The following is a 57,671-nucleotide window of genomic DNA, read 5'->3' as shown; positions in this document are numbered from 1 at the left end:
GGAGTTTTTTGCAAAGTTCTTCATTCTCACGTAAGTAATAATAAGGGTTCTTTCTCTCCTTGTGCGTTTCCTTATCCTGAATAAAGTACCTTTCAAAGGTGGTCATTTCTCTTTTTCCAAAGAGGGATGAGTATTCTCCGTTCCATAAATACCAAACCATATCAGTTGCAAGGTCTTCTGTCTTTTCCGGATGTTCAAAAGCATGTCGTAAATTATATTCAAACGTATCAAGTAATTCACGGCCTGCATACGTTTTATTCTCAATCGTCATTTTTTCCATATTTCCTTCTTCATCTAAAGGAATGCAACCATGAATTAACAAGTTACCGTTATATTTCAAATAAAGGCTGCCCTTTTTCATTAGGAATTTCATATGTCTAGCCAGCTTTTCGGAATGCTGCACGGAAAATAACAATTTTTCTATGACTTGTTCTTCCTCATCTAGTAATTGATCGGGCTGCATTGGATTAATCGTTGTAAAGCAACTATTTACTAGAGGGTAGGTTTTCCCATGTATCGTTATTTCGTTCTTTTCATAATCAATTTTCTCAAGTAAAAGTCTTTCTGACATATTAAAGTACGGGCGCCTCTTAATGATCGGGATTTCCAGTTTGAATTGAATCATGGCGATCGCTTGATGAATTTTCGTAATTTGCAGTTGTTCATGATTAGATAGTTTTTTATCGGAATGGACCTTAGGTCTAAAAACCGGATTGTCTTCATAGTACTTTTCCGCTAGATTAAGTAATGGTCTTAGATTGATTCCATATACGTCTTCAATAATATCCAAATTGTCGTATCTCGCACAAATACGAATAATATTAGCCAGACATACCTTTGATCCAGCAAAGGCACCCAGCCATAGGACATCATGGTTTCCCCATTGAATATCAACCGAATGGTAATCGATCAGTGTTTCCATAATTTTATCGGGCTCGGGTCCACGGTCGTAAATATCCCCTACTACATGAAGATGGTCGACAACTAATCTCTGTGTCGTATAGGCAAGACCTATGATCAGTTTATCAGCCTGTGCTAAGGAGATAATCTGCTGGACAATTTTTGAATAATAATCATCCTTATTTGTGGAATCATCTTTTTTGTAGAGTAACTCTTCAATTATATACACAAACTGTTTCGGCAAAGCTTTACGTAACTTAGAGCGTGTGTATTTGGAGGAGGCATAAGAAATGAGCTTAATCATTCGCTCAATGATTTCTGTATACCATTGGTTTAATTCTAGTTCATTACCAAAATGACTTTTTATTAACTTCAGTTTTTCCTCTGGGTAATAAATTAATGTTGCAAATTCATTCCTTTCGGTTTCAGTTAAGTTATGTTGAAACAGGTCATTAATTTTTTCTTTTACATTCCCTGAACCATTTCTTAATACATGTTGAAAGGCTTGATACTCACCATGTAAATCACTGACAAAATGTTCAGTCCCCTTTGGTAGATTTAGAATGGATTCGAGATTAATAATTTCTGTTGCTACTTTTTCTGCACTATCATATTTTTGGGCGAGTAAATCTAGATATTTTGCGTTCAAAATTATGTATCCCCTTTCAGAATTGACTGCGTTGCACTTATTAACATCATTCATTAATAATATTATAAGTGATAAATAGAATATATTTGATATCATAATACATATTTTTATTGTCTTTATTTGCAAAAGAAGGAAATTTGATGGCTGCAATCGCAGAACTTCGCGAAACACATCACTCTTCACCTGCCGTAAGGTCAAGTACAAATCGCCCTGGAATCGCTCTTCCGGCAGGCGTTTATCTTTCTTAGGTAAAAAACGCCAATTTCGTCTGGCTGGTTGAATGGGGATTTCATTTGAAGCGGTAATGGATGTAATACGTATGAGGAGTTTCTAACTATTAAATAAACCCATGGATATTTTTACTATTGTTTCCCTCACTTCATTTCAATTGGTCCTAAAACAATTATTAAATTTTCAGTGCTGGTTGAATGGATGCTAGGAAAGCCCCATTGTTTTTTGAACCCTCAAGATACTTTTCTTATTATTCCATGTCTCATCTTTTAATATTTCAATGCTGTCTTCTTGATTTTTTAATTGTTCTTTAATTTCGCTAAAGTCTTTAGCATTTTGAAGTTTCATTTCACTTAATTCGGCCTTTAGAAATTCTTGTCCCGTCCTCAATGCTAAAATTCTACCATGTTCTTTTAAGGTTTCGCCGTGCTCATTCAACGTTTCGCTGTGCTCTTTCAACATTTTGCCATGCTCTTTCAACATTTCGCCATGCTCTTTCAACATTTCGCCATGCTCTTTCAACGTAAAATCTAAATGATCCAGCTTATTATTCATTTGCTGTAGTAGGGTAAGGATCTGCTTCTCCAATTAAAGCACCTCCGTTTCATTGCCCATATTATATCATGATATATCAGTTTCCGTACTATCTGAAAAAAATTGTCGAAAGTGACAAAAGGTGACATTTTCGTTTAATCGTTAAGACATGATCGGGTTTTTCTACAATGTGACATTTTTTCCTTCCTCCGATTCGGAGAGTCCTTTAAATTTTTCAAACTTTAATCCGGTTACAATAAATCCCGCCCCAGTGAAAAGAGCGCCAATGACCTCAACAACCTTCTGGCTGTCGCCTGATACACTTGCCGCAGCAAACACTAGGGTGCCGATCAATAAAAGATAGCCTGAAAATCTAGGAAATACCTTCCCCCTAATCATTGATACTCCCAACAATATCATTCCTACTACAAACAGGAGCGGTCCGAAGGTATAAATCGGCTGAGTAAAAGCTGTGGTAAAAACTTGGCCAACCTTTTCCCCTGAAGCATGTGCAATTTCCACAAAAACAATGGCTGTTACAATGATGTTTCCTATGTTTCCTAGAAGCATGGCCTAGAGACCCAGCAAGCCGTTTCTTTCCCCTTGAAGAAAATATAGTCCGAAAACAGTAAAGACGAGCAGTAAATGGGCAGCAAAAACAAGAAAAGTACCAAAAATACTATCAGTTGCTATATTCCAAAACGTCACGAAAGAAATAATTGATTACTGTCAACACCACGAGCTACTTACCAAGGATATTACATCTGAGGAGATTGTAACAGACATCGTCAATATTTATGTAGGCTCGCTTGTCGATAGGGTAATATCCATTTCAATGGTTTCTATTAACGTGATTGGGGTTTGATTAGTTGGCATTCCGGACGCCTCTTCCACTGGGGAACCACTGTTTTGATCCCCATCTTGCTGGGTACCGATGTTCGTTTGATATTCCTCATCCAACTGTTCCATCGGATGAAACGCAAGTACCGTTGCAGCTGCCATTAACCTAACTCCCACTAATCTTTTTCGCATCCATACTCCCTCTTTTCTTTCAATCTATCACTCTTCCAATTTTACAAACTGTCCGTATTGCCAGCTCTCTCGTTTCAGGATTGTAAAGGATCAACTTGTGATGATTGATGAATCGTTCCATTAACGAATGAACACTCTCAATCGAATAGCCCAAATCAAATGCCATTTGTTTTTTGGTAATTTTATAGATTCCGATTTGAGTCGTATGTGGATTCGTAAGAAGGTAAAGATAAAAAAATTTATCTTCTGGAGTCATCTCCTCTGAAACAATTGGATTCTTCCAAAAATCAGTACGGACCATTCTAAACTTTGCCATCTGCAACCACTGCCTTCCTTTTTATAAAACCCTACATAGAAGATATAGGGTTTAATGAAGAAAACGGATATGTTCTTTTTCATAAGCATGTGAATATTTAATGAACAAACTAATACCGTGGTCAAATAAAAATGGTTTGGAATCTATCTATCAATTAAATGATCCGTTCTCAATCCCGATTGTTGCTACTTCGTAACAGTTCTACTTAACAATATCGGATAAACGTATAAGAGCTTCATAATAGAATAGAAATAAGCTTTCAATTATACTGATGATTAGGATGCAAAGGATTCTGCCAGAAAGAAGGACTATATATGCTATTTTACGTAATTGCAATCCTCGTAATTGTGATGGACCAGCTTTCTAAATATCTAATTCGGACTTACATTGACATCAATGAAACATTTACATTGTGGGGAATACAACTCACACATATCGAAAATAGCGGGATGGCAGGAGGTTTATTTCAAGGGTATGCGCGGCTCTTCGGTGTTGTGGCTGTGTTGTTCGTGATAGGTGTTTTATATTTTCGCAAAACCGGAGATATAAAAGGTGCTCTCATCGATAGTAGTTTTGGATTCCTAGTCGGTGGAGCAATTGGAAATGGCATTGATCGACTTTTGTTTGGGCAGGTGACAGATTTTATCATTCGCTCTGGTGGAATTCTTAACTTGGCCGACCATGCTATCGAGATCGGGGGGTTACTGCTTATTATTTATGGAGTTGTTAGCTGGTTGAAAAATAAGCACTAGATTCTCTAGAAATGCATATGTAAAAATGCTCTTTTACTGTCTTTGCTAAAGTCAAGGGTGGATTATTTTTTTGGGTTAAATGAAAGAAAGGCTACGATCAAGCTTGCAAATGCAAACGTAATCATGAAGGTTTCATAGTGAATAAAAAAGTGAAAGGCACTTTTTTATTCTGTAATTGTACCCATTGAAAAAGAATTCATTGTACAATACCTTTAATGAAGTGGAGGTAGTAAAATGAAAAAAGTGATTATTTATTCGCAAGAAACGTGCCCGCCTTGCCATGCGGAAAAACTATGGTTAAAAGAAAATAGGATTGAGTTTGAAGAAAGAGACATTCGTAAAAACGATCAATATATACAAGAACTTATTCAACTCGGTGCTACAGCAACACCCGTAACCATTATCGAAGAGAAGGATAGTGAAGAAGTTATTCTAGGATTTGATCAAGAAAAATTTGCTGAATTATTTGGGATATAATATAAGTATGTCAAAAAGTTTAAAGTTTGAGATCAAGCTTTCATTATAAATAGCATTGGCGAACAGTAACTGTTACGGTTCGCCAGAAATGTTTGTTAAGTTTGTCCCCCAAAAATGACATTATTTTACAGCCCGAAATGTTGTTTTGCCAGCTCTTTTAATTTCAAGTGATCAATGGCCTCTTTGGATAGAATCCCGTCAGCCCAATGTGTAAATGTGGTATCTGTTAAGGTGATATTTCCGTTATGGGTAAGTCGAGTTATTAATGGATGTTTGTTAAATGAAGATTCCGGGTGTTCGGTAATTATTCTTTGGATTTCATTCAAATCCGCTAAATCTTCAATAGGTTTCTTGGAATTAAATGCATAGCCAATTTTCCAATCTGTATCTTTATGCTTTAATTTCATTTCTAAACAATAGTCCCCATATTGATGATTTACTTTTTTAATTCGAAACTCCCCATTATACGAAGAAATGGTCTCACCGGATATTGGAACGGGTTTTAACGGTAAATTCCCACCAAAACCCGTGTCAACTAAATAGGTTTGTCCCTCGTGGTTTATAAGAACCGTGACATGCGTCCTTCCAAGTTGATGATACTCTTCGGCAGCATGATTATAAACAACACCGTCTGTTAAGACTGCATTAAACCCATTTTCTAATAGGTAGAAATAGAAAAGTGGATTTAATTCGAAACAAAGGCCGCCTTCATTTCTTTCCACTATTTTGTTCATTAAGTTTCCCTTTGTAATCTTATGAGTTTTGTTTTCAATGATAGATAAATTTTCAAACGGTATGTTTTGTGCTGTTTTTTCAAGAACCTCAGCTAAATTTTCAAAGGTAATTGTTTCGTTATTCTTAATGCCTATTCTTTTATGAAATAAAGACGTCAGTTTTTGCATTTCTACCCTCCAAGCCCTTTTATTGCTTAATTTTCTGAAATTCCCTTTAAGCAAATATAATAATTAATTAACGTCGAAACCTATGAAAAATTCCTAGAAATTTATGGTAGGCAAATGAGTAAAAGCCTGGATAATGAATTTTATCATTAGTACAAGATTCAGGACGGAGTAGAGTCTGCCATAAATAAAAAAGGTAAAAAAAAATAACTACAAATTGTTTTACAATTTGAGTCATTTTTTTATTTTTTTAGGCCATTATCTTTCCTTTTTATAAAAACGCTCCCCTGTTAGGGGGTTATAGTACACTCTTGTTTTCTCATTGGTCACTGGGTCAATGTTTATTTCATCTGTTTTTTCAAATCCGGCGGGCACTTTTTCACCCTGTCGACCTTTGAAACGTTTGTCATAAATAAGCACACCTAATAAAATAAAAACAATAACAGCGATGATTTGCAAACCGTAATAGGTGATAATTATCCAAAGTCCGTTCATTACATTTTCTCGACTACGACTGCCGTTCCATATGCAAAGATTTCACTCATATTTTTTCCAGCTTCCCCTGAGTCGAAACGAGTCATAACTACTGCATTGGCACCCATCGCATTTGCATTCTTGATCATCCGGTCCATGGCTTCTTTCCTCGAATCCTCTAGCATCACGGTATATTGTTTAATTTCCCCGCCTACCAAACCTTTTAAGCTCGCCATAATATCTGCACCCAAGCCGCGGCTTCTAACAATTAAACCAAAAACAGGTCCTTTTACTTCGACCACCCTGTAGCCTTGGATATTTTCTGTTGTAACAACTAGCATACAAACACCCCCATCAAACATTCGTAAAATATAATAGCCTTTACTTCGTAAATGCGCACCCATTATTCCTTATTATACCATTTAAAAAGTGTTAGGCACCATTCAATTATATTTTCCCATTACTTGATCCGGATCGACTAAATTGGCAAACGTCCAACCTGTCAAGAACCGTTCCCATGAGCTTCCATGCCCATATGGCTAACTATTTAGTAACGCTAACTTGTTCAAAAGGCCATGAAGGCAATTGTTTACGAAGAGTCTTATCTTCCCTGTAACCTAAAGCGTACTCACCTTGCATAATCGTATGGATTTCCCTAGTACCTTCATAGATCACTGGAGCTTTGGAATTCCGCAAAAAGCGCTCTACTGGATATTCATCGGAATAACCATAAGCCCCATGGATTTGAACGGCATCATTTGCAGCATCAAAAGCAGCATTACATGAAATCCACTTAGCAAGAGACGTCTCCTTTGTATTTCGTTTACCCTCATTCTTTAACCACCCAGCTTTAAAAACCAGCAGTCTGGAAATCTCAAGATTTGCGCTCATCTTTGCAATCATTTGCTGTACAAGCTGGTGCTTTCCAATCTCTTTTCCAAATGCTTTCCGTTCATGGCAATACTTAAGGCTAGCTTCAAGACTTGCTTCTATTAAACCTACTGCTCCTGCAGCCACTGTAAATCGGCCGTTATCTAGTGCAGACATGGCAATTTTAAACCCTTCCCCTTCTTCACCTAATCTGTTCACAACAGGAACTTTTACATCTGTTAAAAATACTTCTCCAGTATTTCCAGCACGAATACCCAACTTACCCCTGATCGCCTTCGTTTCTACCCCTTCAAAACTACGTTCTACAATAAATGCAGTCATTCCTTTATGCCCTAAATCATGATCTGTCTTGGCAAAAATCAAGAAATGATCGGCAACATCACAAAGAGAAATCCAAGTTTTAGACCCATTCAAAATATAGTAATCACCATGCCTAGTAGCTGTTGTATTCATCGCTGCAACGTCAGATCCTGCATTCGGTTCTGTCAATCCGAAAGCACCAATTTTACGACCTTGTGCTTGGGGGACTAAATACTTTTGTTTTTGTCCCTCTGCTCCCCATTGCATGAGCGTCATGCAATTTAGTCCCGTATGAACAGAAACGGCTGTACGATAGGCAGTATCTCCTCGTTCCAATTCCTCACATACAATCGCCAGTGTATTATAATCCATGCCAGCTCCGCCATACTCTTCAGGGATACAGACACCCATTACTTGCAAATCCGCCAATTTTTTCAAAATAGACGGTTCAAAATGACCTTGGCGATCCCACTCCTGAATATTTGGAATGATTTCCTTATCAACAAATTTTCTAACCATTTCCTTTATACTTTGCTGCTCATTTGTTAATTCAAAGTTCATCATATATATTTCCTCCCTAAATAATTTTATTTTGTTTTAATCTCGATATTTCTTCTGAATTGTATCCAATGCTCTCTAATAGTGATTTAGTGTGTTCGCCAACCAATGGAGGATGACGCCTCATAGTTACCGGTGTTGCCGATAACTTCAACGGTGAGCCAGTTAATTGAAGATGATCAATTAATGGATGTTCCATTTCGACAATCATCTCTCTAGCCTTTATCTGTGGATCTTCAAACATTTCAGCTATGGTGTTGATTGGGCTATTTGGAACCCCAGCTGCATCTAATCGTTCTTTCCACTCTTTTTTCGGCTTTTTTGAAAGCAGTTCTTCACAAATGGCAATCAGTTTATCGTTATTCTTTAATCGTTGTTCATTATGAATAAATTCTTCCATTTCCGCTAATTCAGGTCTACCAAGGACAGCAGCAAATCGCTTAAACTGCTCATCGTTTCCTACAGCAATGACAAGATCACCGTCCTTTGTCTTAAACACTTGATAGGGTGAAATATTTGGATGCCGATTGCCCAGTCGTTTTGGAATCACTCCGCTGCATAAATAATTACTTGCCACATTAATTAATGAAGAAATCTGGCAATCCATCAGTGAAATATCAATTTCCTGCCCTTCCCCGGTCTGGTTCCGATGCTGTAAAGCCCCTAATATCCCGATGCAGGTATATAGTCCTGTTAACACATCAGCGATCGCCACACCAACTTTTACCGGACTCCCTTCAGGTTCGCCAGTGATGCTCATCAGCCCACTCATTGCTTGAATGATATAATCATAGCCTGGCAAATCCTTATAGGGACCCGTTGACCCAAAACCTGTAATGGAAGCCAAAATCAGTCCAGGGTTTATTGCTTTTAACTGCGAATAGCCTAATCCCATTTTTTCAAGTGTTCCAGATTTAAAGTTTTGAATCACGACATCGCTAGTAAAAGCCAGTTTGGAAAAGATCTTTTTCCCTTCTACTGATTTAAGATTAAGTGTCATACTTTGTTTATTCCGATTGGCACATAAATAATACGCACTTTCTCCATTGACAAAAGGCGGCCCCCAGCCCCTCGTTTCGTCACCTGATGCATAGTGTTCAATTTTGATCACTTCTGCTCCCAGGTCACCGAGAATCATAGAACAAAATGGTCCTGCCAGTACCCGAGAAACATCCAAAATTCGGATTCCATCAAGTGCCCCTTTCACAAAATCACCTCTTTCCGACTACTTATAAAACAAAAAGGAGCCAGTAAAACAAACAATGAAAAATTCCATTGATTGCTTTACTGACTCCTACTCATAGCTCGTCTTCCGGCGAAGGAAGATCAAGTGAATATAGTCAATTTAATATCATCATTTTTATTACGATCCATCTGGTCATGCAGCAAGGTTTTTGCTGTCACCCAGTTGTCATTCTAACTATATACCAATAATTTGAATTTTTCAACAATTACTTTTCTGTAGATTTTATTTGCTGATAATGGAGATCTAGATCTTTTAACGCCGCCACCAATGCATTGGCAGCCTTACCTCGATAATACATTTGAAGTGCAGCAATTGCGTCATCGATTCCGTCGTTTAAACTCATCCCCCTTAACACTTGGCCAACAAATCGACGGGCATGTTCAGTAGCCAATGTACAGGAGGCCTCGAGAATGACTCCATATTTTCTATCGATTTCTGCTGTAATCGTCAATGTTTCAAATACACTTTTCGCTGCCATCCCTTGGGGTAACTTTGCATGCCCGGCTATAAACAGAGTCTTTCCATTCATCATTTAAATCCACCTCGCTTTTAAAAAAATGATTTACATTTATTACATGATCTACATTGACTCTATTAATTTGGTTTCTGAAGGAATACGCCTAACTACCAATTTTCCAAAGATGATTTATGGTGGAAAACTTTAAGTCTTTTTAATGTATTCTCCAATTAATTCAATAATCCTGTTGTGTTCTTTCAAGAAAGATAAAAGAGTCAGAACAATTTGTATCTTTTTTCATGTAGAACCGTGTCAAGAAATAAATCCACCTTTTAAAATAAAGTGCCAGGCACCGGTTCAAATGGTGTCTGGCACTTTATTATTTCATGTCGTATCAAAATGGACGGATGCAGCTCTATTTAATAATAATTCCGATGGGGCACTCGCATATAAATACAACCTATGCATCGGTCTGGTCATGGCTACATACAATAATTTGATGTCTAACTCTTCTTCTCTGTACGATTCTTCCATGGTAAGAATCAGTACGGCATCAAATTCCAATCCTTTTGAAAGGTAGGAAGGTAAGATCACAACGCATCCCTTTTTCATATCTTCTTTTTCTTCTAATAGCTGAATTGGAAGATTGCTATTCTCCAGCATTTTATGTATTCGTAAGCACTCTTTGTCTGTCCTTCCAATAATCGCCATCGAGTTAAGTTCTTCCTCTTTGAGTAAATCAATATCATGTTCAAGTATCTTTTTTACCTGTTCCAAATTGCCAGGGTCAATTTTCGTAAAACATGGTTTGTCCCCATGTCGAATGACTGGTTCTACTTTTGGTAAGTCTTTATCCATGATAGAAAGAATGTCATTGGCTAAATGCATAATTTCGACTGTCGTTCGATAACTCTTTTGTAAAGCTTGATAATTAGCATTTGGGAAAATGTCGTTTACTAATGGTTCCCAGCTGTTTAACCCTCGATAGGAATGAATCCCTTGGGCTAAATCTCCCACGATCGTAAACAATTCTGTTTCAAAACCTTCTTTTAGTGCGGCAAATTGGAAATAGCTATAGTCCTGTGCCTCATCAATGAAAACACTTTTCATTTTATATGGTTCTTCAATACCTTCTAATTTTGATTTCATGTAAAATATTGGAGCTAAATCCTCAAGCTCTAGCGCCTTTTTAGCAAAAATCCTTTGACAATAGTTACTTAACCTCTTGCATTCTAACTCGGAAAGCGTACGAGAATATTTTTGTAACAGTTCAGGGGATGTCATCAATTCCTTATATAAGGTAAAAATATCTTTTTTAACAAAAGGTGCCATATAATTTTTTATCGCTACCTTCGATTCTTGTTCCACCATACTTATTCTTTTTTCTTTCGAATCCATGAAGCTGACTACTTTTTCCGTTCTTTTTTCTGAATCCAGCCTGCTGCTAAAAAGGGCCTTTTCTAATGCATCGTCATATTTGCTATTAATTTTTGAAAGAATCATCGATTTTTTTATTCTTAGATCATTTGCTAATAGATTTTTAATTTTATCCAATCTCTTATAGATAGGTAAGTATTGAAATTCATTGATAAATAGTTTTTTGAGTTTCCCCCCTCTCATTAGTCGTGATTTTTCAATCATAAAATCCTCGGAAGGTGCCAAATTAAACTCAATTTCTTTTAAATAGTGGTCAATTAACTCCTTAAAATCCAGCGATCCTTTATAACTAGACACCCATTGAATCCTTTTTGATTTTTCGTTTCCGTTAATGAGCGCCATTAATTTTGAATTTGGAGATATTAATGTTAATTTCTTTCCTAAACAATTTCTCATAAACTCTATATAGGTGGTTTGTTTAATTTTGTTTACCCCTAGATCAGGCAGAACGGCGGAAATATAATCGATAAACAATCTATTTGGTGCAAGAATCATTAATTTTTCTGGAGGAAATCGATATCCAGAAGAGTAGAGAAAGTAGGAAATTCGATGGAGAGCAATGGTTGTTTTTCCACTTCCAGCCGCTCCTTGAACGATAATGGGGTGTTTAAGTGAAGCTCGAATTACTTCATTTTGCTCATTTTGGATGGTAGCGACAATTTCTGTTAATCGATTATCCGCTTTTCCTGATAAGGATTTCTGCAATAGTTCATCATGTGTGGTTAAATCGATATCCCTAATCTCTTTTAATAGTCCATTTTCGATTTCATACTGCCGCTTTAAAGATAAATACCCACTTTGCGTTTCTCCATAGGCGTCATACGTAACATTTCCTAACCGGCCATCATAGTAAACATTTGCAATCGGTGATCGCCAATCGACAATAATCGGAATCTGATTCACACGGTCAAACAGTGAGGCTTTCCCAATATATAAAATCTCTTCTTTGGTGTCACCACTGCTTGTAAAATTGATTCTCGAGAAATACGGTTTCCCGATGACGCTTGCTAACCGTTCCAATTCACTTTCGGCCAATTCTAAATATTGAGCATTCGTTAAAAGGTTCATGTAGCTTAAACTACTGTCTGACGTATCCAGTTCAGCAAAGGCTTCTTTCAAATTCTCGACAAACTGTTCTTTATTTCCCTTCGCTATTTTCAGAACGCTTTTAATATATTCCTTAGTAAACTCTAGGCGCTCAACTTCTGTTTGATAATCTTTATGATTACGAACTGATATTTGTTTTTTCGAGCTCATTTTCTTATCCGTCACCTCTCAATATGAGTTTTACAACGGGAACTGGCACAAAAAGAAACATCTACAATTTTTTTGTAGATGCTTTTCTTTACAATGGAGCTATATTTTACCATTTAACAAGTGTTAAATCAACATACTTTTATTTAGTTGTTTTACCCTTTGTAATAGAGTAAAGCTATTAAGAAAATAATCAATCCTATTAAGAAAATAGGACCAAGACCTGTACTGTATACAAAGTAAATTCTAATATGAAGAATCGCATGAATAATAAGAATGACCAGTAAGCAAAAAAGCAACAAAATAGTTAACTGTACATTTTTATTTCGATTTCGATTCAAAGAATTGGCTCCCTTCTAGAAGCTCTATAGGGACACTTAATGGACTAACCTACTCTTGTTTTTTTATATAAATATTTTACGGTTGCTTGAATTATTCCTTCCTCTAAAAAAAACCGACCTCTGATTCATTCAGAAAGGTCGGTTTTTTAAGGAATTTATTTTATTTTGTTTGAGAAATTTGGTTAACTATTTGGGTTAATGCCTCGTTAATTGGCGTAATTGGACGACCGAGAACCTTTTCAAAATCATTACTTTCAACTGCTAATGAACCATTTCGAATACTCTCTTGAATTCCAACAACAATCGGAATGACAAAATCCGGTAAACCTAGACCTTTCATGATTTCTGCATAAGTCTCATCAGTGACTTGTTGTACAGGTATTTCTTTACCCAATACAACTCCAAGAGCAGATGCTAATTCTTCTTGAGTTAATAGAGGAGCAGAAAGTTCATAAACTTTATTTTCGTGACCGTTTCCGACAAGCACGGCTGCTGCTGCATCTGCATAATCTTGTTGTAGTGCCCAGCCTACTTTGCCTGTTCCAGCTGAAGTTACCCATGGAGCACCTGCCATCGCCCCTTGAATGCTGCCAATTTCGTTTTCCAAATACCAATTGTTACGCAAGAAAGTATATGGTATCCCTGTTTTAATAATTGCTGCTTCTGTCGCAACATGAGGCGGTGCCATTATATTTGTGCTTTCTGTTGCATTAGCCAAACTTGTATAAGCGATATATTTCACTCCAGCCCGTTCAGCTGCTGCGACTGCATCTGTATGCTGACGAATTCTTGTTTCATTGTCACCATCCGCAGAAATAATTAATAAACGATCAATCCCTGCAAAAGCAGTATCTAATGTTTCCGGAAGGTCAAAATCTCCTTGGCGAACTTCTACTCCACGAGCTCGTAATCCTTCTGCTTTCTCTGGATCGCGTACACTGACAGCCAATTGATTTGCTGGTATAGTTTTTAATAAGGTATCCACTACTTTTGATCCTAATTTTCCTGTTGCACCTGTAACTAATATTTTCATTTGATATTCCTCCAATTGTTTTATTGTTAAAATTATTTTTATTATTGCCTCTAACTTGTAATCGATTTGATTACTTGTAATCATTTTAATAACATGTTGATCTTTTGTCAACGTAAAAAACCATTTATATATTTTCCTCGTAATTTTGGTATAATACACTTGTAATCAAATTGATTACATTATAATAATATGGAGATATTAAAGTGTATAGACAATAGAGAAGGTGAGCAAAGATGTCGGTTAGCAGCCGTTTTGCAGTTGGAATTCATATATTAACACTTCTTGAGGTTAATAAAGGCGGGGTAAACTCATCAGAGTTTATTGCGGGAAGTGTCAATACAAATCCAGCCGTGATAAGAAAAATAATGGGCATGTTAAAAAAAGCAGGATTAGTAAATGTACGACCTGGTATTGCTGGGGCTGAACTAGCAAAGGATCTATCTACTATTACCTTGTTGGATGTTTATAAAGCAGTTAATGTTGTCCAGGAGAAAGAATTGTTTAGCATACATGAAAATCCCAATCCTAATTGTCCCGTAGGAAGAAATATTCAAAATACAATTGGTCCACTGTTTTCAATTGCCGAGACGGCATTGGAGAAAGCTCTCGGAAATGTAACCATTGAGGATGTAGTCAGGGATATTACTAAAAAAGAGAAATTTAATAGAATGTAAAAATACAATAGAGAAAGCCGAGGATACCGTACTCCTCGGCTCTCAATTTGCATAAAACTGATTTTTAACTAGAGGTAATAGTTTTCAGATTTAACCTAGATGAAAACCCTTAGTGGTAAGGTAGTATGACCGGCAAGATGCTCTTACTTTTTATAGCTGAGCCCAAAGCCGAAGGTGTAGTCGTCACCCGCTGCATTTGTGTAAGTATAGTCAAACTTTTCGGCATAGCCTGGGACATCAGACGCGTTCATTTCTACAGCCTCTTGATTGGCTGGGATCGTGATAGGCAGCTTACCTGTTGGGTTAAAGCGTCCGCGAAGGACATCGAGTAGTGCTTCGGCCTTGACGCTGTAGGTAGCCACGACTGACGCAGCGGCAGGCTCTACCTCATCGATAACCCATGGATTGGTCATGTTAATCACCAGGGTAGTTGGGACTTTTTCTTCGATTTGTTTAACTTTTGCAACGTCAATTCCGGTGTTCGTGCCTAATTTAATGTCTACAGTAGAGTTGTCAGGCAACTCGTATGGACTTGGACGCAGCCAAACTACAGCGGCACTCGCTTCACTTAGCTCGTTTACGATGGTTACTGATGGGTCTTCCTTCGCAATCATCTTCTTCAATGCGTCTGTGCGACTGGCACTGTTGGAACCGCTAAACACTTCTACGTATAGCTTTGTATCTGCGATTTTTTCATCAGTCAGCGGCAGCATTCCTTGATTGTTGCGTAGAAGCGTTACGGACTTAAGATGCGCTTCGTCTGCTCTGGCCTGTGATTTTTCTGAGCTGGCAATGGCCTGAGCTTCTGTCGGATCCGTATATGGGTCCTCGAAAAGTCCGAGGTTGAATATTTCAGTAAGCAGCTGGGACACGGAAGGATCAAGGTCTTTCTCTTTAATTAAGCCTTTATTTACAGCAGAGATAAGGCCGCTTGGGTCGTTGTTGTCAGAGAAAATGTTAGTTCCTGCATCGATTGCCTTGGCAAACTTCTGCTCGATTGTTAGGTCATGCTCACCCCAGTCGCGGTTGGTCAGCACGCCGCTGTCGCTGTTGACGTATCCTTTAAAGCCCATCCGGTCACGGAGCAGGTCAGTGAGGAGGGTCTTGTTGTAAGCACCGGCTACCTCTTCGAACTGCTGTGTCTCCGATTGCCAAAGCTCACGTGGAAGCTGTGCAGCGCTGCCCTCATTTTTAGGGACATTGTAGTAGGACATGACCGAGCTCACTCCAGCATCAATGGCAGCTTGAAACGGCGGCAGCTGGTATTTGTAAAGGCTGCCAGGCGTTGGATAGGTCGCAAACTGACCGGCCTCATTGTGCGGATCGAGGCCTCGGACGACCGCTCCGTCACCAGGGAAATGCTTAACGGTCTGGGCGACAGACTTGCTGCTAAGCTCCTCACCTTGGAAACCAAGGACGAGTTCTTTGGCAATTTTTGCATTCAACGTTGGGTCTTCCCCGAAGGTACCGGAGATTCGGCGCCAGCGCGGTTCAGTTGCGGTTTCAATCTGGTAGCCGTAGTCCTTCTGGATGCCGGCTGCGCGCCACTCGTCGCGGGCAATCTCGGCGAAGTCGCGAATGAGGCTGAGGTTACGCGTTGCCGCAAGACCCAGGGTTCCAGGCCAGGTGGAGAATTGACCGGAAGCCTCGCTGATGCCGAACTCGTTCTGTTCATTTATGTTATTCCTCGGGTTAGAGGTGAAAACGATCGGGATACCCAGCGGTGAGGCCTCGGCAATCTCCTGATATTGGTTTGCTCGCTCAGCTAGTGCTTTAGCTGAAGGATTATCTCGGATGATAAGGTAGCGAATGTGGCGGTTATTGATGTAATCGTTGATGGCAGTAGTGCTAAGTGATGTGATTTGCATGATGCCTGCTTTCTCCTCCATGCTCATTCGCGGCAGGAGATCGGCTACACGCTTTTCGGTGGACAAGCGCCAGTCTTCGTAAGGATCAAGCTTGCCATTAGCATTGAGATCTTTGAATAGACGTTGACCAATCTTAATAGTGGGCTTAACATGAGCTTCAACCGATGGCGCCTTTTTCCCACCAGCATTTGAGTGGTCCGGTGGTGAGGCAAATGCCCCGCCGGCAAGTGTGGCAGCAGCCACACTTGTGATAAGAGAAGACATAACCATTTTTCTTAACCGTTTCGATTTTTTTGCCAATTTTGCTACCCCCTTGAAATTTGTTGAAAGTGAATCATAAAAGTGTTTGCAAAAAAATATTTATATTTCCCTCCCTTGCGCCCAAAAACTTGACGTTCATTATTTGTAACCGGATACAAAATGGAACAATTAAATTATACGAAAATTAAGACAATTAACCGTTGTATTAATTTTAGGTTTTTTTGTGATATTTTTATTTTTTATCTTCATAGTTAAATTCCGGTGGCACACCCCGCATTTTCTTGTTTCACTCTCTTTGTTCCACATGACCACTTATTAATGGATTAGTAGGAGATTAAATTATTTAGGATAAGATAGTCATCCTTTTTTTTAAAAAGTAAAATGAATGAGTTTTATTAAAATTAGCACCATCCCAGTGTTGGATGGTGCTAATTACGAGCTATGTGAAACGGTTTATAACGACCTTCTATGCTTATAAAACACTGTAACGGGCTTTATGAAATGGTTTTCTTCCCAATGTTCACTTGCATCATTGCTAAAAAACCTAGTAAGCCATTTCTTTTCCTCATCCGATAAGGAATAAAAAGGACTTGGTCAGGAACAAGAAATTATTACTATTTCGTGATCATCAAAAAAAGTGTCAGGCACCATCCAATTATCTGGTTGGTGCCTGACACTCATTTATTCGTTACCTGGTATTCATTTTAAACAATTTATTCAGAAAGTCTAGTCTCTGCTTCGCATTCTCTTTGATTATGATATCTACACCCGTATCAACGACTTTTTCAACATTTTCTCCTCTTGTTACTTTCAATGCTGTTTCAACGCTTAAATATCCCATATCATAAGGATTTTGTGCTACTGTACTAGATATCGTTCCATCCTTGATTAACTTCAGCATATCAGGAATTCCGTCTGCTCCGATGACTGGTATCGTAACACCTTGTTCCTCCAATACCTTAATTACAAGTAAAGCAGAAATGTCATTTGTGGCAAAGACTCCCTTAATATCCGGATGATCACGCAATATCTTTGTCATTTCTTTTTTTACTGTTTTGGGATCATCCGATATCCCTACTTTTTCAGCCGCCAAGATGATCCCCGCATCTTTTAAAGCCATTTTAGCGCCATTCATCCGTTCTCTAAATACTGAAATGGAAAAATCGCCACCGATAATGGCCACTTTATTTCCAGGTTGAAGCTGCGAGGCTAAAAGTGAGCCTGCTTTTTTTCCTAAATCCACGTTATCGGTACCGATATAAGAAGTTTTATTTTCCAATGGAAAATCATTATCTACTAGTAATACAGGAGTTTTTTTGATATCAGTAAACTTTTCCAGTAAAGGAAGAACCGTTGAATCCGTCGGTGCGACAATTAATACATCTGGATTTTCTTGATAGGTCTTCTCTAATAATCTACGTTGTTCTTCAGCAGATTCATTACGTGGTGCGATAACTTTCCCATCGATGCCAAAATCTCTGAACCCTTTTTCAGCGCCTGCTTTAATAATTTTCCAATATTGTATGTCTAAACTTTTTAAAACAATGACCACTTTCGGTCTTTCATCTACAAATGAATTAGAAATAAAAATTAAAATGATGACAGAAATAACCGCTCCTACAAAATAAACTATTTTTCTATTTTTTAACAATACATCCTCCCCTCTCTCTTATTTTAAGAATAGTAACAATCAGTTATTAAGAATGGGATTTAATTGAAAGCGAACCGAGAAAATGGTCCCCTCATCCCCCGTTGTTATATCAATTTCAGCGTGGTGTCGTTTTGCTACACTGTAGCAAATAGCCAAACCTAATCCTGTTCCCGTTTCCTTCGTTGTAAAGAAAGGTGTTCCTAATTTTTGTAGAACGTCCGGGCTGATGCCGTGACCCTGATCTTTTATTTCTAAAATGACGGCTTGGTTTTTTGTATATGTTTTTATCGTAAGTTTTCCATTCGACGACATGGCATCGAGTCCATTAAGGGCGATATTTAAGATTAGCTGACGGATTTCTTTTTGATCGATATAAATATCCGGACACTTATTTAAATCAAGCTTAACTTGTTTATTTGACCGAAAAGCCTCCGCTTGAATTAGTGGAGATAATGCTTCTAGTATCGTATTTAAGTTTTGCTTTTTCTTCACACTGACCTTGTTTTTGGCTAAATTAAGAAATTCAGTAATAATCGCGTTCGCCCTACGTAATTCATCTAACATCAAATCAATAATCTCTGCTGATAAATTAGCGCTGTTATTCCTTGATAATTGTAAAAACCCTTGAACAGTTGTCATCGGATTTCTAATTTCATGGGCAATTCCTGCTGCCATCTCACCGATTAAATTCAACCGATCTAATCGTGACATCTCCTTCTCCAGGTGAACGGTATCGGTAATATCTGTTAAAACAATTAGCGTACATGGTTCTGGATCGATATCAATCATTTCAGTCGATAATAATCCGTCGCGAATATCTCCGTTTTTCGTTTTATAGCTAATTTTCTTATTACGAATTTTCCGATCAAGATTAATAGATTTACCCGTTGATTCATCTACAAAATTATTCAAATTTATTTTTTGTTTTTCCAACTCATCGTGGCTATAACCTGTAAATTTTATCCAACTAGTATTTACTTCAATAAAGGTTAAATTCTTCTGCGAAAAAATCGCCATTAAACAGGGACTAGATTCAAAAATTTTTCGAAATCTTTCTTGGGAACGGTAGAGATGGTTGGCGATTCTTTCTCGTTCCTCTATCTCTTTTTGTAGTTTTTCGTTAGCCCTTATCAGTTCGAGCGTTCGTTCTGCTACTATTTGCTCCATATTATTGAATTGGAGTTTTTTAATTTCCTCTATCTGCTTTCTTTCTGTGACATCACGAATCGTACAAACAAAAAGCTGTTGATTTTCAACTGTGGTTTCACCAATTAGAATGTCCGCATGAAAGTGACTTTCATCTTTCCGAATAGCCACCGATTCTATTACCTTTCCAACAGATTGTTTTATCGAGGAAAAGAAAGCAACCGAAGAATCCTGGACATTTTCTCCCATCGATTTTAGAAAAAGCATCACCACATGTTTACCGATTAATTCCTCAGCCTTGTAACCAAACATCTTTTTAATTGCAGGATTCACCGATAAAATAGAACCTTGATCGTCAAACGTAAGGATCGTGTCGACGATTGTTTCACCAATAACTTTGGATAATGCCTCTGTCCGCCGTAAATTTAACGTTGTTTTATCTAACTTTTTATTCACTTTAAGCAGTTCAACTTTACGTTCTCGATCTGTTTGAATGATATTTTCTTTATGGTTTTGGTGAATTTTAACAAATTGTTCGATTTTCTGCTTCAATGTTTTTGGATCAAAAGGTTTAAAAATATAATCAATGGCCCCTACTGCATACCCTTGATGCACATGTTCCATATCTTGACTAATGGCTGTGATAAAAATGATCGGGATGTGTCTTGTTTTTTCTCTAGCTTTAATCAGCTTTGCCGTTTCAAATCCATTTAGCCCAGGCATCTGTACGTCCAGTAAAATAACAGCAAAATCTTGTTTTAGCATACATTTTAACGCTTCTTTACCTGAATTTGCGCTGACCAAGTGATAATTGGGAGAATTAAGTACAGCTTTCAATGCTAATAGATTTTCGGGATGATCATCCACCATTAAAATATTTACCTTGTTTGAATGGGGACTATTTAACTTTTCGATAGAGTTTTTCTGATGCGTCAAATTCTCCGTAACAGTGTTCATAACTAGTAAACTTTATCCCCTCTCTTTTACCCAACCCAAGAAAACCTGATGGGCTTAGGCTATTATATAATAACGTATGGACGTGATTTTGAAGAACCTTATTAAAATAGATAAAGACATTTCGACATATAATAATATCAAACTCGTTAAATGATTGATCGGTTACTAAATTATGTTGGGCAAACACGATATTTTTTTGCAAAAAGGGATGGAAAAAAACCTTATCATCGACTGCCTTATAATATTCTGAAAAGGCCCTTTTCCCGTCTGCCTCGATATAGTTTTTGGTGTAGAGCTGCATCCTATCTAATGGAAAGCAACCTTGCTTCGCCTTTTCTAGAACACTTTTGTTTATATCGGTGGCAAACATTCTTGTTTTTTCGTAAATCCCTTCTTCATGCAACAGAATAGACATGGAATAGACCTCTTCTCCTGAAGCACAGCCAACATGCCAAATTCGAATTTCAGGATAATCTTTTACTAAAGGGATGATCTTTGTTCGGAATGACTTAAAAAAAGAAGGATCCCGGAACATCTCTGTCACATTAATTGAGAAATCAGAAAGCAACTCACCCATGACTTCTGAATCGCGGAGTACCTTTTCCTGAAGAGCCGAGATACTTGTAAGATTGTCCTTACCAACACGGTGGCTAATTCTCCTTTGGATGAAAGGATAAGCATAGTTTCGAAAATCATAACCATAATAACGAAAAACAGCCTCAAGTAGTAATTCTATTTCAATTCTTTCTATCTCATCTGACTGTAGAATATTATGTTTTTTTGTCAAATTTTCTAGCCCTCCTTACTATACAGCCATACTTGCATTAAGGAAAATAACTGTTCTAAGTTAATCGGCTTACTTATATAATCCGTTGCTCCAGCCTCTAAACATTCTTCTCTACTGCGTTTCATTGCCTTGGCTGTAAGGGCGATGATTGGTACGGCTTGAAATTCTGCTATTTGGCGAATTTGTCGCATGGCTTCAAACCCATCCATCTCAGGCATCATAATGTCCATTAAAATGAGGTCTGTATCTGGGTTGTCCTTTAATACCTCAATCCCTTCACGACCATTTTCTGCTACTATAATATCCATTTCATATTTTTCAAGAGCAATTGTTAAGGCATAAACATTCCGTATATCATCATCTACAATGAGTATTTTCTTGTTTTTCAAAGAAGAAATCCCATATTGATTTATTCGATCTTCTACATCTTTAAGTGGATCATCCTCATAAAGACTTATGGCCACTTCGTCCAAAGCGGTATTTCCCACTATTTTGTTGATCGTTTGATAGTATGGCAAATATAAAGTGAAGATGCTACCTTTCCCTTTCATACTCGTTACCTCAATAAATCCACCTAATAATTGTGCCATTTCTCGACTAATGGAAAGTCCTAATCCAGTGCCGCCATATTGACGACTTGTCGTTCCATCTGCTTGTTTAAAGGCATCAAATATCGTATCTTGTTTGTCTTTATCAATGCCAATTCCCGTATCGATAACGGAGAAAGCAAGCATCGATTTCGCTTGAACTCCCTCAGATAGATTCCTGCTGACGTCTTTAACTTCCTTCCGGACAACTAATGACACACTGCCAGTCTCAGTAAACTTAAAAGCATTGGATAGGAGATTTTTTAAAATTTGCTGTAAACGTTGTTCATCCATATTGAAGGTCCCTGATAAACTTGCATCCATTTTTATAGTAAACTCTACATTTTTTTGAATCGCAATTGGAGAAAATTGACGTTCGATAAAATCTTGCACATCCTGTAGATCTACCTCTGTAGGGTTTACATCTAATTTACCTGACTCCACTTTCGCTAAGTCTAAAACATCGTTTATTAAATGAAGTAAATCATTCCCCGATGAGTAAATCGTCCGAATATACTCCTCCTGTTCAGCGGTAAGATTTCCATCCGCGTTTTCAGCGAGTATTTGCGCTAAAATTAGTAAACTATTTAGTGGTGTTCTTAACTCGTGGGACATATTCGCTAGAAACTCCGATTTATATTGAGAGCTAAGCTCCAGTTGTTGAGCCTTCTCTTCAAGCGCCTCCCTAACCTTTTCGATTTCCTCTTTCTTTTGTTCAGAGGCTATATACTGCTCCTCAAGTTTTTCATTCGTCGTCCTTAACTCCTCTTGTTGTAACTGCAGTTCTTCTGATTGAGCTTGAAGTTCTTCTGTCATGGCTTGTGATTCTTGCAATAATCTTTCTGCTTTCATATGGCTAACAATACTGTTTATTTTGATACCAATATTGTTAGTTACTGCTTCCAATAGCTTAACCTGAAGCGGACTAAAGGACTCAAATGATGCAATTTCAATGACAGCTTGTACATCATTTTCAAATTGAATCGGTAAAATAATAATATTTTTCGGTGAACCTACTCCTAGTCCTGATTTAATTTTTACGTAGTGATCTGGGACATTGGTTAGTAAGATGGATCGTTTTTCAAGTGCGCATTGTCCGATCAGACCTTCTCCAAAACGAAAACGCATATAATCTTTATTATCATTCAAAGAGGCATAGGCAGAAATCTTTTTTAGATACTTCTCTCGCTCTTCCACTTCCTTAACATAAAAAACTCCGTAACTTGCTCCTACCATCGGTACAAGTTTTGTAATTAACAATTCTGCTAACATAGAAACATTTTCAACCTCAGGATAAATGGTAGCAATTTCGGCAATTTTCCTATTCAGCCAGCTTTGCTCTTCTGCTACTTCTTTTAATTGTTTCTCTAGCTTACTTTGTTCCTCTAGTGCATGTGCCATTTTATTAAAGGAAACTGCGATTTCACCCAACTCACCCTTAGTGGAAAGCTCAATTCGGGGCAATGAACTAAAATCACTAGTGGTAGCACTTTTCATAACAGCTGTTATTTTGTTCAGGTTATTTGTCATACCTCTAATAATCCAAAACGTGAAACCAATGCCAATACATAAGGCAATGGCAAGATAAATGTAAATAATGGTGACAGCCATATTGTACGTATCTTTAGACCTTAAAAGTTCATTTTTCATCTTTTGTTCTTGCAATCCATAGAGAAGATCGGCAATTTGAATCATTCTTTGTCTTATAAGTTCAGAATCAGTCCAAAAGACAGCAGGAATTTCCATTTCCCCATTTAGTTTTTTTGCTGTCAAAGCTTGCTGCCCCATATTTTTATATGATTCTTGCAATATTTTAAACTTTGCAATTAGTTCTTTAGATTTCTCTTGCTTGTCCATTTTTTCTAGTGATTCAATCGCCGCTTGCAAATTGGTATGGGAATCTTCCCAAGAATTCGTCGCATTTAAATGGATATCATTTCCACGGTCAGTTAACATCGAAGTTAGCTCTAGACCTATTCTAGAGGTCTCATATTTAATATCGGAAGCCATTTCGATTCTCTCATTTAGATCATTAACAACAACGTTCATATTCACTGTCGATTGTTCGAGCATGTTCATTAAAATGATGGCGATAATAAAAAACAATAGCAGTAATGAACCGATGCTCGTATAGAGCTTTGTTTTAAATTTCATAAGACCTCCATATTTCCTATCGTTTATTAACAGTTTAATCTATTAAACTTAAATCATAGTTGTCACAAAAAATAGAATATTCAAAATAATAAAACTTCCCATTTATCAATTATCTTTCATATTTTTTTATTTTACTTTAAGTCAATATTATCGTCTACATAATATTTTATATAAATGAAGGAAAGTGGCTAATAAAAAGGATGCACATACTTCCACCCATAATTAGTAGATATTAAATGAATAGCCTGTAAAAATTGTCCAATTTTAGAGGATTTTGAAGAATTATAGTAAATGCGAAGGTTTCACTCTTTATCATTTTATTATTTCAATATAACAAACTTACGAGTTCACTACCATTTGACGATTAACCCCTGCTTCCATACAATCACCTTCACTATAATACTACTACAGTTACCGTTTTTTTTCTTCTCTGGGAATGGAGACAATCAAAAATTATAGGAAACATGATTTATTTCACATACAAATGAATCCAAATATTTTAGAATATTCTTTAAAAATAGAAATCAGGTGAGGGTATGACATTGTTAAAAGAATTTTCAGATGTAGAAATGTTTTTAAATTCATTAGTTCGCTAGGTGTGGACTGCTTCTTTGGCTGTGACGAACAAGAGTTAATGCTTTTGAAAGATAAAAATGTTCGTTATGTACGGATGCAGCATGAGCAAGCTGCGGTTCATGCTACAGATGGTTTCGCTCGTGCTACAGGCAAACCTGGTGTAGTCCTGCTAACTACTGCTTCAGGAATAACCAATAGCATTACTGGGATCGCAACGGCTTATAGTGACTCGGTGCCGTTAGTCATTATAGCAGGGCAAATACATGATGATCCACTCCATACCAATCATGAAGCGTTTCATGAATTAAACATTTCAGGACTTACAATGGCCATTACGAAGCACGCCTTAAAAATAAATAACATCGAAGGCATGGACCAAGCTCTTAAAAATACCCTAACGATTGCGACTAACGGGAGACCAGGACCTGTTTTGCTTGAGCTCACAACAGATACAACGATGAATGTTACCCAGAACCACCGTTTAGGTCAACCACAGGTTAAAAGGGGGAATAGGATAGAAAATTCCATTAAAATGGCAATGAGTTTAATTGAAACAACCATAACAACCATCAAACCATACTATCTCGATAAAAAAACGCCAAACCATTGTGGAATTCAAAGGTTTGGCGTTTTTTTTTAGGAAGGAATCGTCCAAGAGTATAAAAATGAGCGGATTTTCGATTCCAATAGGTGAGAATAGATTCTATCAGCGAATTTGCATGTTCTATCGGCGAATCTTTAAGTTCTATCGGCGAATCCAGGAAGGTTAGGTCTATATTTAATAAATATACATTAGTTATGAATGAAAAGTACGACTATACAGCGTGTACTTGTCAATACGCTCCCGGTTCGGTTCATACCCGATACCGGGTTGTTTTGGAATCGTAATCATCCCGTCTTCCACTGTTACCTCGGGATCAATAATATCTTCCTTCCAATACCGGGCGGAAGCAGCTGTATCACCTGGGAGAGTAAAATTAGATAGGCTTGTTATTGCAATATTATGCGCCCTGCCAACTCCAGCCTCAAGCATGCCGCCACACCAGACGGGAATCCCATTTGCGTCACATAAATCATGGATTTTTTTAGATTCTGTTAAGCCTCCAACACGCCCAATTTTAATATTAATAATTTTACAACTGCCAAGTTGAATAGCCTTTCGCACGTCATCCACACTATGGATACTTTCATCCAGACAAATCGGTGTCTCGATTTGCGCTTGAAGCTGCGCATGATCGATGATATCATCAAAGCCCAACGGCTGCTCAATCATCATTAAATTAAATTGATCCATCGCCTTAAGCGTTTCGATATCCTCTAAAGTATAAGCGGTATTTGCATCCGCCATTAATGGAATATCTGGGTAGTGTTTTCGAATCTCTGCTAAAATATTTAAATCCCATCCTGGTTGAATTTTCACCTTGATCCGTTTGTATCCTTCTTGTAGATGACCCTCAATCAAAGCTAATAATTCTTCGACCGTATCCTGGATCCCAATACTGACGCCGACCTCAATCTTTTCTAATGTTCCTCCAAGGGCACTCGATAGACTAACTCCTTGCTTTTTAGCATAAGCATCCCAAATGGCCCCTTCAAGGGCAGCCTTTGCCATATAATTCCCACGGACATGATGAAAGCGCTCGGAGACCTCATCTGGATGAGAAATTGGCTCTTTCAGAAGAAGTGGAATCAGAAAATCCTCCATCATATGCCAATTGGTTTTGACTGTTTCTTCTTTATATGTGGCATCAATCGCAGCAACGGATTCAGCCCATCCCGTAATTCCATCCTTCGTTTTGACTTCGACCAAAATAAAATCTTTATCATTTTCGGTCCCTACAGCAGTCGTGAAGGGGTGTAATAGATCCATTTTCATATGTCTTAATACAATTCGCTGTATTTCCATCCTTATTTATACCTCACTCCGTTAAGTATGTTTCTTGGTTAATACATAATGATGAAGGTAAGGCTGATCACTTTTCCGTAATGCCGTAACCGTCCACCCTTTACTCATATAATGGGTAAAAACCTTGCGCGTTTTCATTCTCCATTCTAATGCAGCATTTAAATTATTCGATTTAACCGTTTGGAATTGATTTGGAACCGGAACATAGAGGAGATTGGCCCAGGCATCCCTCTCGCTATCTAGAAAAATATCCTTCGGTACCGGCAACCCCTCGGCATCCTCTTCCACTTGAATCAAGAGGGGCACTTCATGGTTATCAACGAAATCTTCCATCCGCTGAGACGTTTCCTCAGCTATGTTCCATTCCACTAAGAAGCGGTCAGATGGCAACCCTGCGTTAAGAATATCAGGCATTTCACCATAACAATTCTCAATATACTGTGTACACACTCCGCCTAATTTGCTTAAATTAAGGTATCCATTGACAGTTTCCAGTGGGTCATACGTCCACGTGATGAGTTGATAGCCCATCCTTCGTGCTTCTTCACGCTGCTTTAATTTTAATTTTTCTCCGATTCCCATTTTTCGAAAATCTGGATGAATCCCCATACTATGCGAACATAGATAGACCTTTGTCCCATCAAATCCTGGAAAGCTATACTGAAAGCCAATTAATCGAGTTCCAGAAAAAGCGCCTATCACCATACCGCCATTTTTAACGACGGCAATGCTATGGTTAACGGGTACTGGATCCTCATCAGCCCAAACAAGACTTTCTAAATCTCTCACAGCAGTCAATTCTTCTGCCGTATGTAACATGCGTATCGTAATCAGTTTTTGTAAGTCCATATTGTAACTATCCTCCTGCCACTTGATTAGATGACATTTTTAAGAAAGCTTTTTAAACGATCACTAGTAGGATTGGTGAACAGTTGTGCTGGAGCTCCTTGTTCTTCGATGACCCCGTCACACATATAAATAACGCGATCGGCCACTTCTCTAGCAAACTTCATTTCGTGAGTCACGATCAGCATGGTCATTCCTTCTTCGGCCAATCCCTTCATAACATTAAGAACTTCACTAACAAGTTCTGGGTCTAAAGCGGAGGTCGGTTCATCAAACAGCATAATTTTTGGATTCATCGCCATCGCCCGTGCAATCGCCACCCGCTGCTGCTGACCTCCAGAAAGTTTCCTTGGGTATACATCTTTTTTATCTTCAAGGCCGACCCTTTCTAGTAAAACTAATGCCTTTTCAACGGCTTCTGCTTTCGACTTCTTTAACGCCTGAATCGGCGCTTCAATAATATTTTGTAAAACGGTCAGGTGAGGAAATAAGTTGAATTGTTGAAATACCATCCCCACTTCCCGTCTAATTTGTTGAATACTCCGCGGCAAATAGTTCAATACCGTGCTATCAATTGAAATTCGGCCAGATGAAAGAGTCTCGAGCCCGTTCAGACAGCGAAGGAGTGTACTTTTCCCCGATCCGCTGGAACCAATCATGGCAACCACTTCGCCAGGGTACACCTGTAAATTAATCCCTTTTAAAACTTCCAGCTGATTAAAGCTTTTATGGACATTTTCAATTTCAATAATAGGGTGAAGATGATCTTTCACTTTATTTGACACGGTAGGTCCTCCCTTACTAACGTTCGCTAACCGACAACTTAAATTCTACCTTTCTTAAGAAAAACGAGAATATCGTTGTCATTACTAAATAAAGAACGGCTGCAGTAATATAGAACTCGATAAACGCATAGTTCGTTGATGCAAATCTTTGTGAAGTCATCATTAATTCTGAAACGGTAACAAGAGAAGCGAGCGATGAATCTTTTAGTAGTGTAATAGACTCATTGCCAATCGCAGGTATGCTTACTCTTAACGCCTGCGGGAGAATAATTCTCCGCATGATCGTTGGATAACTCAGACCTAGTGATTGTGCTGCTTCCATCTGTCCTTTAGGGATTGACAAGATCCCCCCTCTTAAAATTTCGGCAATATAGGCTCCAGCATTTATTCCTAAAGCAAGAACAGAGGCGGTAAAGGGATTCAACTCAATCCCTATTTGCGGAAGACCAAAGTAGACAAGAAATAGTTGAACCAAAAGGGGGGTACCTCTAAGGACCCAAATATAAAAGTCTGCGAACAAAGACAAAATCTTAAACTTTGAAATCTTCATGATCACGATAATGATTCCCATAATTAACCCTAGTACTAAGGAAACAATGGAGATTTCAAGTGTCATTAGAGATGCCTCGAGTAGAAATGGAATGTACTGAGTAACAAGAGAAAAATCTAACATGTCTTTAGCTCCTTATCGGATGTCTTTTCCAAACCATTTTTTACTAATTTCTTCATATTTCCCGTCTTTTTGCATTTCGGCAATAATCTTATTGATCTCTTTACGGAGATCATTATCTTCTTTTCGAATGGTCATTCCTGCTAGCTCTGTGTTCAATAGACCATCAATTGCTACTAAACTATAATTTTGATCGAGAATAATTTTTGCACCGACACCTTGGTCAGTTGATACACCTTCTAGACGGCCATTTACTAAGTCCTCAAAAGCAAGAAAATCATTCTTATACAGTTTCACATCGGCCCCAAGCTTTGTTACCTCTTCTGCAGCAGTGGTTGAGATCGTTACACCAATTTTTTTCCCCTTCATGTCTTTTGGTGCTTTGATAGAAGAATCTTTTGGAACAAATAACTGATTGCCTGTTGTAAAATAAGGGTCACTAAAAGATACTTTCTTCTTTCTTTCGTCTGTAATCGCCATATCGGAAATAATAATATCAAACTTTTTGCCTGTTAATGCAGGAATCATACTATCCCATGGGTTAGACAATAGAACCGCTTTTACACCAAGTCTTTTCGCCACTTCTTGGGCAATGTCCACGTCAAATCCTTCTAATTTATTACTTTTATTAATGAAGTTATAGGGAGGATACGCCCCTTCCATGGCAATCTCAATTTCTCCCTTATCTTTAATTGATTTAAGCGTATCACTTTTTTCTGAACCGCTAGTTTCTTTGCTTCCACCGCAGGCTGCCATGATCAGGACTAGACTTGCTATACACAAACCAACCATATACTTTTTCATAATGATCCCCCATTAATGTTTATTTTCATTATTTTTTGAAGCGGCATTATAAAGTAGACTTGTTAATATTTTCGTTCCATATAGCAGTGCCTTTTCATTAAATTGCATGTCCGGGTGGTGGAGACCAGGATGCAAGTCACAGCCTAATCCAATCATGGTTGCCTTTACTTCCGGATTTTGCAGGGTATAGAAGTGAAAATCTTCTCCTCCTTGTGAAATACAATTGTCTACTACATTTTCTTCTCCCAAGACAGAGGCAGCGGCAGCCTTTGCTAGTTTTATAGCTTCCATATTTAATCTTGCAGCAGGAACAAATTCTTTCACGGTTCCGTTTATACTTGTCCCAGTCAAAGTACCGACCTTCTCTAGCAAATCCACTGCTCTGGACTGCAGTTCATCCATTGCATCATTTGTCCTTGCACGTAAGTCCAAAATAAAATTAGCGGTTTCCGGAATGACATTGGAGGAATCTCCTCCAGCATGTAAACCTGTCATTTTAATAGAAAAGGAGTCCGGGCTATTTAAACGCATGTTTTGCAAGGCCTGAATTAAGAAGGAAGCGGCTTCGATCGGATTGATGCCGTCCTGAGGCCGCGATGCATGTGCTTGCTTGCCCTTAATTACTCCGTAAAGGGTTGCACAGGAACTATGAACAATGGCAGGAGCCACTTTCCCCATTGGAACTTCCATCCATGGACGAAGATGAACACCAAATAAGTATTGAACACCTTCCAAAGCACCCTCTTGCATCATTCGCAGCGCCCCCTCCCCCTTCTCCTCTGCTGGTTGAAAAATAAACCGGATAGGCTTAGAGTGAAAAGATTTATTAGCAGCTATGGCTAAGGCAGTATGTAATACCATGGTGCTGTGGGCGTCGTGCCCGCAGGAATGATTGGGTTGAATCTTCCCTTTCACTTCTTGTAATAGGGCATCCATATCGGCGCGTAAGGCAACGATCTCGTTGCCTTCTCCTGGAATATCGGCAACAATACCAAAATGCCCTTCGTATGTTTTAAATGAGATCCCTGCTTTCGCTAATTCTTCCTGAATACATTGTGAAGTTTTCTGTTCCTGCCAGCTTGGCTCCGCCAATTGGTTCAGATCAGCATAAGTCTTTAGAATCGCTTGTTCCTGCTCGTTCATAAAATTGAAAAGCTGGCTCATAATGGAACTCCTTTCCTAATTTGTCATTCAACAAACACACCATAGTTCGAGTAAAGTTCTTCTAATTTCTGCTGTCGAACTTGGATTTGATCCGAATTTTCCACCTTCATCCCAGCAATGATAAAATCCAACAAAATGATTGCAGGTGTGATGGAATGGGCGGCCGATTCGGAATCTTCTTCTGTTGTCAGCGTATAATCGGCGATTCGACCAATCGGAGACAATAAACGATCGGTAACGCAAATGATTGGAACCCCTTGTTTTTTGGCACATTCTGCAATATGCAGGGTTTCCTTCGAATAACGAGGAAACGAGATAATAAATAGAACAGAGCGATCACTTAAATCGGTTAACCGCTCATAGATTTCTCCTGTTGACGGACAAAGTGTGACTTGATCCCGCAGTGTATGAAGCTGAAAGGAAAACCAGTGAGCCGGTGCATAGGATGCACCCATTCCCAAAATGAAGATCCGATCTGCTTTGATTAAAACATCAACGACCTTCCAAAGTTCGGTTTCATTGAGCTGGTGATTGGTTTGTCGCTGGGAAAGAATTTCCTTTTCCAAGATTTCCGTAAAAAGAGAAGTGTGCTCCTCCTCTTTATTTTCGATTTTGGATTTTGTACTGAATGGATGCAAACTTTTGTTTACAATCTGCTGTTGAATGTAATGGAGCATTTCGCTAAATCCATTGAATCCCAACGCATAGGAGAGTCGGATGACGGTGGTTTCACTAACATCTACCTTTCGTCCAATCATAGTGGCCGTGTCAAAAGCTGATTCATCTAGTTTTTCGATCAGATGTTTGGCTACTTTTTTTTGTCCAGGAGACAACGTTTCATATTTTTCCTTAATAATCGTTTCAAAGCTTTTCATATGTCCTCCAATTCGTGCAGTAAATGCTTCATAATTAATAAATGTTGCAGTAACTTCTTTATTGTTTTTTATTATACCCTATTTGTTGAATATTTAGAAATCTTTTTTTATAAAAAGTTTACTGTTTTTTAAGAGTTTCCTAGATAACAAAAAAATGTCAGGCACCATCCCGTAATTGGGTGGTGCCTGACACCTAGCATTTCTTCCTCTTTCATAATAGTTTTTATAAAACCGATGATGATGGACGATTATATTCTATTCCTTGAATGCGCTCCTGATGGGTGTATACATTAAATCCGTTTCCACGGATAAAACCAACCGCCGTAATTCCAAGTTCCTCTGCTAAATCAAGGGCAAGATTGGTAGGTGCAGATTTAGATAGAATAATCCCAACTCCAATCTTGGCTGCTTTTAGTAACACCTCGGATGAAATACGGCCACTGAAAGCTATGATTTTATCCTTAAGTGGTATTCGGTTAATAATGCAATAGCCAAATAGTTTATCAAGGGCATTATGTCTACCGATATCCGTTCTTGCTACCACAATTCCATCCTTCGTACATAGTGCAGCATTATGAACCCCGCCCGTTTGTTGAAAATGTGAAGAGCTTTCCTGCATCTGGATCATTAACTCACGGCATTGTTCCGGTGTAACCGTCAATTCTGTCATAACCGTTTTAGCTGTCTTTACATCATTATGAAAGTAAAATTGTCGACCTTTTCCACAACAAGAACCAATAAATCTCTTAGAGTGGAAATCTTTTTGTATCGAATGTTTATTAACAAGATCGACATAAGCAAAACCCTTTTCTTCATCGATATGAATCGAGTGAATATCTTTGTAGACTCGAATCACACCTTCAGAAGCTAAGAATCCAACAACCAATTCTTTCAGTTCAGAAGGGGTACATACCATGGTGGCAAACTCAGTTCCATCTAATATAATCGTTAGGGCAGATTCGACTGCAATGTCATCCTCTTCCTCCATAAAGTTATGTCCATTATACTTGACAATGTTTTGAGAAATAGTGATTTCCTTTAACAAATTCGCAGCCCCTTTCCATGGATATTCTTGCCCTTAACCAACTTCGGTTTCAAGATCAGCAATCGGCTTTTCTACATATTGGGTATCTTTACGGGCATTATATCGTTCAGCTTTTTCAACATTTACTGAGATGTTGTAATCCGGAATGCCGGCAAATTTCTCATAACGACCGCGCGGGAGCAAGTAGTTACCCTCTGGGAAATGAACTTCTAAATTTCCTTGCGCAATGTCAACAAACTTAGCAGTACCTTGGAAGACGCCAAATCCGTTATAAACAACAATTCCTTCGCCTTCAGCTATGCTTAATTTATGTCCATCAATAGGACTCATTAACACGTCATAACGACCTGCACCGTTTAACGGATCAACTTCTTTATATACCATCGAGTTAAACTGCTTACCACGGCGAGATGTAATAATAAATTGTTCTGGCTTTTTATTTAAATCCGGAATATCAACCGGAATTAAGGTACCTCTGCCATCTGGAGTTGGACAAATTCCATCTTCACATAACCAAGCGCCGCCCCACTGGAAAACGTCTCCTTGCTTTTTCAAATGCTGGATACCGTCGTAATCAGGATTTGCTTTGGCAATTTCCTCACGAATAGCTTGACCGTCAGCAAAATCAACCAAATGAGCCGTTTCTGGTTTCACACGCTTAGCAAGGTCCAGATAAATCTTCCATTCTCCACGTGCTTCTTCAATTATGTTTTTGTTCCCATTAATTTCAGGAGAGAAGTAAACCATCCGTTCTGTTGATGTACTCGTACCGCCTCCTTCTTGCTCATAACGAGTTTTCGCCGGTAACACGATGACTGCTTCTTTAGCATCGACTAAAGTCGATGTGTTTAAAATAATATCTTGATGCACGCGAATTTCCAGTTCAGATAAGGCTTGTTCAATAAAATCAGGGTCAGGCATCGTTTCTAAGAAATTACCACCTGATAGGTAATATAATTTCACTTTCCGCTCATGATCTTTAGGAAGAACAATGTTTTCTAGTGTGACACCAACGATATCCCCCTGCCACTGTGGAAGGTCAAATCCCCAAAGCTTTTCGATTCGCTCTACATTGTTCACATCCCAACCTCCACCAGGTAAAACAAACGGGTCGGCACCCATTTCTCCGCTGCCTTGAACACTTGAGTGTCCACGGAATGGCATAAGACCAGCGTGCTTTCGTCCTAAGTGTCCTCGAAGTAGTGCCAGGTTTGCTACTTGAGAGATATTGTCTGTTGCAAAGGAGTGCATCGTCAGGCCAAGCGCCCAAGCATAGACCGCATTTTTGCTGTTTGCTAAAAGTTCAGCTAATTCAATGATTCGTTCTTTAGGAACACCTGAAGATTCGATGATATCTTCCCACGATTGATCTTGTAGTTTTTTCTTTAATTCTTCGTAACCGTTAACATGTTCCTCTACGAACTCATGGTTAATCGCTGAACCATATGCTTTTTCTTCCATATCAAACCAATGCTTCATGATTCCATGCATAAATGCAATATCTCCACCGATGTTGACTTGATAGAAATCATCAGCAATTTTTGTTCCGAATAATGCGGACTCAGGGTTTGAAGGAATCCAATACTTATCCATCGCTGGTTCGCGGTATGGGTTAACAACGATGATTTTAGTTCCTTTTTTCTTTGCTTCAAGCATATATTTTGAAGATACAGGTGATGAGTTCGAAGCGACACTTCCCCAAAACAGTAAGACATCTGTTCCAATCCAATCTAGATAATTGGATGTAGATGCTCCCACACCAATGGAACGTTTTAAAGCTGTTTTACTTGGAGCGTGGCAAATACGGGATGCGTTATCAATGTGATTGGTCCCGAGAAAACGTGCGACTTTCGCTGCAACATAATAGCTTTCGTTTGTAATCCCTCGAGCGGTTAAATAAAATGCATATTGTTTCGGATCCAATTTTTTCATTTTATCTGCAATTAGATCCATTGCGTGATCCCATGTTATCCGTGAAAATTTGCGCTCCCCTTTGCGACGAATCATTGGATATGGAATCCGACCTAACTTACGAAGTTCAGTACTATCATATTTCCTTAGTTCATCAATATCGGCATGAAGAATTTCGGTCTTAATCGCAGGCATTGTATTTAGCCGGAGCACATTCAAACGTGTGGTGCAAACGTGTGGTCCATCCAATGTTTGGTCATATAACCCTGATACACCGAGTGCGCAACCGTCACAAACCCCTTTTGTAATAATACGTGTGGCATAGCCGATGTTATCTTTATTATCCCAAGCGATTTTCATCGTATCGCGAATATGTTGTGGCTTAATCTTTCCTAGTCCAAAAGGAATTGGACTTACCCAGTATTTAGGAGCTGGTAACTTTGCCTTTTTTTGTGGTCCTGGATGTTGGGTTTCTCCCATTTTCATTTCCTCCTCTATCGTGCCAATTGCAAATTACCCAATAAAAAACCACCTAGGATTTTATTCATCCATTAAAATGGACAAATATTTCTAGGTGGTTAGTCTTTAACAGGTACGCTGTCAAGTGCCAACATTATGTAGTTGAAAGAGTTTTAATCGGGTTTAAATTTAAATCTTTAAGTTAAACTTTTCCTCAATATCTTGATCAAAAACGAAGATCGACATCCCCATGTCGTTTTCAATATCAATATCCACAAAGACACGAATGAATTTTGCATTCAGAAGTTCTTCCATTTCCTGAGGATAGTTTTTTTTATAAATATCCTTTACCATTTCAGTACGAGCAGATCGTAACATTTGTTTCCCATCTTCCGCTGTAGCAATAAATTTTTCTATAGGAGATAAATTACCTTCTAATTCACAAATTGCCCAGTTCTTGCAAAAAGTTGTTCGAACTTGACTAGGGCCTTTACCCATATAACGTTTTCTATACGCGCGAACAATGTTACTAAATTCTGCTTCATATTTATTCACATGACTCAACTCACTTGTTTTTACTCAATGTTTTCACTGTATTAATGATGTTTTTCTATTATTATACTATAAAACCAACAATTATCCTACCAATAAATAACCATATAATTGCATACCTCTGGCAGGAAAAAGAAGGTCATAAGTCTAGGGACTCTCCCTAATGAAATTGGTTTTGTTAACATCATATGCAAACAAATATAAAAACCATTGTAATTGATTCTTTATAGGTTCCATAAAAAGTTGGAATCCCAATTGAATCATTACAACGGTTCGCCTAAAACAGGTTCGCTGTTACGCACCAACAGTTATAATATTTTTTCTTGTAATATGAGTTTAATAACCTCTTAACCGATAAACAGGTTCGCTGTTTCGTATTAAAAAAGACTCATATTTAATAATAAATCGTACATTTTTCACAAATTGTTCACATTTAACATCTTTATAATAACATGGTGCCGAAATCAATACAATAGAAGATTATTTCAGTTGAAGATTGCTTTTTTCCCTACTGGTTTTTAAAACTTGACTCCAAACCATTCGTATCAATATATTGGTACTCAGTTTCTAATTCACCCATAGTCCATTCATACAGATGTTTATTATTTTTTTTAAATATTCCCGATCTAATTAGTTCATTTATTAGAAATTGCCTTTTTTGTTGGACAGCTTTTGGTTGGTTATTTTTCATTAAGAAGAGTTCCAACTCCTTTCCATAAAGGTAATTATAGTTGAGATTTTTTAAGAATTTGTCGATTGAACGTGTATTTAATGACTTTTAAAGGAATTGTTAACCTTCCTTAACAAAAGAAAATGTCTTTCTAAAAATTTAATCTAAAAGATAATTTTGAAAATAATTCTTAATCAAATGTAATATTATCGTAAACCTGAAAAAGCTTTATCTGTGATACATTAAATTTAATTTTAAAAACAAAAAGTACATAGAAATGTGAAAAAAATTAGTAAACAAGAATGAGTGATTACATGTTAAATGTAAAAGAGGTTACTGAACAGCTAAGGGATGAAGGGATAACAGATAATGAACAAGTCGTCATACGGTGGATTCTCGAAGGGAAAATAAAAGCGAAAAGGACGAAACATCTTAATATTGACTTCTTGATCAAACCAAAAGATCTAGTAGCCTTCATATTAGAAAAGAAGATTGAGTACAAAATGAAACAATTTGGTATTGATTATCTGGATTGGGAAAAAACGTTTCAAGAGAACCAGAGATTAAAAGAGGAAATCGAAGAGGTAAAAACTAATATTCGGATCGAACAAGCAAAAGTTAGTGGTTTGAAAAAAATGTTAAAAGCAGAATATGCGCTTTCCGATCATCCCCCACTTAACTTTTACACACTATTTGGTTTGGATGCGGGTTCTGACCAAGCAATGCTAAAGAAAGAGTTTAAAAAACTACTGAAAGCCCTTCATCCCGATCGCGCTGGAGACGAAAGACTTTTTAAAGTGTTTTATGAACATTACAAAAAGACCATTTAACTTTAATATTTTTCTACAAACGGTAGGAGTATCCGATGATTTACCGTCTTAATTTGTCCGATTAAGGAGTAATTTAACTATTCCTTATTAAATATGGAGATTAATGTAGATAAGTTTTATAACGTGTTAGCAGGAAAAAATCATCTCGTTACAAAAATAGTAAAGAAGACGTAACAGATATCTAACGAATACGTTGAAAGGTGGTCATTTTCCTTGAGTACGGATTTATCCCTACAACAAATCGTCGAAGGTCTACCGAAGTCGTTATTAAATGCATCTGATAGAGATTTGGAAGGATTCCAAAAAATTATCGAAGAAACAATAAAATTAAGAGAAGGCCATAGAAACTTGCAAAAAATGGTTAAAAACTTCTCAACCACTACGATTCAGCGAGCCTAAAAAGTGAAATTACTATAAAGTTTTTGGAAGGTGAAATTCACCTTCCTTTCTTTTCGCTCAGTTGCTATAACCAAATAAAAAAATCCGGCCCAATTGATGAGCCGGATTTCTTACGTCTGCTTAATTTCTAACCTTCGTGCAACCAATGACAAGGCATAATTAACGATAAAGTACATCAAAGCCACCATTACAAAAACAGGTATCACATACGAGCCCTTTTGTGCATAAACAATTTGTCCGTTGTGCAATAAATCCGGTAAGGCGATGACGACAGCTAATGATGTATCTTTAAGCAGAGAAATAAATTGACTCACAATCGGAGGAACCATTCTTCTCAGCGCTTGGGGCATGATGATATAGCGTAATGTCTGGATGTAGGTCAGGCCAGACGCACGTCCTGCTTCCACCTGTCCTTTTTCGATAGAGTTTAAACCGCTTCGGATAATTTCCGATATCATCGCCGATTCAAAAACCGTTAATGCTGCAATAGCCGCTGATGTTATTTCCATTTCAATCCCGATTTCGGGCAATGCAAAATACGTGAAGAAAATGATCAGCAGCAATGGAAGGTTTCGAATCGTCTCAACAATCACGGCAAGTAATTTAGAAACAACGGGAATCCTCGCATATCTGAGCGTTCCTGTGAGACCGCCAATAATGAAGCTAAGCACTATTGAAATGGCAGCGACCTTAAGAGTGACCCCAAACCCTTCCAGTAAAAATTTAATATTGTCAAGTGTATACACTTCAATGAACGGTGCTAGAAAATCCATCTACACAGCTCCTTAATTACTTCTAGCCATGCGTTTTTCTAAAAATCCTACGCCAAGACTTAAAGGTATTGTTAAAATTAAATAAAATAAGGCCACAAAAATATAGGTATCAAAAGTTATGTATGTCTTTGCCGAAATTAAATCCCCCTGATACATTAAATCCCCACCTGCGACTACGGCTAACAATGATGAATTTTTAACTAAATTGATAAATTGGTTGCCAAGAGGAGGGATTACGATCTTAATAGCCTGAGGGAGTATAACCATTCTCATTGCCTGGCCGTAACTCAATCCTGTCGAGCGGGCAGCTTCCATTTGCCCTTTTGGAACAGACATAATTCCGGCACGGATTGCTTCAGCAATGAAAGCGGCTGTATAGATGGTCAATCCGATGGTTCCAGCAGTCATCCCGCCAAAATTTCCAGCTAAATAAGTGAAAAACACGATAACCAGTACCGGTATATTACGGATAAATTCAACATATGCCGAACCAAGAAAGTTAAGAGGTTTAAATGGGGCGATTCGCATGACTGCAATAAGTGTTCCCAAAATAAAACTGCATATTAATGCTATTAAACTGGCAATAATCGTTATTTTTAATCCTTCCAAAAATGAATCGATATTATTTGTTAGTATCGAGAAATCCAGCAAACGATCTCCTCCTAATTCATCAGAATGAGCAGGTCCGCAAACTTGCCTGCGGACTGCTGCCCAACCTGACGAGAAACCCGATATAAATAATTAATGTTTAATCCATTTATCCTTAATTTCATCGTACTTACCTGAATCCTTCAGGCTTTTTAAAGCTTTATTCAACTCATCGACAAGCTCTTTATTTCCTTTTTTAACGGCTATTCCATAAGGCTCTTCTGTGAACGTTCCTCCGACCAATTCAAATGACGGATCTTCTTCTGCCATACCATAAAGGATTGCATCATCTGTGGTCAGGGCATCACCCTTACCTGACTTTAAGGCTGTAAATGCTTCAGCATAGTTTTCAAATTCAAGTACGGTTGTTTCAGGAGCTTTCTCACGAATATTTACGGATGAGGTCGAGCCTTTAACAGCAAGCACCTTTGTTCCTTTTTTCAAGTCTTCAATGCCTTTAACCTTGCTTCCTTTTTTCACTAGCAATGATTGCCCGGCATCAAAATATACATCCGTAAAATCGACTTCTTTTTTACGTTCTTCATTGATGGTCATAGTGGCGACAACCGCATCAACCTTACCATTATTTAAGAGTCCTACCCTCGTTTTCGAAGTAACCTCGACATACTCAGGCTTAACCTCTTTGCCAAACATTTCTTCGGCAAGTGCTTTAGAAAGATCAATGTCAAACCCTTCCACCTCACCTGTCGAAGGATTTTTCAATCCAAACAAACGAGTATCATGTTTTACACCAAATACAATTTTTTTCTCTTCTTTAATCTGAGCAAGTACATCTTTGCTGCTTTCTTTTGAAGCCTTGTCCCCGCCGCAACCCGCAAGTAGTATAGCGGCCATAGTTGACACTACCGCCATTTTTACGAAATTTTTAGTTTTGAACATTCCATTTCCTCCCTATTAATGATTTAAAATACGGCTGAGAAATAAGCGAGCCCGTTCTTCACGCGGATTCTCATAAAATTCAGCCGGAACTGCTTCTTCTAATATTCGCCCCTCATCCATAAAAACGATTCGGTCAGCAACCTCCTTGGCAAAGCCCATTTCGTGGGTTACGACCACCATTGTCATACCTTCTTTGGCCAAGGCTTTCATTACATCCAGTACCTCGCCGATCATTTCAGGATCAAGTGCTGAGGTTGGTTCATCGAAAAGCATGATCTCCGGGTTCATTGCAAGGCCACGGGCGATGGCTACACGCTGCTGCTGACCTCCGGAAAGCTGTGAAGGATAAGATTCAGCCTTATCTAATATGCCTACCTTGGTAAGATAATGGCGTGCTGTTTCCTTAGCTTCTTTTTCGGATTGGCCCAATACTTTCATCGGAGCAAGAGTAATATTTTCAAGCACTGTTTTGTGCGGATATAAATAGAAGTGCTGAAAAACCATACCAATATTACGCCTTAGCTTATTGATATCTGTTTTTTTATCCCCTACTGATATCCCATTTACGGTGAGTGTCCCGTCAGAGATGGTTTCCAGATGATTGATACAGCGCAACAAGGTACTTTTCCCTGATCCAGACGGACCGATTACTACAACCACTTCACCTTGATTGATTGTAAGATTAATATCTTTTAAGACATGAAAATCCCCATAAAATTTATGTACCTGATTAAATACAATCATTCTTGACCTCCTGATTTAAAACCTATTACATGTGAAAATTCCATTATTAGTAATTTTCAGAATAACTTAAATTATATTTATATTTTGTCGAATTGTCAATTCATGACAATTTACCTAGAATTTTCCGTTATTTAACACTTTCTTGGGTTTTAGATGCTTAAAGCAAAAAGGTGTCAGGCACCATCCATAAAATTGGATGGTGCCTGACACCTTTTAATGTAGGATTGTCGGCTTACATTTATCTTACTTTTTCTTAGTCAATCGAGCTCTCTGATTATTCCTTCTTTTTCAATTTATATCCTATATAAAGGACCATAAACCATATAGGTGCTACAACTAATGCTCCTCGCATTCCCTCAATAAAGGCCATTAAGACCACGACAAGTGCTAAAAAAGCAAGGGCTAAGTAGCTTGAAACTGGATATAGCGGCATTTTAAATGCTAGTTTTTTTACTTCTTCTGTCGTTTTTGATTGTCTGAACTTTATTTGTGTAATCAGAATTATGGTCCAGCTAGTAATAACCGCAACCGTTGCGACAGAGGAAATATAGATAAATACTTTTTCAGGAACAATATAATTTAAAAATACTGCCACTAATAAAAATGATGACGAAAATAGGATTCCACGTCGTGGTGTAGAATGCTTGTTGAGCTTTCCAAAATATTTCGGACCATTATTTTGTAGAGATAAATTGTATAGCATTCTTCCAGTACTGAATAAACCACTATTAAAAGCAGACAATGCTGCTGTTAACACGACAAAGTTAATAATATGGGCGGCCCCAGGAATTCCGATTTTATCAAAAATTAACACAAACGGGCTGCCATTCGTCCCTACTTCATTCCAAGGATATAAACTCATCATGATGCCTAGTGCAGCAATATAAAAAATTAAAATCCTCCAGACCACATTGTTGATTGCAGATGGAATTGACTTTCGAGGATTTTTAGCCTCCCCTGCGGTAATACCGACGAGTTCTACCCCGCCAAATGAAAACATCACTAGAACCAATGACATGAAAATACCGTTTATCCCATTTGGCATAAATCCTCCATGAGTCCAAAGATTGTTAAAACCGATGGGCTGGCCTTCGTTGCCGATACCTAAGAGGATCATTCCTAATCCAACAACAATCATTCCAATAATCGCAACCACTTTAATCATCGCGAACCAGAATTCAAACTCTCCAAATGCTTTAACACTTGTAAGGTTCACCATTGTGATTACAACAAGTGTAGCAAGTGCTGTCAGCCATTGTGGAATTTCTGGAAACCAGTAGTTTACATAGACGCCAACAACTGTAATTTCCGCCATCCCAACGACAACCCACATAAACCAATAGGTCCAACCGGTTAAGTAACCCGCAAACGGCCCTAAATAACGATTTGCGTATGAACTAAATGAGCCGGAAACCGGCTCATCTACAGCCATTTCCCCTAATGCTCTCATAATGGTAAAAATAACTAAGCCTCCGACTAAGTATGAGAGCAAAATTGACGGACCAGCCATTTGAATCGTTGCACTTGAACCATAGAACAGACCTACTCCAATCGCACCCCCAAGTGCAATTAGCTGGATGTGCCTGTTGTCTAGACCTCGTTGTAGTTGCTCACTTTCGTGATTTTTGCCCAACACTAATATTCCACCCTTCTTAATTATTCTTTTACAATAACTAAGATCGATATTCCTTTCCACATGAAAGAAAATTCAATAAATTCACTCTTCAACGAATACTTCCATTACATTAAAAGAAATTCCAAGTAAAATATTCCTCTATTTCGTATTATTGGGTTGAATATGTCATTTATATAGGAAAATTGTCATAAATCTATTTTACCTGTAATGTTGTTCATCAAATTAAAAAGAAATGTAACAGTAGCGTTCTGTATATCGTGTACTAGCACATGATAAAGTAGTACCATACGAATTTACAGGAGGTAGCCACATGAAAAACAATTACATGAAAAAATTAGTTGTAGCTTGTGTAGCTACATTTGCATTTATAGGTTTACAAAATAATACGGCCGAGGCTATTACCCAATCTCCAGTAGTAAATGGAGATAGCCCTTGGGAACTAGGACAACAATATGGATTAGACACTGATCATATAGAACAAGTTAGTAATCAACCGAACGATTGGGTTGATATAAAAGAAATGTTGCAAAATCCTGATCAACCGAAAGTAGAAGCAATAAAATCATCAAAACCTGAAATGGAAACGCCAGAAAAAAAACAAGAGGAACCAGCAGTGTCAATAACAAATGAAGAGAAAGACTTATTTGCCAGATTAGTAGATGCCGAAGCAAAAGGTGAATCTTATGAAGGAAAAGTTGCTGTTGCGACTGTTGTATTAAATCGAGTTGAATCTCCTCATTTCCCAAATACAGTGACCGCTGTAATTAAACAAGTAGTAGGCAATAGCTATGCCTTTTCTCCGGTTCAAAATGGTGAAATTAAAAAACCAGCATCAGATGAGTCGAAACGAGCAGTCGAAGAAGCACTAACGAGAAATGATCGCTTAAATGATTGTATTTATTTTTATAACCCAGAAATTGCAACGGATGATTGGATTCGTACTCGTGAAGTAGTAAAGACGATTGGTGATCATGTATTTGCAAAATAATGAATCAAGAGCCGTTGATGACGGCTCTTTTTGCTTGAAAAAAACGTTCTTATTCATCTTTACGACGGAAACCATTTAAAGGTTTGCTGCTTTAAAGGTATTTCCTCCCTCTATGGTGCCGTTTTTGAATCCTTTATTAAACCATCTTTTTCTCTGCTCGGAAGTTCCGTGAGTAAAGCTTTCAGGAACCACATAGCCTTGTGCTTTTTTCTGGATATTATCATCACCTACAGCATTTGCTGCATTCTGTGCCTCTTCCAGGTCGCCTTTTTCTAGGTACCCCTTCCCTTGCGCGTAGTGGGCCCAAACACCCGCCAAGTAGTCAGCCTGCAATTCAAATCTGACCGAGTAGTCATTGGTACTTTTTGGGGCTTGTGATGCTTGGTCTCCGCTATGTAAAAGGGTCTGGACGTGGTGTCCTACCTCATGGGCAATGACATACGCCATCGCAAAGTCACCAGGTGCTTGGAATCTTTGTTTCAATTCCTCATAAAAACTTAAGTCAATGTAAAGCTTGTGGTCACCCGGACAATAAAAAGGTCCTACAGCCGAACTAGCCGACCCACAGGCAGACTGAACACTGTCCCGGTACAATACGAGCCTAGGATTTTCGTATTGCAGCCCTTTCTTCTTGAATTCGTCTGACCATACGTCCTCTGTATCAGCAAGGACAACAGAAACAAAGTCGGCTAATTCCTTCTCTTGAGCAGATTCTTGATAAGGAGGAGTTTGTGAATCCAAATCATTAGTCGATGTGTTATTGCCAAGTAAATCTCCTGGGTTCCCTCCGAGCAGTGTAAAGAGGAGAACAATAATAATACTGCCTATACCGCCTCCAATCACTGTTTTGCCACCCATCCCCATTCCTCTTCGGTCTTCAACGTTTGCGCTTTGCCGTCTTCCCTTCCATTTCATTGTTATGCCTCCTCCAAAATATGGATAAAGAATAATTAACCAATTCACTATTACCATAATGTTATACCCACAATACAGATAATTAATATTGTATATCTTCTGGAAATTATCAAATTTAACAATAAATAATAACAAATTTTAATATTGACAATTATCAGATAATAAGAGAGAATGAACGCGTGTACATTATAAGTTTAGAGGTGATATCTTGGCAAACCGGAAAGATGTTGCAAAATTAGCCGGCGTTTCTGAAGCCACCGTTTCACGAGTATTTAATAATATCGGTCCCTTACGTGAAGAAACAAAACAAAAGGTTTTGCAAGCCGCCCAACATCTGAACTACCACCCTAATGCCATTGCCCAAAGCTTTGCACGTGGGAAAAGTAACAACATTGGGGTCATTGTTCCTTATTTTCAAAGAGTAAACTTGATGACTACCCATTATTTTTCGGAACTTTTAAGTGGAATTGGTGCAAAGCTTGGTGAGTTTGGATATGGTTTGCTACTTTTATTTCAATCCCCTGATGAGCCGAAAGATTATGTGAAGCTTTTTCATACTCAGAAGGTAGATGGATGCATCATCCTAGGTTCCAAGGATGTTCCTGGTGAAGTGGAAGCACTTGAAAATTTACACCATTTGCAACTCCCCTATTGTCTTGTGAATCAAACTTTTTCGGGCTATCCCTTTCATTCCATTGACGCAGAACATTTTGATGGTAGTTTACAAGCCGTATCCTCTCTGCTAATGAATGGGAATGAACAAATTATCTTTTTAAATGGACCAAATGAATTTTCAAATAGTATCGAAAGGTTACACGGTTATAAAACTGCCCTTTTGAATGTGAGTATTCCCTACAATCCTCAGTTACTTTTCCAAGGGAATTATAGCCGTAAAAGTGGTTTTCAAGCGGCTGCCGGTATAGCTTCTTTACTGCCAGAGATCCATGCTATTTTTGCCGGGAATGATCGAATGGCTATTGGTCTTATGCAGGGTTTAGGTGAACAAGGCTACCAGGCAGGTCGTGATTATGCTCTCATTGGGTATGATAACTCTGAAATTTCAAGGATGACTTCCCCGCCACTTAGCACCGTTCATGTACCGCTTTTTGATATGGGGCAATTGGCAGCTGAAAAAGTTCTCCAATTGATCACTCAAGGTACCATGTCAGAAATTAATGAACGATTGCCAGTTACCTTTATAGAACGGGCATCTTCACAACTTAAGACAACTTACACCAAACAATCTTAATAAAAATCTATTAATATTTTATTCTTTTTAATTCTTAAATAAGAAAAGGTGATTCGTTATGGAAACCGTAAAAATTGGAATGATTGGCTACAAATTTATGGGCAAAGCCCACAGTCATGCCTATCGAGATCTTCCGCTGTTTTTCCCTAAGATCATTCATCCTGAAATGAAGGTGATTTGTGGTCGTGACCATAACGCTGTCGAGGCTGCAGCTAAGCAATTCGGTTGGGAGGAACATACAACCGACTGGAAAACTCTTTTACAAAGAGAAGATATTGACCTTATCGATATCAATGCACCGAGTGATGTACATAAAGAAATAACAATTGCAGCAGCAAAAGCAGGCAAGCATGTTTTTTGCGAAAAACCGTTAGCGCTTACACTTGAGGATTCTAGAGAAATGCTTGAAGTCGTTGAATCTGCTGGGGTTAAACATATGGTCGGCTTTAACTATCGCTTTGCCCCTGCTGTGATGCTGGCTAAAAAGCTTCTCGACGAAGGTAAGCTAGGAGAAATCTATCATTTCCGCGCCTGGTTTTTACAGGATTGGCTCGTAGATCCGAACTTCCCGCTAGCCTGGAGACTGCAAAAAGAGATTGCTGGTTCAGGGTCTCATGGAGATCTGGGAGCCCATCTTGTCGATTTGGCTCATTATCTAATCGGTGATATTACTGAGGTTATTGGAATGAATGAAACCTTTATTAAAGAAAGACCAATTCCTTCTCAAATGACTGGTTTATCTGCTAAAGGCAGCGATAGTGATGAAAAAGGCGAAGTAACGGTTGATGATGCTACCCTATTTTTAGCCCGTTTTGCTAACGGAGCTTTAGGAAGCTTTGAGGCTACACGATTTGCTACAGGGCATCGTTGTAAGAATTCTTTTGAAATCAACGGCAGTAAAGGAAGCGTCATCTTTGACTTTGAACGCATGAATGAACTTCAGGTTTATTTTGCTGATGATAGAGATGATGTCCAAGGCTTCCGCCGCGTCTTAGCGACTGACCCTTCCCACGCTTTTGCGGAAGCATGGTGGCCGCCAGGACATACGATTGGATATGAACATACGTTTATTCACGAAGTAGTTGAACTTATGGAGTCATTCCGTGAAGATCGCCAGCCCGTTCCAAACTTCCGTGATGGCGTAAAGTGCCAAGAAGTTTTGGAGGCGGTTGATTTATCGATAGAAAAACGTCAATGGATTCGTATATCTGAAGTATAAAAAAATAAAAATTAAAGGAGTGCTCTAATTATGAAAAAAAAGGCATTAATCGTCTGGGGCGGATGGGATGGCCATCAACCAGATCAGATAGCAGAAATCTTTAGAGGGATACTTGAGGAAGAAAACTTTCAAGTTGAGATTTCCAATACACTTGACGCTTATGCAGACACGGAAAAGCTGAAATCCTTAGATCTAATTATTCCCCACTGGACAATGGGTAAGATTGAAAATAAATATGCCTTAAATATTTCCGAAGCGGTTATGGCTGGGGTTGGTTTAGCAGGATGCCACGGTGGAATTTGTGACTCCTTCCGCAACAATGTGGATTGGCAATTCATGACAGGCGGAAACTGGGTAGCACATCCTGGAAATGATGGTGTGGAATATATGGTAAACATCAAGCATTCTACAAGTCCGTTATTAGAGGGCATTTCCGATTTTAAAGTTGTCAGTGAGCAGTATTACCTTCATTTTGATCCAGCCGTTGAAGTGTTAGCGACCACTCGCTTCCCAGTTGTTCACGGTCCTCATGCTGCCAATAAAGCTGTTGATATGCCTGTTGTTTGGACAAAACGCTGGGGTCTTGGAAATGTTTTTTATAGTTCATTAGGACACCAAGCTAATGTCATTACAATGCCAGAAGTAACGCTTATTATGCGCCGCGGATTTTTATGGGCTGCGGAAGGAAAGAAACGGGCCGAAGGTGTGGACTTAGCCGCTCTTTATGGAAATGGCCGTGTTTATACTGGTATGGGAGACAGTTAATAATAATTAGATTTTTACAATGACCAAGAATATTAATCCGGAGGAACCAATAATGAGAAGGCTTAAAATCGGTATCATTGGATGCGGAAATATTAGTTCTATTTATATGGAAAATTGTCAGAAATTCTCACACCTTGAGCTTGTTGCCTGTGCGGATTTAGATTTACAGCGTGCACAGGCTCAGGCTGAGAAATTCGGGATTCCAAAAGCTTGTTCTGTCGTGGAACTGCTTTCAGACCCTGAAATTGAACTAGTCATTAATTTAACGATTCCAAAAGCTCATGCCCTTGTTTGTATTCAAGCACTCGAAGCAGGAAAACATGTTTATACGGAAAAACCGCTTGCTGTTACACGTGAGGAAGGTAAACAAATTCTAGAGACAGCCAAGAAGCATCATCTTTTAGTTGGGAGTGCACCTGACACCTTCTTAGGTGCTGGTATTCAAACAGCAATCCAATTAATTGAACAAGAAGAAATTGGTGTCCCTGTTGGTGCTTCGGCCTTCATGATTTGCCGTGGACATGAGCATTGGCACCCAGACCCTGCCTTTTATTATGAGACCGGCGGCGGACCAATGTTTGATATGGGTCCTTATTATTTAACAGCATTAATAGCACTGTTAGGACCTATTAACCGAATTACTGGATCCGCTCGTATTAGTTATCCAAAACGAACCGTGATTAGTAAACCTAAAGCAGGAACAGAGATTCAAGTCTCTACCCCTACCCATCTTTCCGGTGTGATTGATTTTAATTCAGGTGTCATCGGGACCATTACAACCAGCTTTGACGCCTTTGGCGGAACATCGCTGCCACCTATTGAAATCTATGGAAGTCAAGGTACGATACTCGTTCCAGATCCAAATACATTTGGCGGTCCTGTTCGGGTAAGAAAACGTGACGAAAATGCATTTGTGGAGGTCCCGCTGACTTCTGGGTACGATCAAAACTGCAGAGGACTGGGTGTCGCAGATATGGCCAAGGCGATCCTCGAAGGAGGTAACTATCGAGCCAATGGTGAATTAGCATACCATGTTCTAGAAGCAATGCACGGACTCCATGAGTCATCAGAAAATGGAAAACACTATATCATGGAAAGTACCTGTGACAAACCTGAATCTGTGTCTGAAGAACTACAGTTTTCTAAGTAATATAGATTACATTCTTTCATAGATAAATTAGAGTCTCCCTTTGTTTGGGGAGACTCTTTCCTATTTTCTGTGATAAGGTAATTAAATCCTCTCAATTTCCTTAAGTAAATTAGTTCCATTGTTGCGTGTTTAACTGGTTAATTCTCATCCATTCAATAAGTTCTGCGATGGCAACTTCAAAATCAACAACTGCCGTGCCGCTACTCTTGGGCTTATCTCCATATCCCTCACCCGAGTTAGGATCGATTACCGATATATCGATCGAGAAAATTTACCATTGCCTTATAAGCAGTAATTTTATTTTTTTGTTTGTCAATGGAATGGCCTTCATCTTCAAAGCGAATAAAGTCAACTGCGTGTTGCCGTTCTTTTAGTTTGTTGACCATTTGCTCAGATTCACTTATGTGGACACGCGGATCACCCTTCCCGTGAATTACTAATAATGGGGTGGTTATTCGATCTGAATAATTCAATGGATCAATTCTATCAAAAAATTCTCCGTCTCTTTTTATTGTTCCGTATTCACTCTCCCTGTGCTTCTTACGCCATGGACTTGTTGTTTGAAGGAATGTTCTAAGGCTGGACATTCCCACAATATCAATAGCAGCAGACCAAAGCTGTGGATAGTGACTGATGGCAGCAAGAACCATAAACCCTCCATAGCTCCCGCCCATGATCCCGATTTTTTTAGGATCTACGTTCCCATTCGCCTTTAGCCATTCCACTAAATAAATGAGATCCTTTAAAGCGTCCATTCTTTTTCGGACATCATCCAAATGTGTAAATGTTTTTCCGTAACCTGTACTTCCTCGAATGTTTGGTGTACACACGGCATAACCTTGGTTTAGTAAATACTGCTGAATTGGGTTGTATACCACACGTGCTTGACTCTCAGGCCCGCCATGAATGTATATAACAACAGGATGTTTTTCAGTGGAATCTCTCGGCTTCGCATAAAAGGCAGGAATTTCCAGGTTATCAAAAGAGCGAAAGGATATAAGCTCCGGCTCAACTAATTTATGTTCCAGGACTGGTGAACGTGAAACATAAGTAAGCCTCTCTGCCTGAATGGTGTATAGGTCAAGTTCCCATATATCAGAGGGATATGTCGGTCCCTTAAACACATACGCTAGTTTTTGGCTATCAGGGGAAAATTTCAGATTTGATATGACTCCGATTGGAGTTTTCCACGTATAAATGTAACTTCGATTTATGTCTAAAAGTACCCCCTTGGAAATTCCCCCCTCATTTATCGAATAAGCTAACAAATTTTTATCGCTATTCATTGCCAAATCCTCAAAATCCCACTTTCCCAGCTCTAGCCACTCGAGATGTTTGGTTTTTAAATTTATAAGAGCAAGCCCATAGAATTCTTTGTCTTTATTCGATAATAAATATATATGGTCCGCATCCTTATTAAAATGGGCATCTTTAAAACTTGCTTCCCCTGTATGTTCTGTTAACCAGTTCATAGCCCCTGTTGAAAGGTCGATTATGCCCAAATCATTATCTAGAGGGGAATTTATTTTCTGGACCAAAATGGATTTACCGTCAGGAGACCATTTAACCGCTGAAAATATTCCATCACCAGAATTCAAAAGACGAATATCCAATGATTCCAGATTTTGAATATAGATATCAAAAAAGGCTGGATTACGGCGATTACTCGACCAAGCAATCCATTTTCCATCTGGCGAGCTTCCGCCATAACGGTGTATATGGTCTGGTGAGTTTGTCAACTCAATTAGTTTTCCTTCTTGCTTAAGTAAGTACAATTGCTGATTTTCATTTCCGCCAACATCCATACCAATAATCAAATTAGATTTGCCATTTAGATAGTTAATAAAGGTGATTCTTTCTTTTGTAAAGGAAGTTTGGACTGGCCATCCTTCACACCCTTCCCCTAGATTAAGTTCCCAAACCTGTGGCAAACCAGTATAATCTGCGATAAAGCTTAACTTGTGGCCAATTGGATCGTATACTGGATTTTTGGCAAAACGAACATGCAAATACGGTTCTATACCAATGGCAGCCATAAACATCCCCCCATCCAATTAAGGCATTTTTTGAATCAATCAGGAGAATACGAAAAAGTGTCATTAAGAAGGATTCATGAACATCTTTTATCAGAATCATAAAGATAAGACAGAGCTTTATCCTTCTTGATAGAAATGTTCAAATCCACTCGAAGCAATTGGGAAAGCCTTCACCCATTCATTGGAAGTGAAGGCATCTTAATATTAATCCTCATGAATACTTGCCTATTTCGCTTCTGGACTAAACTCGTTTTTTGAAACCATAGGATTAACTGGAACATCATGAAGTTCTTCCTGCAATAACCTTAGAACTAAAGTAAACCTATTAATCCTAACAATGCAAACTTCCCTTCAACCAAGGACGCTGTCGATAGGGACCAATTGGAATTTGGATTAGACTGGTTTTTCCTAGTGGTTCCATCTTGTAAATCTCATCACTCAAGTTTGCATCAAAACCGAGGAGTGGATGCCCCCCCATTCCGAGGGCTGACGCCGCTAACAGTAATCGTTGTACTAGCATGCCTGCTTCCATTTGTTGGATCCGGTATCCTCTGTAACCCAGTGCCGTTCTGAATGATTCCCTGTCCCCTGCCACATGTAAGCAGAGAGGTATTTGGAGCAAATTCACATTATCTAGAGACATTCCGGATTGCAATTGGAGTCGATAATCACCGAGATCCACCAATCGTAACGCATGAGCAGCACTGTCATAATGATAGGCACCATTTGGAATACCTTCAACATTATATAAACAGCCATACAGTGAAACACGAGGCACGTTCTTCCGAAGTGGTCCATCCAAATCATTCCGATACGAGAAGGATGCGGTCGCCTCCTGCATTAGTGTTGCCAGTTGAGGTTGACTTACCTTTCCCAAAACAAAATCCATATCTGGCGAGAATCGCTTACGACAGACCGACGCTAGATCATATGACAACCGGTTCACGTGAGGCAGCTCTTCCGCATGACCGTTACCATTCAAACTCTCTTTCGCCTCGATCAGCCGAAACGCTTGCGTTGAATCAAGCATGGACGCTTCATTCAACATTGTTAACATTGGATACTCTTTAACCCTCCGTGACCGGATGTAATGATGGGGCTGAATCGCTGTTAACTCTCGGCACAATTCGGCGGCAGAGACAAAACCTTCTTTTTCACTCCCGTTAGTAGACCAAATGGTAGGTTCTACTGAAAGCGGGATAACCGCATAAACACTCTCGTCCTGTTCGGAAAGCCCAACAAGATGGTTCATGGCCCGATCTAGAAACTGAAAATAAACCCCTGATGCAAAGCCAAAACGTTTTGCTACTTCCAGTAACTGCCCAATTACCACTCCGGCATCCAACCCTTGCAGACGGTAAGAAAAGTTATTGTATTTAAAGAAATTTTTCCAAAACATGGTTGACACAAACACAGTTCCAAAGCAGGCAGATATATCACAGCGGTTACCAAGAGCACGGGCGATATATGAATCGAAATTTCCTTCTCGCAACAATACCAAGCGGTGATGGGCCACATCATAATGGTACATCCCAACAGGCGAATCCTCTACCTTAAGATAAACGTATAATTCGTTTGGATACAATGCCCCGCCGGAAGGAGCGAATCGCCGATATGACTGTATTAGATTCGCCGTTTTATCTTTGGAATCCAAGGGAAAGACTGACTGGCTAACTTGAGTAAGGCCGTATACATACCAGAGGAAATGACCGACTTTACGAAGATCAGGCTTTGCGGGCTGTTCTTGTCCTTCAAGTGTCAGCGGTACTTCTAGAGAAAATGGTACCACAGGTAAGCCACTGTAGAGCTTATAAGAAAGTGGCGCATCTTCCCAATCCACTTCCCAGTTAGGCACACTTGCCTTATCAATGTCAAAATGCAGATTGTGCAAAAACTCCTCTAGACTCATCCTCCTTGCCTCCTAGGTCGCCTCTTATGGAAACGGATGCGGATGTGGGTTTAATTGTTCAAGTGTCAGCGGTTGTTTTGAATAACCGAGTTCCATCGGTACCCTGAGCACACGCTCCAGCCCAGTTACACGGGTAAGATGTTGTCCGAATGTCATCGGCAGCATCCCCGGAATCAGCACTTTCACGCAATACAATCCGTTTCGTTTCAATTCTGGTGCCGTCTGGTCCACCACAATCACATCAAGATTTAATGGGCGAAAAACTTGAATTATGTCCAGGAGATCATCTGTAAGGTCCGTATGCCTCGATTTCCACTTGAATTCCTCGGCAAATGTTCGCAACGGACGATTATCTTCAAGTAAAAAATCCAGGCGATCTTCCGCTTGCGGCAAACCGTACAGCATACCATGATCATCCATCTGTTGGACCAGTGATGAATCTTGCAGCATTCGGCTATACTCTTCCTGGTTAGACTCCAATTTCTCATCAAGAGACAGCATCATGCCAGCCAACTCATGAACCGCACTTTTTACCGCCCTTACAGGGTCGAGATGTGCACCAGCGGCACAGATGAGATTCACTCCCTTTTGCTTCCTGTTTTTTGCAATCGCACAAATACTTGGAATTCCGTGCTCCATCGTAGAGTTATACAAATAAAGATCATATCCCGCGACCGACCGCATACGTTCGATCATTAACTGCAATTCTTGGTCATCAGCTGAGGAAGGGTCAAGACGCGGCAGGTTCAGCTGCGCGTACCAAGTCATTAGAAATGAATCACGCTCCACCACTTCCATAATTCCGTAAAAAATAGACTCCTCCAAACTTCCGCCTAATGCACATCCGTTGGAAGTTTCATAGACAAATCCACGCTGGCCGCAGCCCAAGCTGTAATAGGCAAGCAACTCTGGCACAAGAATTGGACGCTCTTCCAAAAACGAATAACCCCATACCCAATTCATTGGTCGTTCAGGATTAAACGGTTGAAAAGGAAAACCATGCTGCTCATACTGTTCCTTTGCATGCACACCTACTTTCATAGGATTGAGTGCATTATTTTTCAAATTGCGGAAACTATCAAAGACGACTGTACGTTTCCCGCGTGGCTCCAGACCGCAGTACCGCTCGAGTCCTTCTAAAATGGCAGTCAACTCACTTACCTCATATGAATTTGTCCTGCCTGCTGTTCCCTCATCCCCTTCGAACAAAGGCAGATTCACACTGACATCGGCAAATGGCGGCACGAGGTCAACCATTTTACCATTCAAAAGGCCCGTTCGATGATCTAAGTAGTCTTTAACTAAAACTTTATTCAGATCATCCAACGAACGGCAGCGGTAACTGTCCAGGCTGATCTTCGGACTTGGCTGCAATGAGATTTGAGCAGCGTCCTCCGAATCGTCTGGTAAATGGCTACAAACCGGACACAGCGGGTCAGGGAGAAAGGAATGCCATGAACTATTTAATGTTTTCAAATTAATTAAACATACCTGTTCTTCCGAAAGTGCTTGTTCACCCTCCAAAATTCGCTGTACCTCTGCCCTGATCTGGTATGACAGCTGCAAGAGTCCTGTGAAGGATGCCCAGCCTTCAGGCTGCATACCTCTGTATTCCTTCAGCCTCTGCTTCATCTCCCACATCTCTTTACGGTCGCGTCCAGCCATGAGACGTCTCATATCCGCACACTGAGAACACCCGGGCGTACCTGGTCGAATTAGTGGCCCCACTACACCCTCTCCAAATGAAACGAAGCCTCGCAGCCAGGGTGTGCCTGTTAGCCGAAATATCTCTTCTGCCTTTTGATGAACAGAAGGATTCCAGGCATCCTGAAGCACCAGAGCCAAATCAGTTTTTTTCGGTACAACCGCCTCGAATTCGGTCTGGCGAACTACATGGTAATGAGCGAACAGTTCTTCGCATACACTGTCCGCCACCACCCCTTCTCCAACAACCAACACGACAGCGCTCACCTAGATTCCTCCTCTCGAAGCAACACACCAAACACCCCTGCCAATCCTTCTTTCAAAAATGGTTCTATTTCTTGTTCGAACACCGAAAGCCGCTTATGATTTCGTGCCAAGACTTCCATAGCGGACTGCAAGTTCTCGGATTTTATCCTCTCTTCACAAGCAGGGATTACTAGGCTTAGCGGCACCATTTCTTCCAGAAGCAAGGATGAAACATCAAACGCTTGCTCGGTGAGACAAGTATTTGGGTTTTGAACTTTGATTAGTGCTTGTTGTAACGCCTTCCGTAACGCCAATGTTATATTCAAATCTACACTACGATACCATCCCTGACTCGTACCGAGCCATACCACAGGGAAACCGGACACTTCCTCACCTAAACCGATAACTGGTGCCCCCTGCATTGTAGTCAGCGCCTGCAAATAAAACCGGCAACGTTCATCTTCTACAGCACTCAACTGCACCCGAGAGACAGATATCTTCTGATTACGCTGTTGAATGTTCAGTTCTTCGGCCAAACACTTTTGCAACCCGCGGCAAACTCCTTCCGCAAACGTTTCCCCAGTCCCAACCCCAACAAATTCCTGCAATTCTAGCATTCTACCCTCTACTTCCTGATGTGGAAGTAGCCTCGTAGCGAGCAAATCGACCATTCGTGACGCATAGGCTTCAATCCCTGCAAGACCGGCTTCCCTTCGAGCCTCCTCATGTGTCAGTCCTGAACAGACAATGTCTCCTAACAGCTTAGCCGGTCCGTCAGATAAAGGGTCGACAGCCTGAACACGACACTGAGCTAACGGAAGTTGCTTTAAATTTCCCTCCTCCCAAATATGGAAAATCCCTGACTCTTTTGATGTCAATTGGTGGAAAAAAAGTAGCAATTCACTCGGCTCACCACTGCTTAATCCCTGTTCAATCCGCCTATCGAAATCTTCTACCCATTCAGTCGATATTCGTCCGGTCACCAGTGGATGGGGAATAAACGAGTGCCAGTGTCCTTCCAACGTATCAAGATCAAGCAAATAGAATTGATTCTTTTGTTCCAGTTCTGTTACTCCTGTAACCTCCTTAAACAATTCAAATACGATTACATTGGCCAACATTGCGCCGGCAGTGGAAGAGAAAGCAGTAATTTGCTGGTCTTTGAATAGCACAGATTGGTGCAAGCGGCGCCAAGCAGACTCCCAGCTCGCCTCAGATTCTGGATTCACTAACGGACCAGCTATTCCCACCTGCTGTAAGCAAATAGCAGGGAGGAATGCCTTTTTCTCTTCCCCACATACCGTATGAAGAAGCCGCAACTCCTCTAAATTTCCTTCCTGTGACACATACAAAATTGAATCAAACGGTTGCACACTCTCCCGCCAAAAATTTACCCCATCGTCCTTCAGGTTGACCTCCTCTACCTCCACCTCAGGGTCTGTCTTACGGGCATGTGCCACGAGTTCCGTTAACCGCCGTCTATTAGTCGGTACCGTGTCAGTGATTAGTAATTTGAACTTGGGCAATCCGGATTCAATTAACGAAGAAACCAACGAAACAAAAAAAGGACCTGAGCCAACTGCCAACACTTTGGCCTGACGATAGGTTTGAAAACGGTATGCTCCCGAATCGACAAAACTGTCGACAAATTCAATTTGAAAAGCATGTCTTTTAAGAACCTGATCCTCCAATTGATGCGGATGGTCTTGACTTACATCACGGACAAACCCATTTCGATACAGCACTTCTGCAATTTCATACACTCGATCTCGGTATGGGCCCGGCAATCCCTCTGTTAAATTCCCCAAAGTATACTCCCCATTGAACATCGGTATCAGCTTTTCAACCCACTGATCGATCGTACTGCCTTCCATACGGAACGAGCTAATGTTGTTCCGAAAATACACACCGTTGATTGAATCGGGGAGAAAAAACGTGTCCCTTTTCACTTTCAGACGCATAGAAGGGTTCAAACTTGTCATTTCGCTCCTCCTTAGCCGTAGCTTTACTCCATTCTGTAACAACACTTCACTATAATTCTATGTACCGCAATTTGTCCCTTATGTCTAAGCTAAAAGAGAAGAGGCTCTGCAAAAACTCACGCAGTGACGGCCTCTTCTCCTTAACCAACCAGTTTTACATTAGAAAAATTGAACTATTAACCTCCGCAGCGATGACCTCCACCGCAATTATGGCCGCCGCAGCGATGGCCCCCGCCACAATTAGAGCAATGCGAACAATTAAAGCAACGGAAACAACTAAAGCAATTAAAGCAGTTAAAACAGCTAAAGCAGCTAAAACAACTAAAACAACGGCCAAAACCACCTAAACCACCAAAACCGCCCATAACACCGAATTGTCGAGACTGATCCATATAGTATTGGTTTGGGTCTATAGGAACTGCCTGGCTCGCTTGGAAATCGCCAACATTCAACATTTGTAGTTCATTTTGGAAAGGATTCATTTTCATACCTCCGTCTATTTTAAATCAACCTTTTGTGCCATTACATGAAAAGGGGAACAGAACAAATCAGAAAAATAGTGTGTTACAGGTGAATTCACCGATGCTTCAAGTACTCTCTCCATCAAAATATGAAAAATGGGTGGGTATTGCCACTGATTCAAAAGCCTATTTTTATGGGACATCCATTCAAATTATTAGATTTAAACTAAAGTACTAGGGAACTCAATAGGCAGCGCAGAAGGACTACCACACAAAATGGCCCATATTGAGTCAATGGTGCATTTTTAGTGACGTAGTTTCATACATAAGAAAAGTGCATTATTTACAGATGCTATAACATCGTAGCCAAGGAGGAAAATCATGATACAACAAACAGTAACAATCAACAGGAATGCAGGTTTATATGCTCAGCCGGTCAATCAATTAGTTCAAAATGCTTCTCGATTTAATGCTGATATCTTTCTTACTTATAAAGGACGGAAGGTTAATGTAAAATCGGTACTCGGTGTTTTATCGTTAGCGATCCCTAAACAGGCAGAAATTATATTAGAAGTTTCCGGGGACGATGAAATAGAAGCACTAAAAGAGGTAATTCATACGTTGGAAATGGTTGAGTAGGAATATTTCAACAGGAAGACAGGAAGAGGCTGGTTCTCCTTTGTTCCAGCCTCTTCTACATAAGTACCAGACACCTAACATACTATCTTAACGTTAAGGACTTGCTTATATAACCTCGATCCCGGTGATACAAAATAAGTGCGATCACTAAAATCCCAGAAGCAATCCAAATAGAGGTGTTCCCTATGTAGGTGGTGGAAAATGTCCCGGTCAACGCGCCAAATAAAAAAGAAAGAATGATCACAAAAAATTCCTTGAATTGTTTTTTGGCTTCATCATTATCTTCTTTTAATGCCAAATAGGCTGCTTGGGTTGCCGTCCGAAGATTTCCTGTTGTCATGGTTGAATT

At 39.3% G+C, this 57,671-nt stretch carries 53 protein-coding genes and 1 pseudogene (2 of these 54 only partly in view); 12 read left to right on the top strand and 42 right to left on the bottom strand.

Features of this window, described 5'->3' with window-relative positions; all coding sequences use genetic code 11:
* The 5 genes and pseudogenes from J7E77_RS09995 to J7E77_RS09975 all read right to left on the bottom strand — a co-directional run.
* Window positions 1–1,549: the 5' portion of a fructose-1,6-bisphosphatase gene (locus tag J7E77_RS09995; RefSeq protein ID WP_214713875.1), read on the bottom strand. The gene continues 383 nt to the left of window position 1, outside the view; the window shows 1,549 of its 1,932 coding nt (coding positions 1–1,549); it begins with the start codon at window positions 1,547–1,549; its stop codon lies off the left edge, out of view.
* Window positions 1,550–1,984: 435 nt separating this feature from the next.
* Window positions 1,985–2,368 (bottom strand): hypothetical protein, encoded by a 384-nt coding sequence (locus J7E77_RS09990; protein WP_214713873.1) that lies wholly within the window; start codon window positions 2,366–2,368, stop codon window positions 1,985–1,987.
* A 129-nt stretch (window positions 2,369–2,497) separates the two neighbouring features.
* Window positions 2,498–2,884 (bottom strand): DUF4386 family protein, encoded by a 387-nt coding sequence (locus J7E77_RS09985; protein ID WP_214713871.1) that lies wholly within the window; start codon window positions 2,882–2,884, stop codon window positions 2,498–2,500.
* Between the two features lie 225 nt (window positions 2,885–3,109).
* Window positions 3,110–3,346, bottom strand: a complete 237-nt coding sequence (locus tag J7E77_RS09980) for a hypothetical protein (RefSeq protein WP_214713869.1) — start codon at window positions 3,344–3,346, stop codon at window positions 3,110–3,112.
* A gap of 52 nt (window positions 3,347–3,398) precedes the next feature.
* Window positions 3,399–3,662: pseudogene (locus J7E77_RS09975) on the bottom strand (DNA replication protein DnaD); the annotation flags it as partial.
* A 314-nt stretch (window positions 3,663–3,976) separates the two neighbouring features.
* Here J7E77_RS09975 and lspA point away from each other — a divergent pair.
* Complete coding sequence (gene lspA / locus J7E77_RS09970; protein ID WP_214713867.1) at window positions 3,977–4,414, top strand: signal peptidase II; 438 nt, start codon at window positions 3,977–3,979, stop codon at window positions 4,412–4,414.
* A 234-nt stretch (window positions 4,415–4,648) separates the two neighbouring features.
* Window positions 4,649–4,891 carry a glutaredoxin family protein gene (locus J7E77_RS09965; RefSeq protein ID WP_214713865.1) on the top strand — a complete coding sequence of 81 codons (243 nt, stop codon included), beginning with the start codon at window positions 4,649–4,651 and terminating at the stop codon, window positions 4,889–4,891.
* 125 nt (window positions 4,892–5,016) lie between these two features.
* On the opposite strand, the gene J7E77_RS09960 is transcribed toward J7E77_RS09965, so the two are convergent.
* The 9 genes from J7E77_RS09960 to J7E77_RS09920 all read right to left on the bottom strand — a co-directional run bounded on the left by J7E77_RS09960 (window position 5,017) and on the right by J7E77_RS09920 (window position 13,781).
* The gene (locus J7E77_RS09960; protein ID WP_214713863.1) at window positions 5,017–5,793 is read right to left on the bottom strand and encodes an arylamine N-acetyltransferase family protein; all 777 of its coding nucleotides are present in this window, start codon (window positions 5,791–5,793) and stop codon (window positions 5,017–5,019) included.
* A 255-nt stretch (window positions 5,794–6,048) separates the two neighbouring features.
* Window positions 6,049–6,285, bottom strand: a complete 237-nt coding sequence (locus J7E77_RS09955) for a hypothetical protein (RefSeq protein WP_214713861.1) — start codon at window positions 6,283–6,285, stop codon at window positions 6,049–6,051.
* Complete coding sequence (locus tag J7E77_RS09950; protein ID WP_214713859.1) at window positions 6,285–6,605, bottom strand: YbjQ family protein; 321 nt, start codon at window positions 6,603–6,605, stop codon at window positions 6,285–6,287. The genes J7E77_RS09955 and J7E77_RS09950 overlap by 1 nt, the downstream gene beginning before the upstream one ends.
* A 202-nt stretch (window positions 6,606–6,807) precedes the next feature.
* Window positions 6,808–8,016 carry an acyl-CoA dehydrogenase family protein gene (locus tag J7E77_RS09945; RefSeq protein ID WP_214713973.1) on the bottom strand — a complete coding sequence of 403 codons (1,209 nt, stop codon included), beginning with the start codon at window positions 8,014–8,016 and terminating at the stop codon, window positions 6,808–6,810.
* A gap of 16 nt (window positions 8,017–8,032) precedes the next feature.
* Window positions 8,033–9,220: a CaiB/BaiF CoA transferase family protein gene (locus J7E77_RS09940; RefSeq protein WP_214713857.1), complete on the bottom strand. Its 1,188-nt coding sequence runs from the start codon at window positions 9,218–9,220 to the stop codon at window positions 8,033–8,035.
* Window positions 9,221–9,464: 244 nt separating this feature from the next.
* Window positions 9,465–9,791 (bottom strand): DUF3870 domain-containing protein, encoded by a 327-nt coding sequence (locus tag J7E77_RS09935; protein WP_251028031.1) that lies wholly within the window; start codon window positions 9,789–9,791, stop codon window positions 9,465–9,467.
* 309 nt (window positions 9,792–10,100) lie between these two features.
* Entirely contained in the window at window positions 10,101–12,410 is a 2,310-nt protein-coding gene (gene helD / locus J7E77_RS09930) for an RNA polymerase recycling motor HelD (protein ID WP_214713855.1), read from the bottom strand.
* Between the two features lie 152 nt (window positions 12,411–12,562).
* Window positions 12,563–12,748, bottom strand: a complete 186-nt coding sequence (locus J7E77_RS09925; protein WP_214713853.1) for a hypothetical protein — start codon at window positions 12,746–12,748, stop codon at window positions 12,563–12,565.
* A gap of 160 nt (window positions 12,749–12,908) precedes the next feature.
* On the bottom strand, window positions 12,909–13,781 hold the full coding sequence (locus J7E77_RS09920; RefSeq protein ID WP_214713850.1) for an SDR family oxidoreductase: 873 nt from the start codon (window positions 13,779–13,781) through the stop codon (window positions 12,909–12,911).
* Window positions 13,782–14,014: 233 nt separating this feature from the next.
* Between J7E77_RS09920 and J7E77_RS09915 the strand changes: the two genes are divergently transcribed.
* Window positions 14,015–14,455 carry an Rrf2 family transcriptional regulator gene (locus tag J7E77_RS09915; RefSeq protein ID WP_214713848.1) on the top strand — a complete coding sequence of 147 codons (441 nt, stop codon included), beginning with the start codon at window positions 14,015–14,017 and terminating at the stop codon, window positions 14,453–14,455.
* Window positions 14,456–14,598: 143 nt separating this feature from the next.
* On the opposite strand, the gene J7E77_RS09910 is transcribed toward J7E77_RS09915, so the two are convergent.
* The 5 genes from J7E77_RS09910 to J7E77_RS09890 all read right to left on the bottom strand — a co-directional run bounded on the left by J7E77_RS09910 (window position 14,599) and on the right by J7E77_RS09890 (window position 23,866).
* Complete coding sequence (locus J7E77_RS09910) at window positions 14,599–16,623, bottom strand: glycoside hydrolase family 3 protein (RefSeq protein WP_214713846.1); 2,025 nt, start codon at window positions 16,621–16,623, stop codon at window positions 14,599–14,601.
* Window positions 16,624–17,272: 649 nt separating this feature from the next.
* On the bottom strand, window positions 17,273–18,235 hold the full coding sequence (locus tag J7E77_RS09905; RefSeq protein WP_214713845.1) for a sugar ABC transporter substrate-binding protein: 963 nt from the start codon (window positions 18,233–18,235) through the stop codon (window positions 17,273–17,275).
* Window positions 18,236–18,274: 39 nt separating this feature from the next.
* On the bottom strand, window positions 18,275–20,251 hold the full coding sequence (locus J7E77_RS09900) for a PAS domain S-box protein (RefSeq protein WP_251028030.1): 1,977 nt from the start codon (window positions 20,249–20,251) through the stop codon (window positions 18,275–18,277).
* A gap of 28 nt (window positions 20,252–20,279) precedes the next feature.
* Window positions 20,280–21,125, bottom strand: coding sequence for a CheR family methyltransferase (locus J7E77_RS09895; RefSeq protein WP_251026608.1), 846 nt, complete (start codon window positions 21,123–21,125; stop codon window positions 20,280–20,282).
* Window positions 21,126–21,130: 5 nt separating this feature from the next.
* On the bottom strand, window positions 21,131–23,866 hold the full coding sequence (locus J7E77_RS09890) for a hybrid sensor histidine kinase/response regulator (protein WP_214713841.1): 2,736 nt from the start codon (window positions 23,864–23,866) through the stop codon (window positions 21,131–21,133).
* Window positions 23,867–24,407: 541 nt separating this feature from the next.
* On the opposite strand from J7E77_RS09890, the gene J7E77_RS09885 reads away from it, so the two are divergent.
* Window positions 24,408–25,082, top strand: a complete 675-nt coding sequence (locus J7E77_RS09885) for a thiamine pyrophosphate-binding protein (RefSeq protein WP_308160505.1) — start codon at window positions 24,408–24,410, stop codon at window positions 25,080–25,082.
* A 156-nt stretch (window positions 25,083–25,238) separates the two neighbouring features.
* Here the strand turns inward: J7E77_RS09885 and menC are convergent, their stop codons facing one another.
* The 11 genes from menC to J7E77_RS09830 form a co-directional block, all read right to left on the bottom strand.
* The gene (gene menC, locus J7E77_RS09880) at window positions 25,239–26,348 is read right to left on the bottom strand and encodes an o-succinylbenzoate synthase (RefSeq protein ID WP_214713837.1); all 1,110 of its coding nucleotides are present in this window, start codon (window positions 26,346–26,348) and stop codon (window positions 25,239–25,241) included.
* Between the two features lie 21 nt (window positions 26,349–26,369).
* Window positions 26,370–27,197 carry a GNAT family N-acetyltransferase gene (locus J7E77_RS09875; protein ID WP_214713836.1) on the bottom strand — a complete coding sequence of 276 codons (828 nt, stop codon included), beginning with the start codon at window positions 27,195–27,197 and terminating at the stop codon, window positions 26,370–26,372.
* 26 nt (window positions 27,198–27,223) lie between these two features.
* Entirely contained in the window at window positions 27,224–27,946 is a 723-nt protein-coding gene (locus tag J7E77_RS09870) for an amino acid ABC transporter ATP-binding protein (protein ID WP_214713967.1), read from the bottom strand.
* A 49-nt stretch (window positions 27,947–27,995) separates the two neighbouring features.
* A complete protein-coding gene (locus tag J7E77_RS09865) occupies window positions 27,996–28,652 on the bottom strand; it encodes an amino acid ABC transporter permease (protein WP_214713834.1) in 657 nt (218 codons plus the stop codon).
* A gap of 12 nt (window positions 28,653–28,664) precedes the next feature.
* The gene (locus J7E77_RS09860) at window positions 28,665–29,453 is read right to left on the bottom strand and encodes a transporter substrate-binding domain-containing protein (protein WP_214713832.1); all 789 of its coding nucleotides are present in this window, start codon (window positions 29,451–29,453) and stop codon (window positions 28,665–28,667) included.
* Between the two features lie 12 nt (window positions 29,454–29,465).
* Complete coding sequence (locus J7E77_RS09855; RefSeq protein ID WP_214713830.1) at window positions 29,466–30,617, bottom strand: amidohydrolase; 1,152 nt, start codon at window positions 30,615–30,617, stop codon at window positions 29,466–29,468.
* A 23-nt stretch (window positions 30,618–30,640) separates the two neighbouring features.
* A complete protein-coding gene (locus tag J7E77_RS09850; RefSeq protein ID WP_214713828.1) occupies window positions 30,641–31,492 on the bottom strand; it encodes a MurR/RpiR family transcriptional regulator in 852 nt (283 codons plus the stop codon).
* A 223-nt stretch (window positions 31,493–31,715) separates the two neighbouring features.
* On the bottom strand, window positions 31,716–32,537 hold the full coding sequence (gene fdhD, locus J7E77_RS09845; protein WP_214713826.1) for a formate dehydrogenase accessory sulfurtransferase FdhD: 822 nt from the start codon (window positions 32,535–32,537) through the stop codon (window positions 31,716–31,718).
* Between the two features lie 33 nt (window positions 32,538–32,570).
* Window positions 32,571–34,928 carry an FdhF/YdeP family oxidoreductase gene (locus J7E77_RS09840; RefSeq protein ID WP_214713824.1) on the bottom strand — a complete coding sequence of 786 codons (2,358 nt, stop codon included), beginning with the start codon at window positions 34,926–34,928 and terminating at the stop codon, window positions 32,571–32,573.
* A 168-nt stretch (window positions 34,929–35,096) separates the two neighbouring features.
* Window positions 35,097–35,462: a Na-translocating system protein MpsC family protein gene (locus J7E77_RS09835; protein WP_214713822.1), complete on the bottom strand. Its 366-nt coding sequence runs from the start codon at window positions 35,460–35,462 to the stop codon at window positions 35,097–35,099.
* A gap of 505 nt (window positions 35,463–35,967) precedes the next feature.
* Complete coding sequence (locus J7E77_RS09830) at window positions 35,968–36,150, bottom strand: Fur-regulated basic protein FbpA (RefSeq protein ID WP_214713820.1); 183 nt, start codon at window positions 36,148–36,150, stop codon at window positions 35,968–35,970.
* Window positions 36,151–36,443: 293 nt separating this feature from the next.
* On the opposite strand from J7E77_RS09830, the gene J7E77_RS09825 reads away from it, so the two are divergent.
* Together J7E77_RS09825 and J7E77_RS09820 are read left to right on the top strand one after the other, a co-directional pair.
* On the top strand, window positions 36,444–36,959 hold the full coding sequence (locus J7E77_RS09825) for a J domain-containing protein (protein ID WP_214713818.1): 516 nt from the start codon (window positions 36,444–36,446) through the stop codon (window positions 36,957–36,959).
* Window positions 36,960–37,172: 213 nt separating this feature from the next.
* Window positions 37,173–37,358, top strand: coding sequence for a hypothetical protein (locus J7E77_RS09820; protein ID WP_214713817.1), 186 nt, complete (start codon window positions 37,173–37,175; stop codon window positions 37,356–37,358).
* Between the two features lie 110 nt (window positions 37,359–37,468).
* On the opposite strand, the gene J7E77_RS09815 is transcribed toward J7E77_RS09820, so the two are convergent.
* The 5 genes from J7E77_RS09815 to J7E77_RS09795 form a co-directional block, all read right to left on the bottom strand.
* A complete protein-coding gene (locus J7E77_RS09815; protein ID WP_214713815.1) occupies window positions 37,469–38,131 on the bottom strand; it encodes an amino acid ABC transporter permease in 663 nt (220 codons plus the stop codon).
* A gap of 12 nt (window positions 38,132–38,143) precedes the next feature.
* On the bottom strand, window positions 38,144–38,782 hold the full coding sequence (locus J7E77_RS09810; RefSeq protein WP_214713813.1) for an amino acid ABC transporter permease: 639 nt from the start codon (window positions 38,780–38,782) through the stop codon (window positions 38,144–38,146).
* Window positions 38,783–38,872: 90 nt separating this feature from the next.
* Window positions 38,873–39,679, bottom strand: a complete 807-nt coding sequence (locus J7E77_RS09805; RefSeq protein ID WP_214713811.1) for a transporter substrate-binding domain-containing protein — start codon at window positions 39,677–39,679, stop codon at window positions 38,873–38,875.
* Window positions 39,680–39,694: 15 nt separating this feature from the next.
* Complete coding sequence (locus J7E77_RS09800) at window positions 39,695–40,423, bottom strand: amino acid ABC transporter ATP-binding protein (protein WP_088088296.1); 729 nt, start codon at window positions 40,421–40,423, stop codon at window positions 39,695–39,697.
* Window positions 40,424–40,697: 274 nt separating this feature from the next.
* Window positions 40,698–42,056, bottom strand: a complete 1,359-nt coding sequence (locus tag J7E77_RS09795) for an amino acid permease (RefSeq protein ID WP_214713965.1) — start codon at window positions 42,054–42,056, stop codon at window positions 40,698–40,700.
* A gap of 313 nt (window positions 42,057–42,369) precedes the next feature.
* Here J7E77_RS09795 and J7E77_RS09790 point away from each other — a divergent pair, with 313 nt between their 5' ends.
* A complete protein-coding gene (locus J7E77_RS09790) occupies window positions 42,370–43,047 on the top strand; it encodes a cell wall hydrolase (RefSeq protein WP_214713809.1) in 678 nt (225 codons plus the stop codon).
* A 75-nt stretch (window positions 43,048–43,122) separates the two neighbouring features.
* Here J7E77_RS09790 and ypfJ read toward each other — a convergent pair whose 3' ends face one another.
* Window positions 43,123–43,962, bottom strand: a complete 840-nt coding sequence (ypfJ, locus tag J7E77_RS09785; RefSeq protein ID WP_214713807.1) for a KPN_02809 family neutral zinc metallopeptidase — start codon at window positions 43,960–43,962, stop codon at window positions 43,123–43,125.
* A gap of 208 nt (window positions 43,963–44,170) precedes the next feature.
* Here ypfJ and J7E77_RS09780 point away from each other — a divergent pair, with 208 nt between their 5' ends.
* The 4 genes from J7E77_RS09780 to J7E77_RS09765 are packed head-to-tail and all read left to right on the top strand — an operon-like array spanning window position 44,171 to window position 48,345.
* Window positions 44,171–45,211: a LacI family DNA-binding transcriptional regulator gene (locus J7E77_RS09780; protein WP_214713805.1), complete on the top strand. Its 1,041-nt coding sequence runs from the start codon at window positions 44,171–44,173 to the stop codon at window positions 45,209–45,211.
* Window positions 45,212–45,269: 58 nt separating this feature from the next.
* Window positions 45,270–46,430: a Gfo/Idh/MocA family protein gene (locus J7E77_RS09775; RefSeq protein WP_214713804.1), complete on the top strand. Its 1,161-nt coding sequence runs from the start codon at window positions 45,270–45,272 to the stop codon at window positions 46,428–46,430.
* 30 nt (window positions 46,431–46,460) lie between these two features.
* Window positions 46,461–47,195 carry a ThuA domain-containing protein gene (locus tag J7E77_RS09770; RefSeq protein ID WP_214713802.1) on the top strand — a complete coding sequence of 245 codons (735 nt, stop codon included), beginning with the start codon at window positions 46,461–46,463 and terminating at the stop codon, window positions 47,193–47,195.
* A 52-nt stretch (window positions 47,196–47,247) separates the two neighbouring features.
* On the top strand, window positions 47,248–48,345 hold the full coding sequence (locus tag J7E77_RS09765) for a Gfo/Idh/MocA family protein (RefSeq protein ID WP_214713800.1): 1,098 nt from the start codon (window positions 47,248–47,250) through the stop codon (window positions 48,343–48,345).
* A 236-nt stretch (window positions 48,346–48,581) separates the two neighbouring features.
* Here J7E77_RS09765 and J7E77_RS09760 read toward each other — a convergent pair whose 3' ends face one another.
* From J7E77_RS09760 to J7E77_RS09740, 5 genes are all read right to left on the bottom strand, one after another.
* Window positions 48,582–50,381, bottom strand: coding sequence for a S9 family peptidase (locus J7E77_RS09760; protein ID WP_214713798.1), 1,800 nt, complete (start codon window positions 50,379–50,381; stop codon window positions 48,582–48,584).
* 331 nt (window positions 50,382–50,712) lie between these two features.
* The gene (locus J7E77_RS09755) at window positions 50,713–52,290 is read right to left on the bottom strand and encodes a SagB family peptide dehydrogenase (RefSeq protein WP_214713796.1); all 1,578 of its coding nucleotides are present in this window, start codon (window positions 52,288–52,290) and stop codon (window positions 50,713–50,715) included.
* Between the two features lie 24 nt (window positions 52,291–52,314).
* A complete protein-coding gene (locus tag J7E77_RS09750) occupies window positions 52,315–54,261 on the bottom strand; it encodes a TOMM precursor leader peptide-binding protein (protein WP_214713794.1) in 1,947 nt (648 codons plus the stop codon).
* The gene (locus J7E77_RS09745) at window positions 54,258–56,222 is read right to left on the bottom strand and encodes a putative thiazole-containing bacteriocin maturation protein (RefSeq protein ID WP_214713792.1); all 1,965 of its coding nucleotides are present in this window, start codon (window positions 56,220–56,222) and stop codon (window positions 54,258–54,260) included. Before J7E77_RS09745 ends, J7E77_RS09750 begins: the two co-directional genes overlap by 4 nt.
* 176 nt (window positions 56,223–56,398) lie before the next feature.
* Entirely contained in the window at window positions 56,399–56,677 is a 279-nt protein-coding gene (locus J7E77_RS09740) for a heterocycloanthracin/sonorensin family bacteriocin (RefSeq protein WP_308160503.1), read from the bottom strand.
* 387 nt (window positions 56,678–57,064) lie between these two features.
* On the opposite strand from J7E77_RS09740, the gene J7E77_RS09735 reads away from it, so the two are divergent.
* On the top strand, window positions 57,065–57,322 hold the full coding sequence (locus tag J7E77_RS09735) for an HPr family phosphocarrier protein (RefSeq protein WP_214713788.1): 258 nt from the start codon (window positions 57,065–57,067) through the stop codon (window positions 57,320–57,322).
* Window positions 57,323–57,404: 82 nt separating this feature from the next.
* Here J7E77_RS09735 and J7E77_RS09730 read toward each other — a convergent pair whose 3' ends face one another.
* Window positions 57,405–57,671, bottom strand: the 3' end of a protein-coding gene (locus tag J7E77_RS09730; RefSeq protein WP_214713786.1) for a YoaK family protein. Its footprint extends 429 nt past the window's final position; only the last 267 of its 696 coding nucleotides appear in the window; its start codon lies beyond the right edge, outside the window — the gene reads right to left on this strand; the stop codon is at window positions 57,405–57,407.

The sequence above is a fragment of the Bacillus sp. ISL-77 genome (assembly GCF_018613105.1).
The sequence above is the reverse complement of the archived record's forward strand: the minus strand, read 5'-3'. Positions and strand labels throughout refer to the sequence as shown.

Excerpts from the sequence above, each read along its gene's own strand:
- J7E77_RS09985 (WP_214713871.1), bottom strand. The coding sequence starts at position 2,884 with ATGCTTCTAGGAAACATAGGAAACATCATTGTAACAGCCATTGTTTTT.
- J7E77_RS09980 (WP_214713869.1), bottom strand. The coding sequence starts at position 3,346 with ATGCGAAAAAGATTAGTGGGAGTTAGGTTAATGGCAGCTGCAACGGTA.
- lspA (WP_214713867.1), top strand. The coding sequence starts at position 3,977 with ATGCTATTTTACGTAATTGCAATCCTCGTAATTGTGATGGACCAGCTT.
- J7E77_RS09965 (WP_214713865.1), top strand. The coding sequence starts at position 4,649 with ATGAAAAAAGTGATTATTTATTCGCAAGAAACGTGCCCGCCTTGCCAT.
- J7E77_RS09960 (WP_214713863.1), bottom strand. The coding sequence starts at position 5,793 with ATGCAAAAACTGACGTCTTTATTTCATAAAAGAATAGGCATTAAGAAT.
- J7E77_RS09955 (WP_214713861.1), bottom strand. The coding sequence starts at position 6,285 with ATGAACGGACTTTGGATAATTATCACCTATTACGGTTTGCAAATCATC.
- J7E77_RS09950 (WP_214713859.1), bottom strand. The coding sequence starts at position 6,605 with ATGCTAGTTGTTACAACAGAAAATATCCAAGGCTACAGGGTGGTCGAA.
- J7E77_RS09945 (WP_214713973.1), bottom strand. The coding sequence starts at position 8,016 with ATGAACTTTGAATTAACAAATGAGCAGCAAAGTATAAAGGAAATGGTT.
- J7E77_RS09935 (WP_251028031.1), bottom strand. The coding sequence starts at position 9,791 with ATGATGAATGGAAAGACTCTGTTTATAGCCGGGCATGCAAAGTTACCC.
- helD (WP_214713855.1), bottom strand. The coding sequence starts at position 12,410 with ATGAGCTCGAAAAAACAAATATCAGTTCGTAATCATAAAGATTATCAA.
- J7E77_RS09920 (WP_214713850.1), bottom strand. The coding sequence starts at position 13,781 with ATGAAAATATTAGTTACAGGTGCAACAGGAAAATTAGGATCAAAAGTA.
- J7E77_RS09915 (WP_214713848.1), top strand. The coding sequence starts at position 14,015 with ATGTCGGTTAGCAGCCGTTTTGCAGTTGGAATTCATATATTAACACTT.
- J7E77_RS09900 (WP_251028030.1), bottom strand. The coding sequence starts at position 20,251 with ATGGTGGATGATCATCCCGAAAATCTATTAGCATTGAAAGCTGTACTT.
- J7E77_RS09890 (WP_214713841.1), bottom strand. The coding sequence starts at position 23,866 with ATGAAATTTAAAACAAAGCTCTATACGAGCATCGGTTCATTACTGCTA.
- menC (WP_214713837.1), bottom strand. The coding sequence starts at position 26,348 with ATGGAAATACAGCGAATTGTATTAAGACATATGAAAATGGATCTATTA.
- J7E77_RS09875 (WP_214713836.1), bottom strand. The coding sequence starts at position 27,197 with ATGGACTTACAAAAACTGATTACGATACGCATGTTACATACGGCAGAA.
- J7E77_RS09865 (WP_214713834.1), bottom strand. The coding sequence starts at position 28,652 with ATGTTAGATTTTTCTCTTGTTACTCAGTACATTCCATTTCTACTCGAG.
- J7E77_RS09860 (WP_214713832.1), bottom strand. The coding sequence starts at position 29,453 with ATGAAAAAGTATATGGTTGGTTTGTGTATAGCAAGTCTAGTCCTGATC.
- J7E77_RS09855 (WP_214713830.1), bottom strand. The coding sequence starts at position 30,617 with ATGAGCCAGCTTTTCAATTTTATGAACGAGCAGGAACAAGCGATTCTA.
- J7E77_RS09850 (WP_214713828.1), bottom strand. The coding sequence starts at position 31,492 with ATGAAAAGCTTTGAAACGATTATTAAGGAAAAATATGAAACGTTGTCT.
- J7E77_RS09840 (WP_214713824.1), bottom strand. The coding sequence starts at position 34,928 with ATGGGAGAAACCCAACATCCAGGACCACAAAAAAAGGCAAAGTTACCA.
- J7E77_RS09830 (WP_214713820.1), bottom strand. The coding sequence starts at position 36,150 with ATGAAAAATAACCAACCAAAAGCTGTCCAACAAAAAAGGCAATTTCTA.
- J7E77_RS09825 (WP_214713818.1), top strand. The coding sequence starts at position 36,444 with ATGTTAAATGTAAAAGAGGTTACTGAACAGCTAAGGGATGAAGGGATA.
- J7E77_RS09815 (WP_214713815.1), bottom strand. The coding sequence starts at position 38,131 with ATGGATTTTCTAGCACCGTTCATTGAAGTGTATACACTTGACAATATT.
- J7E77_RS09805 (WP_214713811.1), bottom strand. The coding sequence starts at position 39,679 with ATGTTCAAAACTAAAAATTTCGTAAAAATGGCGGTAGTGTCAACTATG.
- J7E77_RS09800 (WP_088088296.1), bottom strand. The coding sequence starts at position 40,423 with ATGATTGTATTTAATCAGGTACATAAATTTTATGGGGATTTTCATGTC.
- J7E77_RS09790 (WP_214713809.1), top strand. The coding sequence starts at position 42,370 with ATGAAAAACAATTACATGAAAAAATTAGTTGTAGCTTGTGTAGCTACA.
- ypfJ (WP_214713807.1), bottom strand. The coding sequence starts at position 43,962 with ATGAAATGGAAGGGAAGACGGCAAAGCGCAAACGTTGAAGACCGAAGA.
- J7E77_RS09775 (WP_214713804.1), top strand. The coding sequence starts at position 45,270 with ATGGAAACCGTAAAAATTGGAATGATTGGCTACAAATTTATGGGCAAA.
- J7E77_RS09770 (WP_214713802.1), top strand. The coding sequence starts at position 46,461 with ATGAAAAAAAAGGCATTAATCGTCTGGGGCGGATGGGATGGCCATCAA.
- J7E77_RS09765 (WP_214713800.1), top strand. The coding sequence starts at position 47,248 with ATGAGAAGGCTTAAAATCGGTATCATTGGATGCGGAAATATTAGTTCT.
- J7E77_RS09760 (WP_214713798.1), bottom strand. The coding sequence starts at position 50,381 with ATGGCTGCCATTGGTATAGAACCGTATTTGCATGTTCGTTTTGCCAAA.
- J7E77_RS09755 (WP_214713796.1), bottom strand. The coding sequence starts at position 52,290 with ATGAGTCTAGAGGAGTTTTTGCACAATCTGCATTTTGACATTGATAAG.
- J7E77_RS09745 (WP_214713792.1), bottom strand. The coding sequence starts at position 56,222 with ATGACAAGTTTGAACCCTTCTATGCGTCTGAAAGTGAAAAGGGACACG.
- J7E77_RS09740 (WP_308160503.1), bottom strand. The coding sequence starts at position 56,677 with ATGTTGAATGTTGGCGATTTCCAAGCGAGCCAGGCAGTTCCTATAGAC.
- J7E77_RS09735 (WP_214713788.1), top strand. The coding sequence starts at position 57,065 with ATGATACAACAAACAGTAACAATCAACAGGAATGCAGGTTTATATGCT.